This window comes from Microbispora sp. NPDC046933 (assembly GCF_040644635.1).
Classification (GTDB): Bacteria; Actinomycetota; Actinomycetes; order Streptosporangiales; family Streptosporangiaceae; genus Microbispora.
The window spans coordinates 55,999-112,883 of record NZ_JBEYWW010000009.1 but is presented as its reverse complement, the minus strand read 5'-3'; the positions used below and the strand labels follow the sequence as shown (position 1 = coordinate 112,883).

The 56,885-nt window shown below is 70.3% G+C and carries 53 protein-coding genes (2 of these 53 only partly in view); 18 read left to right on the top strand and 35 right to left on the bottom strand.

Going from position 1 to position 56,885, the window contains the following annotated elements; translation table 11 throughout:
• On the top strand, window positions 1–801 hold the 3' portion of the coding sequence (locus tag ABZ857_RS14455; protein ID WP_357042860.1) for a winged helix-turn-helix domain-containing protein. 195 nt of this gene lie to the left of the window's left edge; the window shows 801 of its 996 coding nt (coding positions 196–996); its start codon lies beyond the left edge, outside the window; it ends in the stop codon at window positions 799–801.
• 16 nt (window positions 802–817) lie between these two features.
• On the opposite strand, the gene ABZ857_RS14450 is transcribed toward ABZ857_RS14455, so the two are convergent.
• From ABZ857_RS14450 to ABZ857_RS14440, 3 genes are all read right to left on the bottom strand, one after another.
• The gene (locus ABZ857_RS14450; RefSeq protein ID WP_357042858.1) at window positions 818–1,711 is read right to left on the bottom strand and encodes a carbohydrate ABC transporter permease; all 894 of its coding nucleotides are present in this window, start codon (window positions 1,709–1,711) and stop codon (window positions 818–820) included.
• A complete protein-coding gene (locus ABZ857_RS14445; RefSeq protein ID WP_357042855.1) occupies window positions 1,711–2,592 on the bottom strand; it encodes a sugar ABC transporter permease in 882 nt (293 codons plus the stop codon). The genes ABZ857_RS14450 and ABZ857_RS14445 overlap by 1 nt, the downstream gene beginning before the upstream one ends.
• A gap of 80 nt (window positions 2,593–2,672) precedes the next feature.
• Window positions 2,673–3,959 carry an ABC transporter substrate-binding protein gene (locus ABZ857_RS14440; protein ID WP_357042852.1) on the bottom strand — a complete coding sequence of 429 codons (1,287 nt, stop codon included), beginning with the start codon at window positions 3,957–3,959 and terminating at the stop codon, window positions 2,673–2,675.
• 229 nt (window positions 3,960–4,188) lie between these two features.
• On the opposite strand from ABZ857_RS14440, the gene ABZ857_RS14435 reads away from it, so the two are divergent.
• Window positions 4,189–6,093: an ABC transporter ATP-binding protein gene (locus ABZ857_RS14435; RefSeq protein WP_357042850.1), complete on the top strand. Its 1,905-nt coding sequence runs from the start codon at window positions 4,189–4,191 to the stop codon at window positions 6,091–6,093.
• Window positions 6,094–6,139: 46 nt separating this feature from the next.
• Here the strand turns inward: ABZ857_RS14435 and ABZ857_RS14430 are convergent, their stop codons facing one another.
• Window positions 6,140–6,538 (bottom strand): MerR family transcriptional regulator, encoded by a 399-nt coding sequence (locus ABZ857_RS14430; RefSeq protein ID WP_357042847.1) that lies wholly within the window; start codon window positions 6,536–6,538, stop codon window positions 6,140–6,142.
• Window positions 6,539–6,724: 186 nt separating this feature from the next.
• Here ABZ857_RS14430 and ABZ857_RS14425 point away from each other — a divergent pair, with 186 nt between their 5' ends.
• Both ABZ857_RS14425 and ABZ857_RS14420 read left to right on the top strand, forming a co-directional pair.
• Window positions 6,725–8,392 carry a pentapeptide repeat-containing protein gene (locus ABZ857_RS14425; RefSeq protein WP_357042844.1) on the top strand — a complete coding sequence of 556 codons (1,668 nt, stop codon included), beginning with the start codon at window positions 6,725–6,727 and terminating at the stop codon, window positions 8,390–8,392.
• A gap of 45 nt (window positions 8,393–8,437) precedes the next feature.
• Entirely contained in the window at window positions 8,438–9,349 is a 912-nt protein-coding gene (locus tag ABZ857_RS14420; RefSeq protein WP_357042841.1) for an aldo/keto reductase, read from the top strand.
• 383 nt (window positions 9,350–9,732) lie between these two features.
• Here the strand turns inward: ABZ857_RS14420 and ABZ857_RS14415 are convergent, their stop codons facing one another.
• A complete protein-coding gene (locus ABZ857_RS14415) occupies window positions 9,733–10,323 on the bottom strand; it encodes a helix-turn-helix domain-containing protein (protein ID WP_357042838.1) in 591 nt (196 codons plus the stop codon).
• A 135-nt stretch (window positions 10,324–10,458) separates the two neighbouring features.
• On the opposite strand from ABZ857_RS14415, the gene wrbA reads away from it, so the two are divergent.
• The 5 genes from wrbA to ABZ857_RS14390 all read left to right on the top strand — a co-directional run bounded on the left by wrbA (window position 10,459) and on the right by ABZ857_RS14390 (window position 14,766).
• Window positions 10,459–11,067 carry an NAD(P)H:quinone oxidoreductase gene (gene wrbA / locus ABZ857_RS14410; RefSeq protein WP_357042835.1) on the top strand — a complete coding sequence of 203 codons (609 nt, stop codon included), beginning with the start codon at window positions 10,459–10,461 and terminating at the stop codon, window positions 11,065–11,067.
• An 8-nt stretch (window positions 11,068–11,075) separates the two neighbouring features.
• Window positions 11,076–11,390: a YciI family protein gene (locus ABZ857_RS14405; protein WP_357042832.1), complete on the top strand. Its 315-nt coding sequence runs from the start codon at window positions 11,076–11,078 to the stop codon at window positions 11,388–11,390.
• A 447-nt stretch (window positions 11,391–11,837) separates the two neighbouring features.
• Window positions 11,838–13,874, top strand: a complete 2,037-nt coding sequence (locus tag ABZ857_RS14400) for a hypothetical protein (RefSeq protein ID WP_357042828.1) — start codon at window positions 11,838–11,840, stop codon at window positions 13,872–13,874.
• Window positions 13,871–14,458 carry a hypothetical protein gene (locus ABZ857_RS14395; protein WP_357042825.1) on the top strand — a complete coding sequence of 196 codons (588 nt, stop codon included), beginning with the start codon at window positions 13,871–13,873 and terminating at the stop codon, window positions 14,456–14,458. The genes ABZ857_RS14400 and ABZ857_RS14395 overlap by 4 nt, the downstream gene beginning before the upstream one ends.
• Window positions 14,459–14,463: 5 nt before the next feature.
• The gene (locus ABZ857_RS14390) at window positions 14,464–14,766 is read left to right on the top strand and encodes a hypothetical protein (protein WP_357042822.1); all 303 of its coding nucleotides are present in this window, start codon (window positions 14,464–14,466) and stop codon (window positions 14,764–14,766) included.
• Window positions 14,767–14,851: 85 nt separating this feature from the next.
• Here the strand turns inward: ABZ857_RS14390 and ABZ857_RS14385 are convergent, their stop codons facing one another.
• Window positions 14,852–15,844: a hypothetical protein gene (locus ABZ857_RS14385; RefSeq protein WP_357042819.1), complete on the bottom strand. Its 993-nt coding sequence runs from the start codon at window positions 15,842–15,844 to the stop codon at window positions 14,852–14,854.
• Between the two features lie 491 nt (window positions 15,845–16,335).
• On the opposite strand from ABZ857_RS14385, the gene ABZ857_RS14380 reads away from it, so the two are divergent.
• Window positions 16,336–16,545, top strand: coding sequence for a hypothetical protein (locus ABZ857_RS14380; RefSeq protein WP_357042816.1), 210 nt, complete (start codon window positions 16,336–16,338; stop codon window positions 16,543–16,545).
• Window positions 16,546–16,696: 151 nt separating this feature from the next.
• The gene (locus ABZ857_RS14375) at window positions 16,697–16,858 is read left to right on the top strand and encodes a hypothetical protein (RefSeq protein WP_357042813.1); all 162 of its coding nucleotides are present in this window, start codon (window positions 16,697–16,699) and stop codon (window positions 16,856–16,858) included.
• A gap of 180 nt (window positions 16,859–17,038) precedes the next feature.
• Here ABZ857_RS14375 and ABZ857_RS14370 read toward each other — a convergent pair whose 3' ends face one another.
• A complete protein-coding gene (locus ABZ857_RS14370; protein WP_357042810.1) occupies window positions 17,039–17,683 on the bottom strand; it encodes a TetR family transcriptional regulator in 645 nt (214 codons plus the stop codon).
• Between the two features lie 76 nt (window positions 17,684–17,759).
• Between ABZ857_RS14370 and ABZ857_RS14365 the strand changes: the two genes are divergently transcribed.
• Window positions 17,760–19,040, top strand: coding sequence for a GH1 family beta-glucosidase (locus ABZ857_RS14365; protein ID WP_357042807.1), 1,281 nt, complete (start codon window positions 17,760–17,762; stop codon window positions 19,038–19,040).
• Here the strand turns inward: ABZ857_RS14365 and ABZ857_RS14360 are convergent.
• Window positions 19,022–19,918 carry a hypothetical protein gene (locus ABZ857_RS14360; protein WP_357042803.1) on the bottom strand — a complete coding sequence of 299 codons (897 nt, stop codon included), beginning with the start codon at window positions 19,916–19,918 and terminating at the stop codon, window positions 19,022–19,024. The genes ABZ857_RS14365 and ABZ857_RS14360 overlap by 19 nt on opposite strands.
• A gap of 212 nt (window positions 19,919–20,130) precedes the next feature.
• Here ABZ857_RS14360 and ABZ857_RS14355 point away from each other — a divergent pair, with 212 nt between their 5' ends.
• Together ABZ857_RS14355 and ABZ857_RS14350 are read left to right on the top strand one after the other, a co-directional pair.
• Window positions 20,131–23,193: a M14 family zinc carboxypeptidase gene (locus ABZ857_RS14355; protein ID WP_357042800.1), complete on the top strand. Its 3,063-nt coding sequence runs from the start codon at window positions 20,131–20,133 to the stop codon at window positions 23,191–23,193.
• Between the two features lie 144 nt (window positions 23,194–23,337).
• On the top strand, window positions 23,338–24,774 hold the full coding sequence (locus ABZ857_RS14350) for an aldehyde dehydrogenase (RefSeq protein ID WP_357042797.1): 1,437 nt from the start codon (window positions 23,338–23,340) through the stop codon (window positions 24,772–24,774).
• Window positions 24,775–25,148: 374 nt separating this feature from the next.
• Here the strand turns inward: ABZ857_RS14350 and ABZ857_RS14345 are convergent, their stop codons facing one another.
• The 4 genes from ABZ857_RS14345 to ABZ857_RS14330 are packed head-to-tail and all read right to left on the bottom strand — an operon-like array spanning window position 25,149 to window position 28,442.
• Window positions 25,149–25,919 (bottom strand): alpha/beta fold hydrolase, encoded by a 771-nt coding sequence (locus ABZ857_RS14345; RefSeq protein ID WP_357042794.1) that lies wholly within the window; start codon window positions 25,917–25,919, stop codon window positions 25,149–25,151.
• Window positions 25,920–25,969: 50 nt separating this feature from the next.
• On the bottom strand, window positions 25,970–26,734 hold the full coding sequence (locus ABZ857_RS14340) for a hypothetical protein (RefSeq protein ID WP_357042791.1): 765 nt from the start codon (window positions 26,732–26,734) through the stop codon (window positions 25,970–25,972).
• Between the two features lie 44 nt (window positions 26,735–26,778).
• Entirely contained in the window at window positions 26,779–28,002 is a 1,224-nt protein-coding gene (locus ABZ857_RS14335) for a divalent metal cation transporter (protein WP_357042788.1), read from the bottom strand.
• The gene (locus tag ABZ857_RS14330; RefSeq protein WP_357042785.1) at window positions 27,999–28,442 is read right to left on the bottom strand and encodes a hypothetical protein; all 444 of its coding nucleotides are present in this window, start codon (window positions 28,440–28,442) and stop codon (window positions 27,999–28,001) included. The genes ABZ857_RS14335 and ABZ857_RS14330 overlap by 4 nt, the downstream gene beginning before the upstream one ends.
• Before the next feature lie 304 nt (window positions 28,443–28,746).
• On the opposite strand from ABZ857_RS14330, the gene typA reads away from it, so the two are divergent.
• Window positions 28,747–30,600 (top strand): translational GTPase TypA, encoded by a 1,854-nt coding sequence (gene typA, locus ABZ857_RS14325; protein WP_357042782.1) that lies wholly within the window; start codon window positions 28,747–28,749, stop codon window positions 30,598–30,600.
• 104 nt (window positions 30,601–30,704) lie between these two features.
• Here the strand turns inward: typA and ABZ857_RS14320 are convergent, their stop codons facing one another.
• The 5 genes from ABZ857_RS14320 to ABZ857_RS14300 all read right to left on the bottom strand — a co-directional run bounded on the left by ABZ857_RS14320 (window position 30,705) and on the right by ABZ857_RS14300 (window position 35,550).
• On the bottom strand, window positions 30,705–31,679 hold the full coding sequence (locus ABZ857_RS14320; protein WP_357042779.1) for a helix-turn-helix domain-containing protein: 975 nt from the start codon (window positions 31,677–31,679) through the stop codon (window positions 30,705–30,707).
• 122 nt (window positions 31,680–31,801) lie between these two features.
• Window positions 31,802–32,551 carry an SDR family oxidoreductase gene (locus tag ABZ857_RS14315; protein WP_357042776.1) on the bottom strand — a complete coding sequence of 250 codons (750 nt, stop codon included), beginning with the start codon at window positions 32,549–32,551 and terminating at the stop codon, window positions 31,802–31,804.
• Window positions 32,548–33,705, bottom strand: a complete 1,158-nt coding sequence (locus ABZ857_RS14310; protein ID WP_357042773.1) for a 2,3-butanediol dehydrogenase — start codon at window positions 33,703–33,705, stop codon at window positions 32,548–32,550. The genes ABZ857_RS14315 and ABZ857_RS14310 overlap by 4 nt, the downstream gene beginning before the upstream one ends.
• On the bottom strand, window positions 33,702–34,985 hold the full coding sequence (locus tag ABZ857_RS14305; protein WP_357042771.1) for an MFS transporter: 1,284 nt from the start codon (window positions 34,983–34,985) through the stop codon (window positions 33,702–33,704). Before ABZ857_RS14305 ends, ABZ857_RS14310 begins: the two co-directional genes overlap by 4 nt.
• A gap of 31 nt (window positions 34,986–35,016) precedes the next feature.
• Window positions 35,017–35,550, bottom strand: coding sequence for a 2,4'-dihydroxyacetophenone dioxygenase family protein (locus ABZ857_RS14300; RefSeq protein WP_357042768.1), 534 nt, complete (start codon window positions 35,548–35,550; stop codon window positions 35,017–35,019).
• A 309-nt stretch (window positions 35,551–35,859) separates the two neighbouring features.
• Between ABZ857_RS14300 and ABZ857_RS14295 the strand changes: the two genes are divergently transcribed.
• Window positions 35,860–36,543, top strand: a complete 684-nt coding sequence (locus ABZ857_RS14295) for a superoxide dismutase family protein (protein ID WP_357042765.1) — start codon at window positions 35,860–35,862, stop codon at window positions 36,541–36,543.
• Window positions 36,544–36,591: 48 nt separating this feature from the next.
• Here the strand turns inward: ABZ857_RS14295 and ABZ857_RS14290 are convergent, their stop codons facing one another.
• From ABZ857_RS14290 to ABZ857_RS14270, 5 genes are all read right to left on the bottom strand, one after another.
• Window positions 36,592–37,218 carry a DUF2461 domain-containing protein gene (locus tag ABZ857_RS14290; RefSeq protein WP_357042762.1) on the bottom strand — a complete coding sequence of 209 codons (627 nt, stop codon included), beginning with the start codon at window positions 37,216–37,218 and terminating at the stop codon, window positions 36,592–36,594.
• A gap of 76 nt (window positions 37,219–37,294) precedes the next feature.
• Complete coding sequence (locus ABZ857_RS14285; RefSeq protein ID WP_357042759.1) at window positions 37,295–38,824, bottom strand: helicase HerA-like domain-containing protein; 1,530 nt, start codon at window positions 38,822–38,824, stop codon at window positions 37,295–37,297.
• A complete protein-coding gene (locus ABZ857_RS14280; RefSeq protein WP_357042756.1) occupies window positions 38,821–39,645 on the bottom strand; it encodes a polysaccharide deacetylase family protein in 825 nt (274 codons plus the stop codon). Before ABZ857_RS14280 ends, ABZ857_RS14285 begins: the two co-directional genes overlap by 4 nt.
• A 37-nt stretch (window positions 39,646–39,682) precedes the next feature.
• On the bottom strand, window positions 39,683–39,967 hold the full coding sequence (locus ABZ857_RS14275) for a hypothetical protein (protein WP_357042753.1): 285 nt from the start codon (window positions 39,965–39,967) through the stop codon (window positions 39,683–39,685).
• Between the two features lie 198 nt (window positions 39,968–40,165).
• Complete coding sequence (locus tag ABZ857_RS14270) at window positions 40,166–40,759, bottom strand: XRE family transcriptional regulator (protein WP_357042750.1); 594 nt, start codon at window positions 40,757–40,759, stop codon at window positions 40,166–40,168.
• A gap of 65 nt (window positions 40,760–40,824) precedes the next feature.
• Here ABZ857_RS14270 and ABZ857_RS14265 point away from each other — a divergent pair, with 65 nt between their 5' ends.
• A complete protein-coding gene (locus ABZ857_RS14265) occupies window positions 40,825–41,661 on the top strand; it encodes a DMT family transporter (protein WP_357042747.1) in 837 nt (278 codons plus the stop codon).
• 378 nt (window positions 41,662–42,039) lie between these two features.
• On the opposite strand, the gene ABZ857_RS14260 is transcribed toward ABZ857_RS14265, so the two are convergent.
• Complete coding sequence (locus ABZ857_RS14260) at window positions 42,040–42,633, bottom strand: sigma-70 family RNA polymerase sigma factor (RefSeq protein ID WP_079312684.1); 594 nt, start codon at window positions 42,631–42,633, stop codon at window positions 42,040–42,042.
• A 338-nt stretch (window positions 42,634–42,971) separates the two neighbouring features.
• Here ABZ857_RS14260 and ABZ857_RS14255 point away from each other — a divergent pair, with 338 nt between their 5' ends.
• Window positions 42,972–44,042: a PLP-dependent cysteine synthase family protein gene (locus tag ABZ857_RS14255; RefSeq protein WP_357042744.1), complete on the top strand. Its 1,071-nt coding sequence runs from the start codon at window positions 42,972–42,974 to the stop codon at window positions 44,040–44,042.
• A gap of 96 nt (window positions 44,043–44,138) precedes the next feature.
• On the opposite strand, the gene ftsY is transcribed toward ABZ857_RS14255, so the two are convergent.
• The 12 genes from ftsY to ABZ857_RS14195 all read right to left on the bottom strand — a co-directional run.
• Entirely contained in the window at window positions 44,139–45,320 is a 1,182-nt protein-coding gene (gene ftsY, locus ABZ857_RS14250; RefSeq protein ID WP_357042741.1) for a signal recognition particle-docking protein FtsY, read from the bottom strand.
• Window positions 45,321–45,487: 167 nt separating this feature from the next.
• A complete protein-coding gene (locus tag ABZ857_RS14245) occupies window positions 45,488–49,261 on the bottom strand; it encodes an AAA family ATPase (RefSeq protein WP_357042738.1) in 3,774 nt (1,257 codons plus the stop codon).
• Between the two features lie 260 nt (window positions 49,262–49,521).
• Complete coding sequence (locus ABZ857_RS14240) at window positions 49,522–49,716, bottom strand: hypothetical protein (RefSeq protein WP_357042735.1); 195 nt, start codon at window positions 49,714–49,716, stop codon at window positions 49,522–49,524.
• 188 nt (window positions 49,717–49,904) lie between these two features.
• Window positions 49,905–50,174, bottom strand: coding sequence for an acylphosphatase (locus ABZ857_RS14235; protein WP_357042732.1), 270 nt, complete (start codon window positions 50,172–50,174; stop codon window positions 49,905–49,907).
• A 46-nt stretch (window positions 50,175–50,220) separates the two neighbouring features.
• Window positions 50,221–51,102, bottom strand: a complete 882-nt coding sequence (mutM, locus tag ABZ857_RS14230; protein WP_357042729.1) for a bifunctional DNA-formamidopyrimidine glycosylase/DNA-(apurinic or apyrimidinic site) lyase — start codon at window positions 51,100–51,102, stop codon at window positions 50,221–50,223.
• 16 nt (window positions 51,103–51,118) lie between these two features.
• Window positions 51,119–51,868: a ribonuclease III gene (gene rnc, locus ABZ857_RS14225; RefSeq protein WP_357042726.1), complete on the bottom strand. Its 750-nt coding sequence runs from the start codon at window positions 51,866–51,868 to the stop codon at window positions 51,119–51,121.
• 246 nt (window positions 51,869–52,114) lie between these two features.
• Window positions 52,115–52,294 carry a 50S ribosomal protein L32 gene (gene rpmF / locus ABZ857_RS14220; RefSeq protein WP_030506036.1) on the bottom strand — a complete coding sequence of 60 codons (180 nt, stop codon included), beginning with the start codon at window positions 52,292–52,294 and terminating at the stop codon, window positions 52,115–52,117.
• Between the two features lies 1 nt (window position 52,295).
• Window positions 52,296–52,850, bottom strand: coding sequence for a YceD family protein (locus ABZ857_RS14215; protein ID WP_193201383.1), 555 nt, complete (start codon window positions 52,848–52,850; stop codon window positions 52,296–52,298).
• 70 nt (window positions 52,851–52,920) lie between these two features.
• Window positions 52,921–53,397: a pantetheine-phosphate adenylyltransferase gene (gene coaD, locus ABZ857_RS14210; protein ID WP_139580059.1), complete on the bottom strand. Its 477-nt coding sequence runs from the start codon at window positions 53,395–53,397 to the stop codon at window positions 52,921–52,923.
• A gap of 17 nt (window positions 53,398–53,414) precedes the next feature.
• Window positions 53,415–53,984, bottom strand: coding sequence for a 16S rRNA (guanine(966)-N(2))-methyltransferase RsmD (gene rsmD / locus ABZ857_RS14205; RefSeq protein ID WP_357042723.1), 570 nt, complete (start codon window positions 53,982–53,984; stop codon window positions 53,415–53,417).
• 411 nt (window positions 53,985–54,395) lie between these two features.
• A complete protein-coding gene (gene recG, locus ABZ857_RS14200) occupies window positions 54,396–56,558 on the bottom strand; it encodes an ATP-dependent DNA helicase RecG (protein WP_357042720.1) in 2,163 nt (720 codons plus the stop codon).
• A gap of 36 nt (window positions 56,559–56,594) precedes the next feature.
• On the bottom strand, window positions 56,595–56,885 hold the 3' end of the coding sequence (locus ABZ857_RS14195) for a DAK2 domain-containing protein (RefSeq protein ID WP_357042717.1). The gene runs 1,284 nt beyond the window's last position; the window shows 291 of its 1,575 coding nt (coding positions 1,285–1,575); the start codon falls outside the window, past its right edge; it ends in the stop codon at window positions 56,595–56,597.

The window sequence follows — 56,885 nt, the reverse complement described above, 5'->3', positions numbered from 1 at the left end:
GCGCTGTTCCGCCAGGGGGCCTACAACGCCGACTTCATCGCGCCGCCGCCCACCGGCGTCAACGTCGCCTTCGCCGAGGAGATCGCGGCGATGCGGGCCACGCCCCTGGAGCGGGCGCGGGCCGAGATCGCGATGTCGCTGGACGGGCGGCCGCCCCCGCCCGCCGAGATCACGGAGGTCCTGGAGGACGACGACGTGGTCGCGCTCCTGGCCGACGGGCTCGAGCGCACCTGGACCGAGCTGGTCGCGCCGCGGTGGCCCCGCTTCCACGCGATCCTGGAGCGTGACGTGATCCAGCGGGCCGGGCGGCTGGCGACGTACGGCTGGGCGGCGGCGCTCGACGACCTCGGCCCGCGGGTCCGCTGGCGACCGGCATCGGCCTGTATCGAGGTGGCGGCGTCCGGCGACCGGGACGAACGGCACCGGCTCGGCGGCCGCGGCCTGCTGTTCCTGCCCAGCCTCTTCGTCCGCAAGGTGATCGCCTACCTCGACGAGGCATGGCCGTACGCGCTGGTGTATCCGGCGCGTGGAGTGGCGGCGGCGCAGCCGCGGGCGGGCGGCGCGGCGGCGCTCGCCGGCCTGGTCGGCAGGTCCCGCGCCGGCGTCCTGGCCGAGCTGGAGACTCCGGCGACCACCACGCAGCTGGCCGCCCGCCTCGGGCTGGCGCTCGGCACGGCCGGCGGCCACCTGACCGCGCTGCGCGCGGCCGGGCTGGTCGCCGGCATCCGGGTCGGGCGGCAGGTCCTCTACCGGCGCACTCCTCTCGGGGACGCGCTGGTCGCGGGCCGTCTCGACCCCTGAGACTCGCCCTCGAGAGTCAGCCCTTGAGCGCGCCTGCCATGAGACCGCGCATGAAGAACCTGCCGAGCAGCACGTAGATGACCATCGTGGGGATGGACGCCAGGATCGCCGCCGCCATCTGCTGGCTGTACGGCGTCGTCACGGCGCCCGCGATGTTGTTGAGCATGACCGTCGTCGGCCAGGAGCTCGGCCCGGTGAGGAAGACCGCGAACAGGAAGTCGTTCCACATCGAGGTGAACTGCCAGATGATCACCACGGCGAACGCCGGGCCGGAGACCGGCAGCACGATCGACCAGAGCGTCCGCAGCATCCCCGCGCCGTCGACGCGGGACGCCTCGATGAGCTCGTCGGGGATCGTGACGTAGTAGTTGCGGAAGATCAGCGTGCAGATCGGGATGCCGTAGACCACGTGGGCGAGGACCAGGCCCGGGATGCCGCCGTACAGCTGCACGCCGAGCGCGTCGCCCACGTTCACCATGAGCTGCACCAGCGGGATCATCACGCCCTGGTACGGGATGAACATGCCGAACAGGAAAAGCGTGAACAGCACGTCGGCGCCGGGGAAGCGCCACTTGGACAGCACGTACCCGTTCAGCGACCCGAGGGCGGCGGAGATCAGCGAGCCGGGGACGGCGAGCAGGAAGCTGTTGACGATGCCGGGTTCGAGCTTCTCCCAGGCGATGCTCCACGCCTCGGTCGTCCACACCTTGGGGAGGTTCCACGCCTGGGTGGGGTCGGCCTCGCTGAGCGGCTTGAAGCTCGTGACCAGCAGCACGTAGACCGGGATCAGGAAGACCAGGACGAACAGCAGCAGCAGGACGAGCCGCACCCACGTGCCGGCCCGGCCCTTCTCGCGGACCCGGGCGGCGGGCGCCGTGCGCGGGGCCTTCTCGGCGACTTGCGCGGTCATCAACGCTTCCCCTTACGGGCGTCCCAGATCAGATAGGGCACGACGAAGACGGCGACGGACAGCACGATGTAGGACGCGATCGTCGCGCCCTTCGCCGGGTCGTGGGAGTCGTAGACCGCCGTCCACATGAACGTCGCGGGCACGTCGGTGATGATCTGCTTGCCCGACACCGCGACGACGAGGTCGAAGACCTTCAGCGAGATGTGGCCGAGGATGATCAGCGCGGACAGCGTCACCGGGCGCAGCATCGGCAGCACCACGTGCCGGTAGACCCCCCACTCGCTGCAGCCGTCCACCCGGGCGGCCTCCCGCAGTTCTTCCGGCACGCCCCGGAACCCGGCGAGGAACAACGCCATGATGTATCCGGACATCTGCCAGATCGCCGGGATCGCCATCGCGGCCATGCCCCAGTCGGGGTCGCGGAACCACTGCCACTGCAGGAAGTCGAGCCCCACGTAGTGGAAGAGCCGGTTGAGCCCGACCGCCTGCTCACCCGTCGCGCTGTTCATCAGCCACCGCCAGACCACGCCGGTGGCGATGAAGGAGACGGCCATCGGGAACAGGTAGACGGCGCGGAAGCCGCTCTCCGCCCGGATGCCCTTCTCCATCAGGAAGGCGAGGAACCAGCCGAGGACGAGCGCGCCGCCGACGAAGACCACGGTGAAGACGATCGCGTGCCGGACCGACAGGCCCCAGCGCTCCTCGCTCCAGATGCCGGTGAAGTTCTCCAGCCCGACGAAGTTGCCGGGGATTTCCGCGATCTCGTCGTGCTTGTCGGTCATGGCGAGCTTGAAGTTCCAGCCCAGCAGGCCGTACACGAAGACCGCGATGAGGATGATCGACGGCGACACCAGGAGTAGCCCGGGCAGCCATCTACGCACCCGCGTCACTTGTACCTCTCAGGAGTCAAGTACGGCCCACGCCGCTGTGGACCCAGCGTGGGCCGTACGAGGAGATCAGCTCACTGGCCGCTGTTCTTGGCCGCCGCGACCAGCGCCTGCTGGAACTTGGCGACGTCCTTGTCCTGCTGGAACAGGCCGACCGCGTCGGTGATCGCCTGACGCCACTGGTCGTTGGCGACCACGCCGTGCTGGATCGAGCCGGCCAGCTTGTCGCTCGCCCACTGCTCCAGGTCCCAGGACAGGTAGTCCTTGTAGAGGGACTGGTCGGCGTCCTTGCGGGCCGGAATCGAGCCCTTCAGCGGGTTGAACGCGTCCTGGCCCTCCTTGCTGGCGGCGACCTTCAGCCACGCGATCGCGCCGTCGCGGTTGGGCGCGCCCTTCGGCAGCGTGAAGCTGTCCGACAGCCACATGAAGGTGCCGTCCGTGCCCGGCGACGCGGCCCAGTCGAAGTCCTTGTGCGACTCCTTGCCGAGACCGCCCTCCGGCGGGTTGTGGAAGTAGCCGTAGGCCCAGTCGCCCATGATGTTGAAGGCCGCCTCGCCGTCGGCGACCTGCTTGGCCGCCGGCTGCCAGTCGTCCTGCGGGCTTCCCGCGTACGACAGGATGGTCTTGAAGTTCTCCAGCGCCTTGGTCACGTTCGCGTTGGACCAGTCGGCGTTGGCCGTCCACAGGGCGTTGTAGGCGTCGGTGCCGAGCGAGCCGAGCAGCACGGACTCGAGCAGGTGAACCAGGGTCCACTGCGAGCCGATCGACAGCGGGATCTTCCCGGACTTCTTGACCTTCTCGAGGTCGGTGACGAACTCCTCGATGGTCTTCGGCGCGCCGTCGATGCCGGCCTTCTTGAGGACCGAGGGGTTGAACCACAGGACGTTCGACCGGTGGATGTTCACCGGCACGGAGTAGACCTGGCCCTGCACCGAGATCTGGTCGATGAGCTGCTGCGGGAAGACCTCCTTCAGCTTCAGCTCGTCGTACAGGAAGTTCAGCGACTCCAGCTTGCCGCTCTTGATGTAGCCCTGAAGCTCGGCGCCGGCGTGGCCCTGGAAGGTGTCCGGGGGCTGGTTGGCCTGCAGCTTGCTCGACAGCAGCGCGCGGGCCTGGTCGCCGGAGCCGCCCGCCACCGCGGCGTCGAAGAACTCGAAGTTCGGGTTCTGCTTGGCGAAGATCTCACGCATCGCCTTGAGGCCGTCGGCCTCACCGGGACCCGTCCACCACGAGAAGACCTCGACCTTCTTCTGCGCGGCCTGACCGCCTCCGCTCTCCTTCTTGTCACCGCCGCCACAGGCGGAAAGAGTGAGCAGACCTGCAACAGAGACCGCGACGGCCGCCATCCACCGTCGTCTCATCGCAACATTCCCTTCAGGCTTTTCACGAGGATTTCGGGCCCCCGAAGACACATATGGCTGACAACGTTGTCAGCAGGCCCCATCAACCCACTTCCACGGGCACGCCGTCAAGTTTGTGCCGATAACGTCTCTGCATACAGGCCCTGGCACGGTGTTAGGGGCGTGCGTCAAAGCCATCGCCGCTCCCCGGCCACGGGAAATTGTCGGCGGGGGCGCTCACACTGCAGGCATGACGGTCACACAACAGGGGGGACCAGATCATCTGTCGGAGGACGACCTGCCGGACATGGCGGACGTCGAGTCTCCGCAGTGGGCGCGACACTACGGCACGATGGCGGGGCTGGGCTTCCTCACGGTCGCGCGGCGGCTGCCCCGGCTGATCCGGCAGGCCCTGGGCATCGCCTGGGAGGCGAGTCCCCGCGACACCGTCGCCACGGTCACGCTGAGCACACTCGGCGGCGTCTTCACCGCCTTCGGCCTGCTCGCCACGACGGGTGTGCTGACCGCGCTCTTCCAGGCGGGCCCCACCCCGGAGCGGGTCAGGGCCGCGCTGCCCAGCCTGCTGCTCGTGGGCCTGGCCGCAACCGCGCGCACGGCCCTGCAGGCGGGGTCCGGTTGGGCCCAGTCCCGGCTCGAACCCCAGGTCACCCGGGCCACGGAGGAGCGCCTCTACACGCTGACCAGCCGGGTCGACCTCGTCTGCTTCGACGACCCCGAGTTCCACGACGCGCTGCAGCGGGCCCGCATGCGCGGCATGCAGATGGCCGAGATGATCGTGAGCACGACCATCGACACGCTGTCGGGCCTGGTCGGCATCGTGGCCGCGGCGGGCGTGCTGGGCGTGCTGCATCCCGTGCTGCTGCCCCTGCTCCTGCTCGCGGTCGTCCCCGACGCCTGGGCGGCCGTCCGGACCGCCAGGATGCGCTACACGACCGCCCTGGTGCTCGTCCCGGCCAGACGGCGCAAGTGGATCATCGAGGAACTCCTGGCGGACAAGGACACGGCGGCCGAGGTCCGCACGTTCACCATGCGCGGCTTCCTGCTGCGGATGTTCGACGCGATCGCCCGGAGCGAGCAGCGCGTCATGCTCGACCTCGCGCGGCGGCAGACCGTCGCCCGCGTCCTCGGCGAGGCGCTGGGCGGCCTGGGGCAGGGCGCTGTCTACGTCGCGCTCGGTCTGCTGCTCGCGGCCGGGGCGGTGCCCCTCGCGGTGGCCGGCACCGCGGTGCTGGCCATCCGGTCCGGGCAGACGTCGCTGTCGAACTTCATGTACGCGACGAACCGGCTCTACGAGGAGGGCCTCTACTTCACCGATTTCCTCGACTTCATCGCGCACGCCGAGGGCCGCATCCCGCCCGCCCGCGACCGGACGGCCCCCGACGACTTCGGCCGCATCACGGTCGAGGACGTCACCTTCTCCTATCCCGCGGCGCCGTCGCCCGCCCTGCGCGGGGTGTCGGTCCGCATCGAGCGCGGGGAGGTCGTGGCCCTCGTCGGGGAGAACGGCTCGGGCAAGACGACCCTCGCCAAGATCCTCGCCGGGCTGTACGAGCCGGACGGCGGCCGCGTCCGGTGGGACGACGCCGACCTGTCCGAGGTCGATCCGGACAGCCTGCGCCGCAGGATCGCGGTCATCGCCCAGGACCACACCCGGTGGCCGCTGACCGCCCGCCACAACATCACGATGGGCATGGAGAAGGGCGAGGCCGAGGTGGCCCGCGCCGCCGAGGTCGCCGGCGCCGACCAGGTCATCGCCGAGCTCCCGTACGGCTACCGCACGCTGCTCGACCGCCGGTTCAAGAACGGCCACGAACTGTCGGGCGGGCAGTGGCAACGGATCGCGGTGGCCCGCGGCTTCTACCGCGACGCACCCCTGCTGATCTGCGACGAGCCGACGGCCGCCCTCGACGCCAGGGCCGAGCACGCGTTGTTCGAGCGGATCCGGCAGCACGCCGACGGCCGGACCGTGCTGCTCATCACCCACCGCCTCGCCAGCGTCCGCTACGCCGACCGCATCTACGTGCTCGACCACGGAAAGGTCCGCGAGCACGGCACACACGAGGAACTGATCGCCCTCGACGGCCTCTACGCCGACCTCTACAACCTCCAGGCCGAGGCGTACCGCACGGCCTGAGCCGCGTGCCCGGCCCGCTCACGAGCGGGCCGGGCACGCGTGCGGCTCAGGAGGCCTGCTCGCAGTCGGGGAGCATGTCGCGCATGGTCCGCACGTCCTTGTAGTACTGGATCTTCCGCTGGATCGCGCCCTGCTTCTGGCGCAGGTCGGCGACCTGGGCCTCGACCTTCCGGTCGTGCTCCTCCAGCAGCGCGATCCTGGCCTCGACGGTGTGCTCGCCCTGCCGTACGAGCTGGGCGAAGCGCAGCATCTCCGCGATCGGCATGCCGGTGTCGCGCAGGCAGCGGATCATGCCGAGCCAGCTCACGTCGTCCTCGGTGAACCGCCGCTGGCCCGCCGCGTTACGGCCGACCGGCTCCAGCAGCCCGATCCGTTCGTAGTACCGAAGGGTGTCGAGGCTGAAACCGGTCTCCTCGACGACCTGTCCAGGTGTGTACACGGCCACGTCATTGATCCTGTCACACCGGATGAGCCGTCCCTGTAGGCGTTTCGCAAGCGGACCGCAACTCGCCGATTTATAACGGGTTCTGCCACGTACGATCCGGCGCCCGCGTCTCCCCGGGGAGCGTCCGGGCGGTGTCCCTGATGGAGCCAGTGAGAAATGCCCGGCATCCCCCGCTCAGTCGCCGGTTTGGCGACCCTTTCCGCCGCGGTGCTGCTGTCGATCCCGATGGCCCCGGCCGCCGCGGCGACGCCGAGCGACCGCCTCCCCTGCCGCCCCGGCAGCGGCCCGCATCTCGCCGGCCGGGATCTCACCCGGATGACGCTGCCCGCCGACCTGTCCTGCGCGGACCTCCGGGGCGCCAAGCTGGACGGCCTGACCGTGCGCAGCCCGCTCGTCGGGGCCGATCTGACCGGCGCCTCGCTCAAGGGGGCCCACCTCGGGTACGCCCAGATGGCCGGGGCCAGGCTCCGCAAGGCCGACCTGTCCGAGGCCGAGCTGTTCTACGCGGACCTGCGCGGCAGCGACCTGCGCGAGGCGACGATGGACGACTCCTCGCCCTACTACGCGCACTTCGAGGGGGCCGACCTGAGCGGGGCCACGATGGCGCGGGCCAAGGCCTACGACGCGCAGTTCGACGACGCGAAGCTGGTCGGCGTCGATCTGACCGACGCCGCCGCCTACGAGGCGGACATGCGCCGGGCCGACCTCGGACGGGTCAAGGCGGCCAAGGCCAGGCTCTACGGCTCCACGCTGATCAGGACCGTCCTGCGGCAGGCGGATCTCAGCGGCGCGCAGTTGTACGGGTCGGTGATGACCGGCGCGGACTTCCGGGGGGCCGACCTCACCGGGGCCGACCTGCGGGACGTCAGGGACGCCCGGCTGGCCGGGAGCAGGGGTGTGCCCAGGTTCCTGCCCGCGCCGGACCCGTCGTGCGAGCCCGGCAGCGGTCAGGACTACCGGGGCTGGGACCTGACCGCGGTCACGGACTTTCCCGACGACCTGAGCTGCGCCGACCTGACCGGCGCCAAGCTGGACGGCGTCGACCTGACGGGGGTCAAGCTGAACCGGGCGATCCTCCGTGACGTCTCCGCCGCCGGGACAAGCCTCCGCTCCGTCAAGGGCGCGGACCTGCGGGGCGCGCGGCTGCGGCGCGCCAAGCTCGGCAGCGCCGACCTCGCGGGGGCCGACCTGTCTCGCGCCGACCTGTCGGACGCGGCGCTCGGCAGTGCCAACCTCACGCAGGCCAAGCTGGCCGGCGCCGACCTCCGCGACGCGGAGCTGAGCAGCGTCACGGCCGACCAGGCCGACTTCACCGGCGCCAGGATGGACCGGGCGTACCTCCACAGCGGCAAGTATCGGGACACGGTCTTCCGCAAGGCCACCTTGACCGACGCCGATCTGAGCGACGCCGAACTGCGGGGCGCCACCTTTGAAGGCGCCGAGGTCACCGGCCTGAAGGAGGACTTCGCCAAGGACCTCGACCTGTCGGGGTCCTCCAGCCGGCTGTCCGTGGGCTGGCTGGTCTTCTTCGGCATCGCCGGCCTGGTCGTCTTCTGGATCGTCGCCGGGCTGATCACGGCGAGGGTGCGGCGGCGGAGAGTCGCCAGGGAGCGGGCCGCCGCAACAGCGGTCCGGTTCGAGGACGCCAGACGCGCCCAGGAGGAGAACGTGACCCGGCTGGGCGAGGAGATCGACAGCATGACGGACAGGACCGGCGAGGTGGACTGGAACGCGGTCCTGGACGCCTACGACGCGGCGAAGGAGGCGCTGGCGAGCGCCCACGACATGAGCGACCTGACGGACGTCGAGACCATCGTGGCGCGCGGCCGTAAGGCCCTCACCCGCCGCCGGTGAGAGCCGCTTGTGCTGGAGTGCGCTCCAGGCGGCAAGGTGGTCGGCATGAGAATCGCTCTGGGAACGATCCCCTTCGGGACCACCGTGGACGAGGCGACCTCGTTCGCCATCCTCGACCGCTTCGTCGAAGGCGGCGGAACGATCCTCGACACGGCCAACAACTATCCGTTCTGGCAGGAGGGCGCGACCGGCGACGAGAGCGAGGCCACCATCGGCCGATGGCTCGCCTCCCGGCGCAACCGCGACAAGGTGGTGATCAGCACCAAGTGCGGCGCCCGCCCGTCCGTGCCCGGCGCCCGTACGCTCGACGCCGCCGAAGGCCTGTCCGCCGGTGTTGTCCGGGCCGCGATCGAGGGCAGCCTGCGGCGTCTCGGCACCGATCACGTGGACGTGTACTGGGCCCACATCGACGACAGGTCCACGCCGCTGGAGGAGACGGTCGCCGCCTTCGACGAACTGGTGCTCGCCGGCAAGGCCAAGGAGGTGGGCGCGAGCAACCACGCGGTGTGGCGGCTGGAGCGGGCCCGCTCACTGGCGGCGGCCCGTGGCGGCACCCGGTACGGCCACGTGCAGCTACGCCACTCCTACCTCTGCCCCCGCCCCGGCGTACGGCTGCCCGAGGGCGGGCACACCCTGGTCACCGAGGAACTGCTCGACTACGTGCGCTCCGAGGGCGACCTGACGCTGTGGGTCTACACCTCGCTGCTGGCGGGCGCGTACGCCGGCAAGCCGCTGCCCGAGCACTACGACCACCCGGGCACCACCAGGCGGCTGGCCGTGCTGGACGAGGTCGCGGGCGAGCTCGGCGCGACACGCAACCAGGTCGTGCTCGCCTGGCTGCGGGCGCAGGACATCATCCCGATCGTCGGCGTCAGCTCGATCGCCCAGCTCGAAGAGCTCCTGGTCGACGTCAAGCTCGGCGACGAGCAGATCGCCCGCCTCGACGCCCCCGCCTGACCCCGCCTGACCCCCACCTGACCTCCGGCGCTCCTGGCGGTGGCACCACCCCACATCCGCCGCCGGGGCACGCCTCCCACACTCAGCGGCCTCGCCCATCCGTCCGCCTCGGATGTCCGGTCCCCGCATGCGTGATGCCATCATGATTCACCGAGCGGGCGGGGCACTTCGGGCACGTCACCAGAGAAGGGCCCCTGCAGCCGGCGAGCGAGTTCCGGGGCGCTCCACACCACCGCAGTGGAGCGCCAGGAGGTCAGGAATACATGCCCTCCGGGCTGCGCTATCCGGTCGCCGCCGCCTTCGCCGTGCTCCGGCTGGCGATGTACGGCATGGGCGCGTGGGTCGTCATGTCACGGCCACCTCGATGAGGCGGGCGGCCATCGCTAGAGTTCGAGCAGGCTGTCGATGCCGGCTTTGATCTGGTCCTCCGTCACACCGCATTCGACCGTGAGGTGCTCGAACAGGCTCGGCACGAACGGCGCGAGCAGCAAGTGGGCCAGGACCGCTGGGTCCGAGTCTGGTCTCATCTCACGCAGCAGCATGGACACATGCGTGTGCATGGTGAGGTAGGCGCCGCTCTGGTAGCGGGCTCCCGGTGAGGCGCTCTCCGCCGCCCGCATGATCGCGCCCTGCTCGATGATCCGGTCCGCGACCGTGTGGAGGAAGGCGCGCAGCCGCTCGGCGGGTGGGGCGCCGGGGCCGAGGGGCGGTGGACCGGACATGAAAGCGTGCTGGAAACGCTGCTCACCGTCATCCAGCACCGCGAACAGGAGGCGGCTCACGTCACCGAACCGCCGATAGACGGTGCCGACACCCATCCCCGCGGCGTGCGCCACCGCGTTCATGGTGACGGCTTCCGGGCCCTGCTCCGCTATGAGGCGAGCGGTCGCGTCGAGGATCTTCCGCCGATTCCGGGCGGCGTCCGCACGCTCCGGCAGCGCCTGTCCGGTGACGGGAAGCTCAGTGCGGGGCATGCTCCCGAGGCTACCCGACCAGAGATCTACCTCCAGAGGTTGCAAAACGGATATCTATCCGATTTACTTCGAGGCGAACCGGATAACTATCCGATTTGGCGGTCATACGCGCATCGCTTCGGAGGAGACGTCATCATGAGTGCCAAGATCGCGATCATCTACTACTCGGCCACCGGCAACGTCCACCAGCTCGCCACCGCGGTCGCCGAGGGTGCGGAGAAGGCCGGCGCCGACGTCCGGCTGCGCCGCGTCCCCGAACTCGCTCCGGACTCCGCCATCGACGCCAACCCGGCCTGGCGCGAACACATCGAGGCCGCCAAAGACGTCGAGGTCGCCACGCTGGACGATCTGATCTGGGCGGACGCCTACGCCTTCGGCTCGCCGACCCGCTTCGGCAACATCGCCTCACAGCTCAAGCAGTTCATCGACACCACGGGCGGCATCTGGCAGCAGGGCGTCATGGCCAACAAGCCCGCCACCGGTTTCGCCAGCGCTCACAACGCCCACGGCGGCAACGAGTCGACGATCCTTGCGCTCTACAACACCTTCCACCACTGGGGTTCGATCATCGTCTCGCCCGGCTACACCGACCCGGTGGTGTACCCCGCGGGCGGCAACCCGTACGGCACCGCCCACCCGGGCGGCGCGGGCGCCCCGTCCGAGGAGACTCTCGCAGCCGCCCGCTACCAGGGCGAACGCCTGGCGGACATCACGACCCGCCTCCTGGCCGGCCGAGCTGCTTGAATGGCGGAATGCTGCACGTGCTGGTCGTCTCCTACACCGGCTCCGAGAAAGAAGCCGCCCCCTTCGTCCGGGATCACGTCGGCTATCTCGAACGACACCACGCGGACGGCGTCTTCCTGGTCTCGGGGCAGACGGTGCCCTCGTCACAGGGCGGGGCCATCGTGGCGTGCGGCGTGGATCGCGAGACCATCGAGCGGGTCAGCGCCGAGGATCCGTTCGTCGTGAACGGCATCGCGACCTACTCGATCACGACGATCGAGCCGGGGCGGGTTCATCCGGCTCTGGCAGAGCTACTGAGCGCCACAGCGGCGTCGCGAGACTGACCCTGTCCCCAGCGCGGGGCCCGGGTTGCCACACCATGGTGCCGAGTGGAGACCCCCAAAGGGGATGACGGCAATCCTTGGCGGGGCCGCCTGCCGCCTGCCGCGTGCCGCGTGACGACGGGTCTGCCGCATGACGGTGCAAAGCTCCCAGTTCAATCGTCAGCGGGCCAAGGCGGGACTTCATCAACGAGAAAAACGCAGCGAACAGAAATGAGCGGGAACAGCGCAAGTTCCCGGTCCTCTGGGGTCGCGCATGTCACCGAGTTACGATAATTCGCAAGCTATACCCGAACTTGCTACTTATCTTTACTATGGCGGGATTTGGTCGTAATCTTTGCGCTGGAGTTGTCGCGTTCCGCCGACCGCGCTGGAGTTCGCCACCTCATGGCCTCACCGTCATCAGCGTCAGACTCGTCACCAGCGCCCTCACTGGCTCCGCACCCCTCGTTGATTCCCGAGCCCCCTCCCGCCACACGGCAGCCGAGCGGCACCCCGCCCACCGCCACGCCCTCCGCTCAGCCCCAGACGTCACCGATCGCCGGCATCAGTGACGGCTATTCCGGCATCGATCCCGCCGCGATGGACGACTTCGAACACGGACTCGGCCGTGCGGAAGACGCGCTCGGCCGCAACGAGCAGATCATCGACCGGACGCTGCGGCAGCTGAACCTGGACACGTCAGGCTTGGGCGCCCTCCGTGAAATGAGGAACTGGCTGACGGCCAGCCGCCCGGACCTGCGACGCCGCAGCGAGACGATCCGCGCTCAAGAAAGCGAGTGGAGTGCCGGAGCCGGCGTCCCCGGCGGCCTGAACCACTTCGACGAGACCCTGTACGGCAAGGCAGCCCATAACCCTGATGTCTACGCAGCCGTGACCACGGTGACCCAGGCCGCCGAAAAGGGCGAGATCGACGAAAAGACGCTGAAGGCGCTGGAGAAGCGAAAGGGCGACCCCGCCTTCGCCGCCGGTTTGATGAACGCTCTTGGCGCGGTCGGTTTCCGCGAACTGATGGCGAAGACCGTCGACCACGGCGACGATCGTAAGGTGACGCGGTTGCAGGCCGCCCTCGGCGCCGCGCTGGGCACGGCGAGTTCCCGGCTGAGCCCGGCCTGGCGCGACCAGCTCACTCCCCCGGCCACCGCCAATCCGAAAGAGGCATACGCGGTCGCGCTCGCGCTGAAGAACGGCAAGGCGGACACGTCATTCCTGGTGGCGGCCGCAAGGAAACTGGACGCCTGGGACCGCGCCCGGAGCAAGCTGCCCGCTTCCTCGCCGGACGTCATGGTGCCGCTGATGGAGGCGCTCAGTGAGAATGCGGCCGCCGCTCAGGACTTCTTCGCCAAGGACGCCACGGCGCTCAAGCACTTCCTGACCGAGCGTTACACACAAGACGGCGGTAAGGCGCTGGGCAAGGCGTTGGAGGCCGCGATGCTCACCTTCCGCGATCACGACGGCTCACCGGACCAGCCGTCCCGCGGCTACCTGTCGGCCCTGCTCGCCTCCGAGTTCGTCCACCTGCAGGCCCAGCGAATCGACGCCGGCGATCCTCCCGAATCACTCGTCCCCGCGCCCACAACCGGCCGCATCCTCGCCGGTTACATCATCGACATCAACCGCGTCGCTCAAAGCGGAGCCGGCACGAGTGTTCCCGCGGTATGGGGAGCCGACAATCCAAGCATCCCTCAGCAGGATCCCTGGGGCGCCCAGTTCGACTTGAAGGAACTGCGCCAGGTAATGCAGGAGGCATTCGTCGACTCATCGGCGTTCGCCCCGGTTGTAGCCGCGCAGACCGCCTTCAGCAGCCTGGCAATCGATTACGGGGCCGCAGAGAAGACAGCCGGACATGGCGACCATGTTCTCATGACGAATGCGAAGCGAATAGGGGCGGGTTTCGCCCTTATCACCGATGCCGCCGGCCTGGCAAAAATAGAAGAAGGTGCAGAACTGGACAAGACGCAGCAGCGGAACGTCAAGGTTCTTACCGCCATGGTGAACACAGGACTAGCCATACCGCAGTCAGGAACTTGGCCGGTCACCAATGGCGTCGTGGGGGCATGGACCGGAATGATCGAAGACAGCATCGAAGGAGAAGCGGAAAGCAAGGCTCGCAGCGACGCCAACGTCGCTGTAAACGAAACTCGCACTCTGCTGCACGACCTGACCGCACAGGCGATGCTGAAGCATGGGCTGTTCGGAACGGCCGCATCCCCCGCCAACACCCACCCATGGGCCTCGTTGGAAGGACTGAGCAAGGGTGGCGATCCTCGCGCCAATCCCAACAACTTTCTGGAAGATGACGGCCAAACGCTAATGAGCAGGAACGAGATGATCAGCAAAGGCGCGACCAACGGCATCGGGAAAGACCAGAGGTTGCAGGCGTATGAGCGATGGCTGCACGAGGGCCCAGCAGGGAAGACATGGCAGGAGGTTGAGGACCGATTGGATTTGGGCTTTAAAAGCGGCTTCTCTCAGTACCAGCCATGAGGGCGATCAGGCTCGCGATACTGGCGCTGTCGGCTACGGCGCTGGCGACGACCGCATGTCAATCCGAACACGAACCCACGAATCACACACCACTGCCTGCCCTGGCCGCCCCTCCCTATATCTGCGATTACATTCCTCTGCGGGCAGTGGAGTTGATGACAGGACTTCACAGTCCGGTGGCACGTGGTTTCTTCGACCTGTCGATCTCCGATGGGATCGGTGACGGGAGTTGCGCGGTGTATCAGCGAAACGGGAAACAGTTGAAGGTGCTGCTGGTCGACCTTTCGCCGAGCGGATTCCCGGAGGAGGTCGAGGAGAACATCCGGCTTGGTGCTTCACCACTACCGGAGATCGTTCCCGGGTCGATCGGCTCCTACTTCGAGCCCCCTGATAGCAAGGACAACGAGGCGTCCGCCCTGCTTGTGCGAGGCAAGGCAGCGCTCAGCATCCGCCTGGAGGTGGGAGCTGAAGACCGGGACAATATGGCGGATGTGGTGGCGTTGATGAAGCTGATCGCGCCCAAGCTGATCACTGACGCGAGCGCTCCCTCGAAGAGTCCCTCTCCTGCACCGACCAAGGGGTGACACTCGTGGCTCAACTGGTGACCAACCCGCTGCATACGGCCCTGCAGAACGCTCTGCGGACGGTCGAACCCCTGATCGATGAGATCGAGCAGCGCGTCGAGGGGCCGTACCTGCACTTTCATAACGGGACGGTGTGGACGGGTCCGGCGGCCAGGCGCTTCGACGAAGAGTTCACCCAGCACCGCTCCCGCGTCCGTACCGCGAGCGACAGGATCCTGTCCGACCTGCGCCAGGCGCTGGCCCGCACGCCGCCAGAGGTGACAGAGGAAGAGGCGAAGACGATCAGAGTCAGATACGGCCTGCTCTGACAACATCCACCGGCCATCCCACCTCAACCCAACAATGACCTCGCTGGCGATCGCAGGGCCTGCGGCTTGCCGCTTGAGTGCAAGGTCAAGCCCTGCTGCTCGCGGATGCGAGCGTAAGGATTTCGCGTAGCTCGCCGACGGCGGGCCGGTCCTGCTGGTCACGTGGTGCGGCGTGCAGGACCATGCGCCCGGTCTGGATGATGTGGTGGCTTCGGTAGGCGGGGGCGAGCCGGTCGATCACCGTTGCCGCCTGGCGCATCCCTTGGTCCACGCCGCCCTGAGCGACCGTGCACAGCGCCTCGTGCAGGCAGACGTTCGCGTTGTACTGATAATCCCGCGTGAGTCGGAGTACGTCCTCGCGTGCGCGGTCCGCCTCGGGCTCGTTGCCCGCTCCGGCGTGGACCCAGCTCTCCGCGAAATGGATCTGGTTGGGCTTCCAGAAGCCGAAGGAGTCGGCGGTGACACCCGCCGAGGCCAGTCTCAGCAGTTCGTCCAGCGCCCTACGCGCCTCGTCGTGCCGGCCGAGCACCGTCAGGGCCTTGGCTCGGGTGGTCAGGAGGTCCACGCTGGGTCCTCCGGCGATGCGCTCGGCGCTCTCGACGAGGCTGAGAACGGTCTCCGGGTCGCGCTGGCCGTACAGACCGTGGCCGGCCTCCTCGCCGCGCACCAGCAACCGCAGTCGTAGATCCCCGGAGGCGTCGGCGGCCTGGCGGGCCGTACGCCACCAGCGCAGGGCGGCGCCGTGCTCGCCGAGCCGGGTCAGCGCGTTGGCGTGAACGGACGCGAGCGCCGCCGTGACCCGGTGCAACTCGGTCGCGTCATCCGGCGTCGAGGTCTCCATCTGGTGCCGCACGGCCATCAGATCGATGAGCAGATCCGCCGCCACCTGGGCCGGAGGCCGGGTACGCAGTGCATGCAGGTGGTCGGCGCAGGCGAGGTGCCAGTCCTCGACGCTTCGAGGTTCGCCGTTCATCGCGAGGTCGAGCAGACGGCGTACCGGCTCGTCGGCAGCGGCACCGCCGAGCGCCCCCATACCGAGACTCGCGATCGCCAGTTGCAGCAGGCGACGACGCTCCATGGATTCACCTTTGCCCTGGTCCGGCATTGTTGGTTCGGCGCGGAGCCGATTCAATTCGGTCACCGCCCGGTGCAGCGCGATCAGGAATCCGTCCGCACCGAAAAATCCGTCGAGGCGGCGTACCGAATCGACATGAGGCAGGCATTCCCCGCGTTCCCATCGGGCAATCCGTGACCAATCGGTAAGGATCTGCTCTCCCACCCTGGTCAGGGGCACATCACCCCGCATCCGGCGCAACGCCGCACCGAACAGGTGCAGCGGGGACGCACCGGGATCCACCGGATTCGGCCTACGCGACATGCCCCTCCCCGACGCTCCCGAAGAATTGGCGATATTGGCTCTGCTGTTCGGCCAGCTCAAAACCCTCAATCGACCTGTGATCCCGCCTCAGTATGAACGGGAAACGGCACTTCAGCCGCGAAAACAGCGGGACCCGCAGGCGACTGCACCGCCGTACGGGTCCCTTGATCAGGATCGGAGGTCCTGACCCGATGACAAACGATAGAGGCACGGTCTTCGCGGGTTGGCGCATCATGCGAAGCGACGCCGGCCGATTCTGGGCGACCCGCGAGCGCCCCTTTCCCCAGAAGGCCGAAGAGGCCGGAGCCCTGCGTACGGTCGACGCCGACGACCTGCAGGAACTGTGCCGGGTCATGGCGGAGCAGGAGAGCCTGGCCGACACCACGGCGGTGACGCCGTGATCCTCGCGCTCCTAGGCCATCGAGCATGCCCGCCCTGGTGCATCGAGGCCCACACCGGCGAGCGGCCGGGCGTACGCATCCACAACAGTTGGCTCCACTCGATCGAGTTGAGCAGGCACCCGAGGTTCGCCGACGGTCAGCTACCGCAGTTATGGCTCGATCTGGCGCTCACCCACGCGACGACAGCCCGCTCGTCCATCTCCAACTGGACGACCTCCCCGTCGCCACGCTGACGGCCGCCGAGGCGTTCGGCCTCCACCTCATCGGCCTTGCGGCCGTAGCCGCCATGGAAACCCCACCCACCGCCGCCTGACCACGGCACCGCGACCTGCCTGCCTGCCATAAGCCCCCCCAAACGGCAGGCAGGTCCGGCCTTGCCGAAGCTGCTGCACCCGAAGCGGAAGCCCAATATCCTGAGCAACGCGTGACCCGCTCGGAGTCACGAAGTGAAGCCGGGTTAACCTCCGCAGGTGGTGGCCCGGCTTTCGCGTGCCTAGGCCAGGTGGTCGGAGAGGTAGCGGCGGACGAGGCGTTTGCATTCGGCGATCAGGTCGGGGTCGCCGCCGGGGTGGGCGCGGAAGGCCAGTTTGAGCACGGCGTCGGCGGCCTCGACGGCGACCACGAAGGCGCGGGACAGGCCGTCGCCCGGCGCCACGCCGAGCAGGTCCACAAGGAGAGAACGCAACCGGTCGGCGACGACCACGTTGTTCTCCAGCGCCTCGTCGAGCATCCGCTGGGTGCCGGGAAGGGCGGGCCCGCCGGGAGCGGAGAGGACCTCGCCGAAGTCCACCACGCCGAAGCCGGGCGTGGTCCGCTTCATGCGGACGAACTCGTCGACGACCAGGTCCACGGCGTCGGTCCAGTCGGACAGCGGCGCGGCGGCCAGCCGGGACGCGATCCGGTCCAGGTACGCCTCCAGGTTCCGCAGCGCGAGCGCGCGGACCAGGCTCTGCTTGTCGGTGAAGAACTGGTAGAAGGTCCCGATCGGCACCTCGGCCCGGCGGGCGACCTCCTTGGTGGTCAGGGCGGCGTACCCCACCTCGTCGAGCAGCAGGGCGCACTCGTCCAGCATGCGCTCGACCCGCTCCTGACTGCGGCGCTGTGCGGGCCGTCGGCGCAACGCTCCCCCTGTGGTCATTCAGCCATTCTCTCCCGCTTTTCACACAACCGGGTTAACATGAGTTCTCCTCATATTAGCGGAGAGAGGCGGCATCATGTTCCTCTGGGGTACGGCCACCGCGTCCTACCAGATCGAAGGAGCGGTCACCGAGGACGGCAGAGGGCCCTCCGTCTGGGACACCTTCTCCCACACGCCCGGCAAGGTCCGGGACGGGCACACCGGCGACGTGGCCTGTGACCACTACCACCGTTACGCCGAGGACGTGGCGTTGATGGCCGGCCTCGGCGTCAACGCCTACCGCTTCTCCATCGCCTGGCCGCGCGTGATGCCCACGGGCGCCGGCCCGGTCAACCAGGCCGGGCTCGATTTCTACGACCGCCTCGTGGACGCACTGCGCGAGCAGGGCATCACTCCGGTGCCGACGCTCTTCCACTGGGACCTGCCGCAGGCGCTGGAGGACAGGGGCGGCTGGCTCAACCGTGACACCTCCCGCCGTTTCGCCGACTACGCCGCCGTCGTGGCCGAGCGGCTGGCCGACCGCGTACGCATGTGGATCACGCTCAACGAGCCGTTCGTCCACATGGTGGAGGGATACGGCCTGGGCATACACGCCCCGGGCAGGGCGCTCATGTTCGACGCGCTGCCGGTGGCCCATCACCAGTTGCTCGGGCACGGCCTGGCCACGCAGGCGCTGCGGGCGGCAGGCGCGGAGCAGGTGCTGATCACCAACAACTGCACCCCGGTCTGGCCCGCCTCGGACTCCCCCGAGGACCTGGCCGCCGCCGAGACGTACGACATCCTGCACAACCGGCTGTTCAACGACCCGGTCCTCACCGGCGCCTACCCCGACCTGACGGCGTTCGGCGTCGAAATCCCCGTGAAGCCCGGCGACCTGGAGACGATCGCCCAGCCGCTCGACGGCCTGGGGATCAACTACTACAACCCCACCCGGATCGGCGGCCCCGGCGGGGACGGCCTGCCGTTCCGGTTCGAGGAGATCACGGGCGTTCCCACCACCGCCTTCGGCTGGCCCGTCGTCCCCGACGGCCTGCGCGAACTGCTCGACGCCCTCAAGGCCCGGTACGGCGACGCGCTGCCGCCCGTCTACATCACCGAGAACGGCTGCTCGTACGACGGCCTGGACGACCAGGAGCGGATCGCCTACCTCGACGGCCACATCACGGCGATGCGGCAGGCGGATGTGGACCTGCGGGGCTACTTCGTCTGGTCGCTGCTGGACAACTTCGAGTGGGCCGAGGGCTACCACCAGCGGTTCGGCCTGGTCCACGTCGACTTCGAGACCCAGCAGCGCACCCCGAAGGCGTCCTACCACTGGCTGCGGAAGTTCCTGGAGGCTCAGAGCACCGACACGTGAACATGGTCGTAGTGGTTGGCGGTGATGCCGCCGCGGTCGGACATCATCCGCCACCCCGCGCCGGTGCGCATGTCGTAGAAGCGCTGCTGCCAGATGATGTACATGATCCCGTACTCGCTCGCGTGCTGGATGCACCACTGAGCCAGGGCGTCACCGCGCTCCTTCGACGCGGCGTCCGGCATGCGGCCGCCGCTGCTCATCATGAAGTCGCAGGCCCGGCCCTTGCCGTGCTCACCCGGATCGCCGGGCCGCAGGCAGCCGACGCCGAAGGGCATCGGGAACTGCGACATGATGGCGTTGCGCGTCGAGATCATGCGCTGGGTCAGGCCGCTGCCGGCGTCGGGCGCCTGGAAGCCGTACTTCTTCATCAGCCGCTCGACCTCGCCGCGCCTCGACTTGAGCTCCTTGATGTGGGCCTGCAGCTTGTCGATCTCGTCGGCGGCCGCGGCGGCCGCCTTCTTCTGCTTGGCGACGAGGTCCTTGACGCTGTTGAGCCGCTCGGTCCTGGCGGTGCCCAGGTAGGCCAGCATCGCCAGTGAGCTCGGGTCGGCCGACAGGGAGAAGAGCCGGGAGGCGTCCGCGCCGCCACTCATGTACGAGGTCTGGGCGAACGCGGCCACCTGGCGCTGGGCCGCGAGCAGGTCCACCTTCAGCTTCCTGACCCTGCCGGACGCCTTCTGCGCGGCCCTCTTCGCGTCCTCCAGGCTGAGGATCTCGCCGCGGTACTCCTTCTGGAGCGCGGCGGCCTCCTGGGTGAGCTTGCGGAGCTTGGCCTGCGGGTTCGGCTCGGCCTCCGCCGTGAGCGCACCCGAGACGGACGGTGCGACGAGCAGCGCGGTGGTGACCACCGCCAGTCTGGCCCAGCGTCCCGACCGCACGCGACCTCCACTCGGATTCGGCCTGAAACTATAGAAGACGATCTTTACGTCTGCTACCGGAACAGGTGAAACTCTTGGGTCTAAAGCGGACAGCCGCCGGATTCCCCGCGCTGTGACCAATTCGAGACTTACGCGTCGCCTTACCGCACTTGAACGCGATTTGACCCAGGCAGAGATTCGGGAGATCGTCACCCCCCACGAAGGGCTCACCGATGTCCCGACGAGAGATCGTCTCGACTCTGGCCGCCGCGGCTCTCGGCGCGGCGCTCCTGCTGCCGGTCTCCCCGGCGCAGGCCGGCCAGGGCGACCCGCTCCCCCCAAAGGACCAAGCCGACCTCTACCAGCTCGACAGCGCGCCCGGCACCTCGGGCACGCTGACCCAGAAGGGCTTCGACGTCGTCCAGCGGCACCCCGCGGGCGACAAGGAGCACGTCGAACTGACGGCGACCCCCGCCGAGCTCAAGAAGCTCCAGATCCTCGGCTACCGGCCGCAGCCGGTGCGCAACCCCCAGGGCCAGACGCAGTTGGAGGCCGCCAAGGCGCAGGCGGCCGGCGGATACACCGTCTGGAAGTCCTACTCGGAGAAGGGCGGGATCGCCGACCAGCTCCGATCCATCGCGGACGCCAACAAGGACATCGCGAAGCTGGAGACGATCGGCAAGACCCTCCAGGGGAAGGACATCCTCGCGCTGAAGCTGACGAAGCTGGCCCGGGTGCTGCCCGACGGCGTCAAGCCCGCGGTGCTCTACTCGGCCACCCAGCACGCCCGTGAGTGGATCGCGACCGAGGTCGACATGCGGCTGCTGAAGTATCTGGTGGCCAACAAGGGCAAATCCGACATCGGCCGGCTGCTGACCACCACCGAGGTGTGGTTCGTCCCGGTCGCCAACCCCGACGGCTACGACTTCACCTTCACCGAGGGCAACCGGCTCTGGCGCAAGAACCTCCGCGACAACGACGGCGACGGCCAGATCACGGGCAACGACGGCGTCGACCTCAACCGCAACTTCCCCACCCGGTGGGGGTACGACGAAGAGGGCTCGTCCAGCGTCTTCAGCAGCGAGACCTACCGCGGCACCGGCCCGATGTCGGAGCCCGAGACCCGGGCCATGGACGGCCTGCTCAAGCGGCTGCGCTTCAAGGCACAGGTCAACTACCACTCCTTCGGCCCGCTGCTGCTGTATCCCGAGGGCTGGCAGGTCGCCACGAAGACCGCGGACGACCCCGTCTACCTGGCGCTGACCGGCACCGACGAGAACCCGGCCGTTCCCGGCTTCGACCCCGGGGTCGGCGCCGAGCTCTACACCACCAACGGCGAGACCACCGACCACGCGCACAAGGCGTACGGCACGCTCGCGTGGACGCCGGAGCTGGAAGAGGGATGCGACGGCTGCGGCTTCGTCTTCCCCGACGACGAGGCGCTGGTGCAGGCCGAGTTCGAGAAACAGCTGCCCTTCGCGCTCGACGTCGTGAAGTCCGCGCTCGACCCGAGCGAGCCGGTCAGCCACCTCGGCAACACCGTGCCCGACTTCGTCGTGGACGCGTTCGACGTCAGCTACGGCACCGACCAGGTCGTGCAGGTGGACGCCAAGCGCAAGCTGGGGCCGGTGTTCCTCGACTACCAGATCAACGGCGGCCGCACCAAGATCGCCCCCACCTCCGAGTGGAAGGGCGGCGAGCGGTACGGCGACGGCTACGACACCTACTTCCACCAGCTCAGAGGCACGGTCAAGGGCGCGAAACCCGGCGACACGGTGAAGGTGTGGTTCCACTCGCTCACGAAGAAGAGCGAGGAGTTCACCTACAAGGTCGCCACGGACATCGGCGGCAAGGTCCTGATCGTCGCGGCGGAGGACGTCACGGGCATCAGCCCGGCCCAGGGCGTCACGGAGGCGAAGTACGCCGACGACTACGCCAAGGCGCTCGCGGAGGCCGGCTACTCCTCCGACGTGTACGACGTGGACAAGAACGGCCGCAAGGCGCCCCATCCGCTCGGGGTCCTCAGCCACTACAAGGCCGTCGTCTGGGAGACCGGCGACGACATCATCCCCCGTGCGTCCGGGCAGCCCGGCGGCAGCGCCGCCAATCTGGCCGAGGCCCTGGAGCTGGCGTTCCGCGACTACCTCAACGAGGGCGGCAAGCTGCTCGCCACCGGCAAGTACGCGCTGTACGCCCAGAACACGAACGGCTCCTACTGGTATGAGCCGGACTACCCGGCGCAACCCGAGTGCACGACCCTGAGCAAGCCGCCGTGCCTCTCGCTGAGCAACGACTTCGTGCAGTACTACCTGGGCGCCTACACCTACGTGGAGGGCGGCGGCCAGGACGGCGACGGGAACACGTTGCCGCTGCGGGGCGCCGGCGGCGCGTTCGCCGGCTTCACCGGCACGCTCAACGGCGGCGACTCGCCCGGGAACCAGAACCGCACCTCCTCGTTCGTCACGACCTCCTCGGTCCTGCCGGCCGACCGGTTCCCGCAGTTCGCCAGCTCGGCCCCGCTGAAGTGGCAGTACGGCGCGGGAGCGCCGTTCAGCCCGCACACCGGCGCCTGGGACGTGCAGAGCGGCCAGGCGGACGTGTCCTACAAGCGCCTGACGAGGACGATCGACCTCACCGGCAAGACGAGCGGCGAGCTGTCGTTCTGGACGTCGTACAACACCGAGCCCAACTGGGACTTCCTGACCGTCGAGGCGCACACGGCGGGCCAGGACGACTGGACGACGCTGCCCGACGCCAACGGGCACACCTCGCAGGAGGCGGGCGACAGCTGCGCCGCCGGCTGGGTGGACATCCACCCGTTCACCGCCCACTACCAGACGTACGACGGCGCGTCGTCCTGCACCGCCACCGGCACGACCGGTGCGTGGCACGCGGCCTCCGGCTCGTCGAACGGCTGGCAGCAGTGGTCGGTCGACCTGACGGCGTACGCGGGCAAGAAGGTCGAGGTGTCGATCTCCTACATCAGCGACTGGGGCACCCAGGGCCTCGGCGTGTGGCTCGACGACATGACCGTCAGGGCCGACGGCGCGACCGTCGCGGAGACCTCGTTCGAGGACGACCTGGGCGGCTGGACCGTCGCCGGGCCGCCTCCCGGGTCGGGGACCGCGCTGAACGACTGGGCGCGCAGCGACCGGTCGCTCGACGACGGCGCGGGCATCACCACGAAGGACACGGTCTACTTCGGCTTCGGCGCGGAGGGCGCGACGACGCAGGCCATGCGGACGGACCTGGTCCGGCGGGCGATGACCCACCTGCTCGGGCGGGCGCTTCCGTAGGGCCCCCGAATCCGAGCCGCACCGTCCGGCCCGCGCCACCCGGCGCGGGCCGGACCCCCGGCAGCGCGGGCTCTTGCCAAGGCAGAGCAGAACATGGTTCGGTCTCACTGTGTGCGCGAAGGCGCGCCCGATCAGGAGGCAGGCATGCTGCAGCACGAGACGCTGTTCATCGGGGGCGACTGGGTGGCCCCCGCGGGCACGGGCACGATCGAGGTGATCTCCCCTCACAGCGAGGAGGTCGTCGGCCGGGTGCCGGACGGCACCGCCGCCGACATGGACCGGGCCGTCGCGGCCGCCAGGGACGCCTTCGACAACGGGCCCTGGCCGCGGATGACGATGGCCGAGCGCGCGGCGATCGTGGGACGGCTGGCGGAGATCTACGAGGCGCGCCAGGCCGAGATGGCCGAGACCATCACCACGGAGATGGGCTCTCCGATCACGTTCTCCCAGCTCGCCCAGGCGCCGCAGCCGCTGGGCATGCTCAAGTACTACGCTGGCCTCGGCGCGACGTTCCCCGTCGAGGAGGAGCGGCCCGGCCTGTTCGGCCCGGTGATCGTCCGCCGCGAGCCGGTCGGCGTCGTGGCGGCCGTCGTCCCCTGGAACGTCCCCCAGTTCGTCTCCATGACCAAGCTGGCCCCGGCGCTCGTCGCGGGCTGCACCGTGGTGCTCAAGCCGGCCCCCGAGACGCCGCTCGACTCCTACCTGCTCGCCGAGATGATCAAGGACGCCGGCATCCCGGCCGGGGTCGTCAACATCGTCGCGGCCGGCCGCGAGGCGGGCGAGCACCTGGTCTCCCACCCGGGCGTCGACAAGGTGGCCTTCACCGGCTCGACCGCCGCCGGTCGCAGGATCGCGTCGATCTGCGGCGAACAGCTCAAGCGCTGCACGCTCGAACTCGGCGGCAAGTCGGCGGCGATCATCCTGGACGACTGCGACCTGCCCTCCGCCATGGGCTTCCTGTCGATGGCCTCGCTGATGAACAACGGCCAGGCGTGCGTCGCGCAGACCCGCATCCTCGCCTCCCGCAACCGGTACGACGAGGTCGTCCAGGCCGTCGCCGAGATGGTGACGAGCCAGCGGGTGGGCGACCCCGCCGACCCGGCCACCGGGATCGGGCCGCTGGTGGCCAGGCGGCAGCAGGAGCGGGTCGAGGGCTATATCAGGTCGGGCATCGAGGAGGGCGCCAAGCCGGTCGTCGGCGGCCTCGACCGGCCGTACGACCGGGGCTGGTACGTCGCCCCGACCGTCTTCGCCGGGGCCACCAACGACATGCGCATCGCCCGTGAGGAGATCTTCGGCCCGGTGCTGACGGTGATCCCGTACGAGGACGAGGCGGACGCGGTGCGGATCGCCAACGACAGCGACTACGGCCTGTCGGGCTCGGTCTGGACCGCCGACACCGACCACGGGATGGACGTCGCCCGCCGGGTGCGCACCGGCACGTACGGCGTCAACATGATGCACACGCTCGACCCGAACACGCCGTTCGGCGGCTTCAAGGCCAGCGGCCTCGGCCGGGAGCTCGGACCCGAGGGCCTGTCGGCCTACCTGGAGACCAAGTCGATCGCCCGCCTGGGCTGAACCCGTGGCCGAACGCGTCCCGGCGGAACGCGTGGGCTGAACACGTGGGCGGAACGCGTCCCTCCGGCCCGGTACGGCGTGCGTGCCGTACCGGGCCGGTGAAACCGCCCAGCGCGCCCCCGCGACGCTGGGCCACACCCGCGTGAAGGTGTGCGCCGATCCCCCGATCGGCGGTGCGGTGTTTCCCGCTTCACCATCGGGACGCTCACTTCCGCCTGGTCGAGCCGAAGGCACGCAATGAGCACGTCCCTCGTCGCGCTTGGTCGCTTCGCTCCCAAACGCTCCTCAGTCCAGACCGGCGGCGCGCCCCTCCGGCTCGCTCGGTGTCTCCCGCAGAGGAGGCACTGGATCCGCACAACCCTCATAGACGACCCTTATGGGGATTTGGTTCGCGAAATCCAGTGACCAATTTTCCGGACCAGGTCGGGGGTGGCCGCAGCCTCCGCGTGGCCGTAGCCGGGCTCGATCCACAACTCCTTCGGCTCGCCGGCGCACTCGTACAACTGGTAGGCGTGCTCGGTGGGGAAGAACGGGTCCCGGTCGCCGTGCACGATCAGCAGCGGCGTGGGCGCGACCAGGGCCGCCGCCTCGTACGGCGGGAGGGGGACGGGATCCCACCCGCCGACCGCGATCCTGGTGCGCTTGACCAGCCGGGCCGCCAACCGGCCGTGCCAGCGCTCGATCGCCCAGTGGACCTGGCGCATGGGCTTGGTGCCCCGGTAGTACCAGCGGGCCGGGCCGCTCACCGACACCACCCCGTCCACGCCTCCGTGCAGCGCGGCGTGCCGCACGACCACGGCGGCGCCCATCGAGAACCCGACCGTGGCGATCCGGCGGTAGCCGATCGCGCGGGCGTGCTTGACCGCCGCGTCCACGTCGAGGACCTCCAGGTCGCCCACCGTGGACTGGCCGCCGGAGCGCCCGTGCCCCCGGAAGTCGAACGACACCACCCCGCCGAACTTCGACAGGACGTGCACGATGCGCCGGGTGTCCGGCCCTCTCCACGTGCCGGTGAAGCCATGCGCGACGACGATTCCCAGATCGAGAGAAGCACGGCCGAGTGAGCCGTTGGGCGTGTGCGCCGCGTCGATGCGGACACCGTCCGCCGTGCGCAGCATCGCTCCGAAAGCAGCAGCGAGAGCCATGCCCCCGACCTTATTTCCCACCACTTCACCCCCTGTGCGACGGGGATCTTTCAGAGGTCGGCCGTCGAGCGCAGCCGGTCCCAGGCGACCCCCAGCCTGACCTCCTCGTCGTCGAGCGACTCGATCTGGTCCCACTCGGCGTACCGGATCTCGCCGTGCATGCGCCGCACGACGGTGCCGAGCAGCGACGGCCGCCACAGCCCGGGGCCCCGCTCGTACCCGAAGAGCTGACCGGCACGCCGCCGGGAGATCAGCAGCCCGGCCAGCCGGAACGCCTGACGGACCTCGGCCAGCAGCGGCCCGTCCTGGACCAGGCGGACGTCCACCGTGTCTCCGGCGACCTCCCCGGACGGGCCGCGGACCCTACGGCCGAGCAGCCCGCCGAGTCGCATGGTGTCCGGCCTGTCCTCCTGCCTCTCCCGCACCCTGAGGGTCCTCTCCGGGGCGTCCTGCTCCTCCGTACCGGCCGCTCCCGGGATGCGGCCGACGACGTTCCTGGTCAGCCAGCGCTCCAGTGCCAGGTCCTGGCGATGGCCGGCCACCCGTACGGCGCTGCCGATCTCGGTCACCAGGCTCATCTCGATGCGGTACGGCCCCGGCCGCTCCTCCCCGCGGAACAGCCGGTCGGTCTCCGTCATCAGCCATCCCGGCAGGCCGCCGAGCCGCGGGCCGAGCGCCAGCGGGCCGGACAGGATCGCGGTGACGTACGGCCGGTCGCCGGGCCGCACCTCCAGGTCGTCCACCTTGCACAGCAGGCGGTCGTCGCTCTCCCTGACGACCTGCCGGTCGAGCAGGTGCAGGCGGGCGTGCAGCACCCGTGCGTGCTCGTTAATCGATCACACCTCCTCCAGCCGGGTCGTCACTGCCCCGCCTTCGTCGCGAGCATCAGGGGGATGGCCGCGACCGCCACGACGAGAAGCAGCACCATGTAGAAACTTCCCAGCACGTTGCTGAATCTGCCGTTGACCTTCTCCCCCATGTAGTCGGGATCGTTGGCGATCATGAGAACCGGCAGGTAGGTGAGCGGAAGGGCCGCGGCCGAGAAGACCAGCGAATACTCGGTCACCTTGATCGGGTCGATGGTGGTGAGGATCAGCGCGGTCGCGACGATCACCGAGGCCAGCACGGTCACGTGGAACCGGGCGGCCCGGCCCGGCACCACGTGCTTGCCCCACTGCCAGCCGAAATACTGGCTGAGCGAGTAGCCGGACGACAGGGCGGTCTCCAGCGTCGCGCCGAACGTGGCCGCGAACACCCCGAGGATCACCACACCGAGCCCGATCTTGCCCAGTCCCTCTGCGACCGGGAGCACCATCTGCCCGAGCGAGTCGGGCTCGGCCTCGACCGGCATGAACACGGTCGCCGCGCACGCCGCGATCGTCAGCGACAGCAGGCCGCCGAGGGGGAAGCCGACGAACACGTTGGCCCGCGCCGTCACCAGATCCTTGCGCGTCCACCGCTCTTCTACGCCTCCCGAGGAGAAGAAGAACACCTCGTACGGCGTCATCGCGCCGCCGAGCAGCGCGATCGCGTAGTAGAGGTAGGTCGGCACGCCCTCGTCCTTGGGCGGCCGGGTGAGCTGCGTGGTCAGCTCGCCCCAGTCGGGCCCGAGCTGCCACAGCGCGACGATGAACACGACGAGCGCGAGCCCGGCCAGCCCGAAGACACGCTCCATGGTCTCGAACTTCACCCGCCACATGACCAGCCAGGCGACCAGGGCCACGGGCGGCACCCACAACAGGTAGTTGAGGCCCGTCGCCAGCTCCAGTGCGAGCGCGGCGCCGCCGATCTCCGCGGCGAGCGTGAGCACGTTGATGAAGAACGACGCGCCGAGGTTGACCAGCCCGGCCCGGGGGCCCATGCGCTCGCGGACGAGGTCGAAGACCGGCCGTTGCGACACCGCGGCGATCCTGCCGGACATCTCGGCGAAGACGCAGATCCCGATGATGCCGACGACCACCACCCACGCCAGGGACATCCCGAACCTCGACCCCACGACGGCGTTGGCGACCAGGTCGCCGATGTCCACGAAGCCGCCGAAGGCCGTCAGGATGCCGAGCGTGACCGCGATCAGTTTCTTCACCTGTGCTTCTCCGCGAAGTCGCTCAGCTCGCGCGCGAGCCTGTCCAGCTCCCGTACGGCCGCCGCCGGGTCCTTCACCCCGTCGCGGCGCGCCTGGATGAGCAGGTCCTCCACCTCGCTCTCGGCCTTCTCGGTGAGGCGCAGCACCTCGTCCCTGACCCGGTCGGAGGCGTCCGAGGGCGGCTGCACGCCGCCGAACTGGTCGTTCACGCTGCTCAGGTCCTGCACCGCCTCGGTCAGCACGACCTCGGCGTACGGCCCGGTCATTCGGTCCCGGTGCGCCACGGCGGAACGGGCGAAGCGCACGGCCGAGACGGCCGACTCGGCCGTCTTCCCGGCCTTGAGCGCGTAGTCGTGGTCGTCCCATGCGGGGCTGACGCAGGCGGACAGCAGGAGTGCCGTCAGGAGGACGGGCGGCGCCAGCCGAGCCGGCGGGATCATGTGCGCCGCCGCAGCAGGACGTAGGCGAGGACGAGGAGCGGCACGAGTAACTCCGCCCAGGCGATCAGCAGCACGAGACCTTCATCCGTCACAGCCGACCCACCTGCCCAAACGGAAAGCGTTTAGACAGGATGGAATGCGGCTCGCGGCATCGGCGTTGCCATCGAGGGTCCTGTGCGCCGGCGGCGTGTGGCGGCGATCGGGATCAACTAAAATGGCTGGGCCGTGTCATGCGGCGGATGTGCGTCTCGCTTCGGTCCCGGGACGCGGACGACACCCCGACGAACCAGAGCGAGACTTCACTATGCCTATGAACACCCGCGACGACCTGCGGAACATCGCGATCATCGCGCACGTCGACCACGGCAAGACCACGCTGGTCGACGCGATGCTGTGGCAGTCCGGCGCGTTCCGCGCCAACCAGGACGTCGACGAGCGGGTCATGGACTCCAACGACCTGGAGCGCGAGAAGGGGATCACCATTCTCGCGAAGAACACCGCGGTCAGGCACGGCGGCATGACGCTGAACATCATCGACACCCCCGGCCACGCCGACTTCGGCGGCGAGGTCGAGCGCGGCCTGTCGATGGTGGACGGCGTGGTGCTGCTCGTGGACGCCTCCGAGGGCCCGCTGCCGCAGACCCGCTTCGTGCTGCGTAAGGCGCTCGCCGCGAAGATGCCGGTGATCCTGTGCATCAACAAGGTGGACCGGCCGGACGCCCGCATCGCCGAGGTCGTCGACGAGGTTTACGAGCTGTTCATCGACCTCGACGCGACCGAGGAGCAGATCGACTTCCCGATCGTGTACGCCTCGGCGAAGGCCGGGCGGGCCTCGCTGGAGCGCCCCGCCGACGGCGGCATGCCGGACTCCCCCGACCTGGAGCCGCTGTTCGAGACGATCAAGAACACGATCCCGGCGCCGGTCTACGACCCGTCCGCACCGCTCCAGGCCCACGTCACCAACCTCGACGCGTCCAGCTACCTGGGCCGTATCGCGCTGTGCCGCGTCCACCAGGGCACGATCCGCAAGGGCCAGCAGGTCGCGTGGTGCCGCACCGACGGCTCCGTGCAGCGCGTCAAGATCTCCGAGCTGCTGATGACCGAGGCGCTGGAGCGCAAGCCCGCCGAGGAGGCCGGGCCGGGCGACATCATCGCGATCGCCGGCATCCCGGACATCATGATCGGTGAGACGCTGGCCGACCCGGACGACCCGCGCCCGCTGCCGCTGATCACGGTCGACGAGCCGGCGATCTCCATGACGATCGGCACCAACACCAGCCCGCTGGTCGGCAAGGTCAAGGGCGCCAAGGTCACCGCCCGCCTGGTGAAGGACCGCCTCGACAAGGAGCTGGTCGGCAACGTCTCGCTGCGCGTGCTGTCCACCGAGAGTCCGGACGCCTGGGAGGTGCAGGGCCGCGGCGAGCTGGCCCTGGCGATCCTCGTGGAGCAGATGCGCCGCGAGGGCTACGAGCTGACGGTCGGCAAGCCGCAGGTCGTGACCAAGGTCGTGGACGGCAAGGTGCACGAGCCGGTCGAGCGCCTCACGGTCGACTGCCCCGAGGAGTACCTGGGCGCCGTCACCCAGCTCCTGGCCGTACGCAAGGGCCGCATGGAGCACATGACCAACCACGGCACCGGCTGGATCCGCATGGAGTTCCTGGTGCCGGCGCGCGGCCTGATCGGCTTCCGCACCGAGTTCCTCACCGAGACCCGTGGCACCGGCCTCGTGCACCACGTGTTCGAGACGTACGAGCCGTGGTTCGGCGAGCTGCGCACCCGCAACAACGGCTCGCTGGTGGCCGACCGCGCGGGCCAGGTCACCGCGTTCGCCATGCTCAACCTGCAGGAGCGCGGCACGCTGTTCGTCTCCCCCGGCACCGAGGTGTACGAGGGCATGATCATCGGGGAGAACTCCCGCTCCGACGACATGGACGTGAACATCACCAAGGAGAAGAAGCTCACCAACATGCGCTCCTCCACCAGCGAGGAGACCGAGAAGGTGATTCCGCCGCGCGTCCTGTCCCTGGAGCAGGCCCTGGAGTTCATCCGCGACGACGAGTGCGTGGAGATCACCTCGGAGACCGTGCGCATCCGCAAGGTCGTCCTCGACGCGGCCAGCCGGGGCCGCGCCGCCGCCCGCGCCAAGCGCGGCAACTGAGCTCCTTGCCCCGAGGCCCCCGCCGAACGATCGGCGGGGGCCTCGGCTTTCCCGCCCGCACGCGCCGGCCCCGTCCGGGTCCTCCCGGGGTGCGAAGAGGAGAGTCAGCCGGCGAGACGCTCTCGGGCGGCTTCCCGCACCTCGCTCGGAGTGTGCCCGAACCGGTTGCGGAAGACCCGGGCGAAATGGGCCTGGCTGGAGAACCCCCACCGGTAGGCGACGTCGGCGATCCGCGTCTCCCCCGCCCGGGGCTCGCCGAGCTCGGCGTTTGCCCGCTGCAGCCGGCGTTCCAGGATGTAACGGGCCGGGGTCGTGCCGGCCGCCTCGAAGATCCGGGCGAGCTGCCGCACCGAGATCCCGAGGACGCGGGCGACCTCCGCGGCGTTCAGTCGCGGGTCGTGCAGGTGTCGCTCGATGTGTTCCTTGGCGATGACGAGCTGGGCCGCGGAGGGGGCCGATCCCCCGGACCGCTCCAGCGTGAGCAGGCGGATCAGCCCGAGCACCGCCCGCTGCGTCTCCTCCGGGCCGTCGCCACCGCGCATCGCGACCACGTCGCCGAGCAGCGAGCGCAGGCTCGACATGAGCGCGCCCTCGTGCGTGCCGCCCCGGCCGAAGAGCATCGGCACCGGAACGCCGCCGGGCCGGCATGCCTCGTCGAACAGGTCGTGCGGGATGTCCACCAGGATCTGCCGCATGGACGAGGAGAAGCCGAAGAGGTACGGCTTGCGCGTGTCGTAGACCAGCAGCTCGCCGGCCGACGCGGACACGCAGCCGTTCTCGTGCAGGAAGACCGCCTCGCCCCTGAGCAGCAGGCTGGCGAAGACCGAGTCCTTCGGCGCGGACCTCGCCATCTGCGGGGTCCGCTCGATCACGTGCGCGTTGCCTGCGATGTCCGCGAGCCGTACGTCGCCGAGCCGGATGTTGCTCTGCCTGGCCAGCAGGCCCCGGTCGGAGTAGGACCGGCAGGAGAGGCCCACCAGCGTCCTGCGGTTGTACTCTTCCCAGTAGTCGATCCGCTCCGCGGGCGCGACGTTCTCCGTCGTCGCCCGGGAGATCACGGAGACGGCGTTCGCGGGCATCACAGATCTCCTTACCGCTTCGTGCCTTGGGTTGCCTGACAAATCAAGCCCTGCTGCGCGTGGCCCAGCTCACGACGGGCGGCATTTGCCGGACGCTCCTTAGCGCAGCAGTATGTCCGCAATCAGACGCACAGGTAACCCCCGTCCACCGGAAGCACCGCCCCGGTGACGTACGACGCGGCGGGCGAGCACAGGAACGCGATCACCGTGGCGACGTCGCCCGGCCTGCCGTACCGCTCCAGAGGGATGCGGGCCAGCACCTCCGCTGCGGCCCGCGGGTCGTCCAGCAGGCCCCGGGCGAGCCGAGTCTCCACGAACCCCGGCGCGACCGCGTTCACCCGGACGCCCTCGGCCGCGTACTCCGCCGCGAGCGACCGGGTGAGCTGGGAGATCCCTCCCTTGCTCGCGCTGTACGCCGGCCGGTCCCTGCTGCCGAAGAAAGCGAACATGGAGGAGACGTTCACGACGCAGCCACCCGTCTTCGCCAGGCGCGGCCGGGCGGCCTCGCACGCGACCATGGTGGCGGTCAGGTTGACGTCGATCACGCGCCGCCACCGGTCCAGGTCATACTCCTCGCGGTCGTGGCTGACGCCCGCGCAGTTCACCAGTATTCCGATCTCCGGCTCCGCGCGGACGAGCCGGGCCAGGCCGTCCCGGTCGAGAACGTCGTGCTCGACCACGCGGACGCGCGGATGGGCCGGCAGCTCGCCGACGACCCCGGGTGCCAGGCCGAGAGCCACGACGTCGGCGCCGAGCTCGGCGAGCAGGGCGGCCGTCGCCGCCCCGATCCCCGACGTCCCCCCCGTGACGAACGCCGTACGGTGGGCGAACAGGTCGCCGCGGAATCCGGTGAACGTGGACGGATCAGTCACGTGCGTGCGCTCCCTTCGCCTGGCCGCACCAGAACCTTGATCTGGTCGCCGCCGCCCAGCAGGGCCTCGAACCCGTCACGGACGACGTCCTTCAGGGCGATGGTCGAGGTGACGATCGCCGTGAGGTCCACGCCCTCCTCGACCAACCGGACCAGGTCGGGATAGACGTCCCGATAACCGACCGTGGCGATGATCGACTGTTCCCTGTTGACCAGCGCGAACGCGTCGACGCTCACCGTCCCGGCGAGCCCTGCCAGCACGACCCTGCCCCCGCTCCTGGTCGCGTCCAGACAGGTGCGCAGTGTGCCTTCCGAGCCGACCACCTCGAACGCCACGTCCACGCCCTCGCCTCCGGCCGCCCGCCGGATCAGGTCCGGTACGGCATCGCGTTCTCCCGCCCGTACGAGGTCGGTCGCGCCGAGCCGGCGGGCCAGGTCGAGCCGCGCGGCGGAGAGATCGGCGGCGATCACCCGGCCGGCGCCGTGCCGTACCGCCAGCATCACGATGAGCAGACCGATCGGGCCGAGGCCGACCACCGCGACCGTCTCGCCCGCCCGCAGACCCGACCGGCGCAGCGCGTGGAGTGCGACGGCCGCCGGTTCGAACACGGCCGCCTGCTCCAGGGAGACCGTGCCGGGCAGGCGGTGCAGCATGTAGGCGGGTACGGTCGCCCGCTCCGCCATTCCGCCGTCGCCCATGAGACCGGCGAAGCCGAAGTGGCGGCAGATGTTGTACTCGCCGTTCCGGCAACGAGGGCAGACGCCGCAGCGGTAGTGCGGCTCCACCGCGACCCGGTCGCCGGGCGCCAGGCCCTGGACTCCCGGGCCGACCTCGGTGATCGTGCCGCAGAACTCGTGACCGAGGACGAGCGGCGCGGTCGCCCCCGACTCGGGATGGGGGTGGGTCACCGGGATGGCGTGCGGCCCGTCGGCGTACTCGTGCAGGTCACTGCCGCAGATGCCGCAGTAGGCGACCGCGAGGGTGACTTCCCCGGGGCCGGGGGCGCGGACGGCCACGTCGACGACCCGGACGTCCCGCGCCCCGTACCAGACGGCGGCCCGCACGAGATCGTCCGGCCGGCTCCCCGCCCGGACCGGCCCGTTCAGCGTGCCGTTCACCGGGTCGTTCGATGAGTCGTTCAATGAGTCGTTCAACGGGTCACCTCCGCGGCCGCCCTGCGGCGCAGCACGGCCGGAGCCGTCTCCCGCAGGCCGAACGAGAGCAGGACGACGATCAGCGCGCCGCCTGCCGCGATGAACATCGCGGTCTGCAGGCCCCACAGGTCGGAAGCCCACCCGGAGATCACCGGGCCGAGGAACCCGCCGGCGAGCTCGCCCACGCCCATGATCAGGCCGAGGGCCGTGGCCAGCGTGCCGGGCGGCACGGTCTCCGCCGGGATAGTGGCCATGAACAGCGTGAAGCACCCCAGCCCGGTGTAGGTGAAGATCATGAGCAGGCCCAGCAGTGCCGGACTGGAGACGTAGACGATCGCGATGGGGCAGAACACCGCGAGGGTGGTGAAGCCGATGAGCGCCGGCTTGCGGCCGATCCGGTCGGAGATGCCGGGGGTGGCGAAGCCCCAGAGCACCCAGGCCACGCCGAGGCAGGTCATGACGCCGCTCATGGTGCCCGGCGCGAACCCCTTGACCTCGGTCAGGTAGGTGGGGGTGAACGTGATGAGGGTGACGAACCACGTCAGGTAACAGCAGGCGATCAGCATGCAGATCACCACGTTCCGTAGCCTGAGCACGTCCTTCAGCGCGGCCTTGGGCTGTCCGGCGGCGACGTCCCGTGCGGCCTCCGGTGCGGTCCTGATCAGCGGCGGCCGTTCCCGGACGAACTTGGCGATCAGCCCGGCGATCACCAGCCCGGGGACGATGGTGACATAGAACGCGGTGCGCCAGCCGTACGACTCGGCGATCCACACCACGACGACCGGGGCCACGATGCCACCGAGCAGGCCGGCGGACGAGCCCTGCAGCAGGCCCATGTTCAACCCGCGCCGGCTCTCCCGGGACGCCTCCACCATCAGAGACTGCGCCATCGGGAGCACCGCCCCCTCGGCCGTTCCCATGAGGGCACGCGCGGCGAGCAGTCCGGCGAAGCCCGCCATCAGACCCGACACCGACGAGAAGACCGAGAAGAGCACCACGGCGGCGATGAGGATCGGTTTGCGCCGGCCGAGCCTGTCGGACAACCGGCCGGCCACCATCCCGGCCAGCGCCCAGGTGAGCGCCAGCACGCCGGACAAAGTGCCCAACTCGCCGTTGGACAGCCCGAAGTCCGCGTCCATGTACGGGGCGAGAAAGGCCAGGGCCTGCCGGTCGAAGAAGACGAACCCGAAGGCCAGGAAGAGAAGGAGGAGAAGGCGGTTCTCGTACCGCCTCGCTTCGCGTTCCACTCCGTGGGGGGTGGACGTCGTGATGTCGGTCATCGCGTTCCTCGTTGGGGGGCTGGGCCGGCGGTCAGCGGAACAGCGAGTTGACGTAGTCGGCGCCGATGCCCACCTTCTCGTAGTGCTCCCGGCACATCGCGATGTAGTCGTGGACGTCGAAGATGCCCTGTGATTCGCCGTTCTCGTCGAGCCAGACGAGGGGGCCCTTGACGATGAAGAACGTCTTCATCGGCTCGCCGCTGTCGTAGGCGACCAGCGTGTGGCCCTCGCCCGGAGCCTCGTAGACGAAGTCGCCGGCGGTGGCGGTCCAGGGGCGCTCCAGGTAGCCCCACTTGCCGGAGATGGTGTAGGCGAACACCTCGTGCGGGTGGTAGTGCCGGTTGACCAGGCCCGCCTCCTTCGCCCGGAGGATGTCGGCCCAGCTGTTGTCCTTGACGTTGATCCACAGGGGGCGTGATCCGACGGTCTCGCTGAACGGCACGTAGTAACGGTCGTCATCGGTGGCGACCTTGGAAAGGTAGACTTCCGGCAGCGCGTCCGGCTTCTGCGAGTTCTCGATCGGCTTGAGGTTCTTCCAGAACTCCGACGTGGGGGTTTCGGGCATGTCTCCAGCTCCTTACGTGTGCTGGAGAGAGTGAACCCCCTCGTGGCATCGGCCGTCTTTCCTGTCTCGGACGTCGTCGCTTGCCTATTCCGGACATCTCACAGCGCCTGCGCCCGCACGGGATCAGAAGCCGATCGGCCTTTCGGCGCCGGCGTCCCAGAGAGCGACAGGGGGCGGGCGACAGGCGCGGGGCCCGGACCGGCAAGAGCAGGTAAACGGCGGGCACAGATGGCGTCGTGTGCCGCTCCCCGCCGCGCCCGGGCGTGCTCTGCTGTCGCAGGCATCGAGTGTGTCTGAGGAGGAGCGATCATGCCCCGCACAACCCGTTTCGCCCTGGCCGCCGGGCTGGCCCTGGGACTCGCCGCCGCGGCCGCCCCCGCTGTACCGGGGCTGTCCGCCGGGATGGCGGCGGCCTCGGCCGCGCAGGCCCGCCACTGGGAGTCGGCGGGTGAGTCGGCGGGTGAGTCGGCCGGCAAGGCGACGGGTGAGTCGGCGACCGCCGTCATCAAGAACACCGCCGGGCGCGTCCTCGGCACCGTGCGGGTCGAGCGGTACGACGCGAAGAAGTCGAGGGTCAGCGTCAGCGTGCGGGGGCTCACTCCCGGGTTCCACGGCTTCCATGTCCACGCCGTCGGCGTGTGCGACGCCCGCTCCGTCGACCGGGCGACGGGCAGCGCGTTCGCCAGCGCCGGAAGCCACCTCGGCCCCGGGGAGCACGGCGACGGAGCCGGGGACATGCCACCGCTGCTGGCGGCCGCCGACGGCACCGCCTCCGCGTCCTTCGTGACCGACAGGTTCACCCTGGAGCAGCTGGGCGACGCCAACGGAAGCGCGTTCGTGGTGCACGCCGCGCCGGACAACTTCGCGCACATCCCGGACAGGTACTTCCACCGCCCCGACGCCACCGGCGCCACGGGCCCGGACGCGACCACGCGCAAGACCGGCGACGCCGGTGCCAGGATCGGCTGCGGGGTCGTCAAAGTCCACGCCTGATCCGCCGCTCGCGGCCCTTGGACGACTCGCGGCGGGCCGGGGACGTGGTCAGGAGATGTGGCGGCGCAGCCAGTCGACCAGCGGGACCAGCGCCCGCCAGGTCGAGCGGACCCGGTCGAGCGTCTCGGGGCTGTGCAGCCACGGCTCCGGCTCGAACCGCCGCCCGGCGTGCAGCGTCTTGTGCCGCAGGAGTTCGAGCCGGGGGTGGTCCTCCGGCGTCCCGCGGGGACGGGTCTTGAGCCGGTCTCCGCCGACCGTCAGATCACCGGGCAGGGCCGCGAGGATCTCCTCCAGCAGGGGCCCGGCGGTGTCGTCGTCCAGCGCCTCGCGGTAGCGGAGCACCTGGTCGCCCGGCATCCACCAGCCCGCCGCCACGTAGAGGCCGTCGGCGTCCACCTGCACGTAGTAGCCGACGCCCTCCACGCCCGCCCCGCAGTAGGCCCCCTGATGCGTCTTGTACGGCGACTTGTCCTTGGCGAACCGGACGTCCCGGTACGGCCGGAACAGGTGGGCGGGGCCGAACTCCGGCTCCAGCTCGTCCACGAGCGCGAGCATCGGCGCCCGGACCCCGGTCTCGTACAACTCCTTGTGGGCCGTCCAGTACGCCTTCGAATTGTCGGCGACGAGGCCCTCGTAGAAGATGAGCGCCTCGTCAGGGAACCCGCTGAAACCCATGCCACCCACCTTCGCACGCCCCACCGACAGTCCCGGGACCGGGACCGGGACCGGGACCGCGACCGCGCGGACGCGCTCAGCGCCGCCGTCTCGCCGTGCCGAAGATCGACCTGGTGATCTCCCGGCCGAGGGCGGTCGCGGCGGTGCGGGCCAGCGACCTGAACTCCTTCGAGGCCAACATCGCTTCGAGCACCGACTGCCTGGGGGCCTCCGCCGGTCTCTCCGCCGGTCTCTCCGCCGGTCTCTCGGCCGGTCTCTCGGCCGGCGCCTCCGGCTCGGGCTCCTGCTGCCGGGCCAGACGCGCGGCGAGGATCTCGTACGCCGACTGCCGGTCCACGGCCGTGCCGTATTTCCGCAGGAGCGGGGACGCGGCGATGATCCCCTGGACGACCGCCGGGGCGGACGGCGCCATGAGCGACCGCGGCGCGCGCAGCCGCGTCCAGGCGACCGGCGTCGGAGCCCCGGTCTCGGACAGGACCGTGACGACCGCCTCCCCGATGCCGAGCTCGGTGAGCAGCCGTTCGAGGTCGTAGGAGGAGACGGGGAACGTCGAGACGGTCGCCTTCAGCGCCTTGGCGTCCTGCGGGGTGAAGGCGCGCAGGGCGTGCTGCACGCGCGCGCCGAGCTGGGCGAGGACGTCGGCGGGCACGTCCTTGGGCGTCTGGGTGACGAAGAAGACCCCGACCCCCTTCGACCGGATCAGCCGCACCGTCTGGGTGATCGACCGGAGGAACGCCTTGGACGCGCCCTCGAACAGCAGGTGCGCCTCGTCGAAGAAGAACACCAGCGACGGCTTGTCGGGATCGCCCACCTCGGGCAGCGTCTCGAACAGGTCCGCGAGCAGCCACATCAGGAACGTGGAGAACAGCTGCGGCCGGTCCTGCACGGCGGGCAGCTCCAGGATGGAGATCACGCCGTGTCCGTCCGGAGTGGTCCGCATCAGGTCGTGCACGTCGAACTCGGGCTCGCCGAAGAACGCCTCCGCCCCCTGGGCCTGGAAGTTGACCAAGGCACGCAGGATCACCCCGGCGGTGGACGCCGACAGCCCGCCGATGCCGCTCAGCGCCTCCGGCGTCTCGGTCAGGTAGCGGATGACCGCGATCAGGTCCTTGAGGTCCAGCAGCGGCAGCCCGTGCGTGTCGGCGAAGTAGAAGATCAGCCCGAGCGACGACTCCTGGGTCTCGTTGAGTTCGAGCACCCGCGACAGCAACGTCGGCCCGAACGCGCTCATGGTGGCGCGCAGCGGGATGCCCTCCCCCATGCCGCCGAGGGAGAAGAACTCGGTCACGCAGCCCTCCGGCGCCCAGTCCTGGCCCACGTCGGCGGCCCTGCGAGCGATCCGGTCGCCCGGCGTCCCCGGCGAGGCCAGGCCGGACAGGTCGCCCTTGACGTCCGCGAGGAACACCGGCACGCCTTGAGCGGCGAGCTGCTCGGCCATGAGCTGCAGCGTCTTGGTCTTCCCCGTGCCGGTCGCCCCGGCCACCAGGCCGTGCCGGTTCATCATGCGCACCGGGACGCGGACGCGCTCGCCGGGGTCGGCCGTGCCGTCCTCGCGGACGAGCGCGCCCAGCTCCAGCGCCGGCCCCTCGAAGTCGTAGCCCTTCACCTGTTCGTGTACTTCTTCCCGGGCGTGGTGCTGCCGAGCAGCTCCGAGACGGTCACGTACGTGAAGCCCTTGTGGTCGAGCTCGTCGAGCAGATGGGGCAGCGCCTGCACGGTGGTGGGGTGGATGTCGTGCATGAGCACGATGTCGCCCGGCTTGGCCGCGGCGCTGCGCTGGGCGATCGTCGTGGGGTTGCGGTTGAGCCAGTCGAGGGTGTCGACGGCCCACAGGATCTGCGCGAGCCCGGTCTGCTTCGTCTCGTTGTCCACCGCCTGGTTCGTCGCGCCGTACGGCGGGCGCATGAGCCGCATCGTCACGCCGGTCACCTTCCGCACGGCCTCCTGGGTCCGGTCGAGCTCGCGGCGCAGGCCGTCGGACGACAGCCCCGGCAGCGAGGCGTGGTCCCAGGAGTGGTTGCCGATCTCGTGGCCCTCGGCGGCCATCCGCCGGACGAAGTCCCGCGTCTCGCCCGTGATCATCTGCCCGAGGATGAAGAACGTGGCCCGGGCGTGGTGGGCCGCGAGGAGGTCGAGGACGTGCCCGGTGTATTCGGCCGGCCCGTCGTCGAACGTCAGCGCCACGCATTTGTGCTGCCTGCAGTCGACGTGCCGGGGCGGCGGGACCGCGGGCAGGCGCGGCCCCGGCGCCCCCCGCTGCGTCCCGGCGAGCCGGAAGCGCAGCAGGTCGGCGTCGAAATGCCGCGGCGTGCCGAAGCGCGGGTGCGGCGCCGCAGGCCCCGGCCGCTCCCCCGCGGCCGGGACGGTCCTGACCTGGGCGCACCCGCCGAGCAGCAGCAACGACAGCAGAACGGATCCGATCCGCATACGACGACCCCCCGGAGCAGGCGGGGGGCCACGAACGCTACGGATAGCCTCCGGCCGCTCCCCCCCGCAGAACCTTTTCCAGCTCCTCCCACCAGGGCGGCACGTCCGCCTTGAGTTCGGCGTACCTGCGAGCCACCCGGATGGCGCATCCTGCCGGGTCCGTACCCAGGTGCCAGCACTTCACGGCACCCTCGCGCCAACGGTAAAAGCCCTCACGGAAGGTCACGACCAGGCCTATCCAGACGGAGAGAGTAGCCTCGTCACCGATCTCGTAGGCGTCGGCCACCCCGAGCGCGGCGAGTTCCGCGCGAAGTTTTTCCACCGCGACTCGCGATTCACTCACCGGCCACCGCCCCCTGCACAGCAGACATGCACAAAAAGGGATGTACCCAACCTTGGAGCGGGGCTTGCGGATTCATTCTGTAATCATCGGCTACTAAGCGTCACCACGCAGCCCTTACTGGTCAGTCATGTGCGGGTTCTCCGACGTCAGGAGGCTCACGGACGTCGGGCGGCACTGTTACTCAGGCGGCAGCCTTACATCAGGCGGCTCTGGGGGCTCGGTCACCACCATCACGAACCGCAGCGGTTCGTCGTGCTCGTTTGCGTACCGGTGCGGCCGGTCGGCGCTGAACACGACGGCGTCGCCGGGCCCCACGACGTGGCTCCTGCCGTACACGGTCAGCGTGAGCCACCCCTCCAGGACGGTGAGCATCTCCCGGGTGCCGGCGGGGTGGGCGTCGCCGTCGTGGTGCTCGCCCGGCCCGAGCCGCCAGTCCCACAGCTCCAGGATCGCGGGCGCGTCCGTCCCCACGAGCAGGCGGGCCGCCCCTCCCCCGGGATGCTCGAACGTCACCATCTCGGACTCGTGCACCACCCGGACGACCGGGGTGTCGGCGACCTCCACCAGCCGCGCGAGGGTCACGCCCAGCGCGTCGGCGATCCGCGTGAGCGTGTTGACGCTCGGGTTGGTGCGGCCCTGCTCGATCTGGATGAGCATGCCGCGGCTCACGTTCGACCTGGCCGCGAGCTCGTCGAGGGTCATCCCCCGGTGGGCCCGCTGGCCCCGTACGTTCGCGGCGATGGCCGCGGTGATCGTCGCAGGATCAGGCATGAGTACAGCCTAGTGATCTCCTACTACAATCCATTGCACTATTGATGCAATCTCTTGGGGGATCTGTGACGGCGGTTGCGCTCGCGACGGCATGCGCGGTGATCTTCGGCACGGCCGACTTCTTCGGCGGACTGGCCACCAGGCGGTCGAAGGTGCTGGCCGTCGTCGTGCTCTCCCAGCTCGGCGGCCTGCTGCTGGTCGCCGCCCTGCTCCCGGTCCTGCCGGGCCACGCGAGCACGGCCGCGCTGGTCTGGGGGATGGCCTCCGGAGTCGCCGGCGCCTTTGGCATCGTGCTGTTCTACCGCGGCCTGGCCACCGGCATGATGTCCGTGATCGCCCCGACCACGGCCACGACCGCGATGGCCGTCCCCGTGGTGTTCGGCCTCCTCACCGGCGACCGGCCGTCCGCCCTGGCGCTGGTGGGCGTCGTGCTCGGCCTGTTCGCCGTCCTGCTGGTCAGCCGCGAGCCGAACGGCGGGGCGAGCGGCCCGAAGGCGGGGCCGATCCTCGCCGCCCTGGTGTCGGGAGCGGGTTTCGGCGGGTTCTTCGTACTGCTCAAGCTGGCCCCGGCGGACTCGGGCACGTGGCCCCTGCTGGGGGCGAGGATCGCGTCGATCACGCTGGTCGCGCTGCTGGCCCTCGCCACGCGCAGGAGCCTGCGCCCGGTGCCCGGCAGCCTGACGGTGACGATCATCGCCGGGGTGCTCGACATGGCCGCCAACGTGCTCTATCTCTTCGCGGCGCAGCGGGGGATGCTCACCCTGGTGGCCGTCCTGGTGTCGCTCTATCCGGCGAGCACGCTGCTGCTCGCGCGGTACGTCCTGGGCGAGCGGCTGAGCCCGGTGCAGATCACCGGCGTCGGGTTCGCGCTCGGCGCGGTCGCCCTCATCGCCGCCGCCTGAACCCGTGCCCCGAGCCCAGTCCTGGGCCCTGTCCTGGGCCCTGTCCTGGGCCGGGACGCGGGCACCTGCGGCTCCGCGGACGTCACCGGTACGCGCGGAAGAACTCGGTGATGTCGGCTGCGAGCAGTTCCGGCTCTTCGTGGGCGGCGAAGTGCCCGCCCGAGGCATCTGGGTGCACCTCGTGACGTTGTGGGTGCGCTCGGCCCAGCTGCGGGGCGGCCGGCCGATGTCGGCGGGGAACAAGGCGAGCGCCGTGCCCAGCAGCCGTGAACGGCGCTCGTCCTGCTCCGCGTCGGTGACCGCGATCAAGGGTGCGCTGCCGGGCGTGGAGCCCTTGGCGCGGGGCTCCGTCCCGGTCACCGGCCGATCGGACACCGGTCAGGCCGCGCACACCTGCTCGGGGACGCGTACGACGCCCTCCTCGCGGGCGTAGTCCTCCAGCATCCCCCGGAGCTGGCGGCGGCCCCGGTGCAGCCTGGACATCACGGTGCCGATCGGCGTGCCCATCCGGTCGGCGATCTCCTTGTACGCGAAGCCCTCGACGTCGGCCAGGTAGACGGCCACCCGGAAGTCCTCCGGCAGGGCCCGCAGGGCGTTCATCACGACACTGTCCGGGATCTGGTCGAGCGCCTCGGTCTCGGCCGAGCGCAGCCCGGTCGACATGTGCGACTCGGCCGCGGCCAGCTGCCAGTCCTCGATCTCCTCGGCGGCCGACAGCTTGGGCGAGCGCTGCTTCTTCCGGTAGTCGTTGATGAAGTTGTTCGTGAGGATGCGGTGCAGCCACGCCTTGAGGTTCGTGCCCTCACGGAACTGGTGGTATGACGTGAACGCCTTGGCGACGGTCTCCTGGACCAGGTCCTCGGCATCGGCGGGGTTGCGCGTCAGACGCATGGCGGACGCGTAGAGCTGGCTCGTCACCGGCACGACCTCACGCTCGAACCATGCCTGCCGCTGCTCGTCGGTCGAGATCATCTCTTCCCCCTACGGAACTTCTCCCCCGTTACCCGTCCGGCCGGAACACATGCGAGGTGACTCGTTCATCGTTGTGCCAAGGACATCGTGCCGATTGGGGCCTAAGCACGGTGTTAATTCGTCCGGCCTGGTCAGCACCGTCGCTGCAGAGACCAGGCCCGCGCGGCCAGGTCACGCGCAAGCCGAACAAGTCTCATTAGCGTAACACTGAAGCCTCAATCCGGAGTAAAATGTGGCAGATTTCACTGGCGACCGGCAGGCGCAGACCGGTGAGGCGGGAAGCCGCCGGCGTGACGCCTCTTTGGTGTTCATGCCGAGGAGCGTGCCAGAGTGGCGCCATGAACCACCTGGATCGGCACGATCCGGTCACGAGGGCCTGGGTGGCCGACGCCATCCAGGCCGTCGAGGCCGACGCCAACCGAAGCTGTGACACTCACCTGCATGTGTTCCCGCTCCCCTCGCACTGGGGTGTCGACCTCTACTTGAAAGACGAGTCGGTGCACCCGACCGGTTCACTCAAGCACCGTCTCGCCCGGTCCCTCTTCCTGTACGGCCTGGCGAACGGCTGGATCGGGCCCACCACCACGATCATCGAGGCGTCCAGCGGGTCCACCGCCGTGAGCGAGGCGTACTTCGCCCGCCTGCTCGGCCTGCCGTTCATCGCGGTGATCCCGGCGAGCACCTCGCCGGAGAAGCGGGAGATCATCGAGTTCTACGGCGGCAAGTGCCACCTGGTGGACGACCCGAGAGCGATCTACGACGAGTCGCACCGGCTCGCCGCCGAGACCGGCGGGCACTACATGGACCAGTTCACCTACGCCGAGCGGGCGACGGACTGGCGGGGCAACAACAACATCGCCGAGAGCATCTTCCAGCAGATGGCGCTCGAACGGCACCCGGAGCCCGCGTGGATCGTGGTCGGCGCGGGCACCGGCGGCACCTCTGCGACGATCGGCCGCTACATCCGCTACCGCCGCCACCAGACCCGGCTGTGCGTGGCCGATCCCGACGGCTCGGCGTTCTATCCGTCCTGGGTCTCGGGTGAGGAGCACGGCGGCGCCGGATCACGGATCGAGGGCATCGGCCGGCCGCGGGTCGAGCCGTCGTTCCTGCCCACGGTCATCGACCGGATGACCCAGGTGCCGGACGCCCTGTCGATCGCGGCCATGCACTGGGTCAGGGAGGTCACCCGCCGGGAGGTCGGCGGATCGACCGGCACCAACATCGCGGCGGCGGTGCAGATCATCCGCGAGATGCGGCAGCGGGGCGAGCGCGGCAGCGTGGTCACGCTGATCTGCGACGGCGCCGAGCGCTACCGCGACACCTACGGCAACCCGCGCTGGCTGTCGGAGCAGGGCATCGACATCGCCCCCCACCTCGAAGAGCTGCGCGCCTTCCTCCGGAGCTGACGACCGGCTCGGGACTCACGGGCGGCGGGACTCACGGGCGGCGGGCCGGGGCATCCCCGGCGGGGGATGCCCCGGCCCGCCCCCGTTTTCCGTGCGTCAGTCGCCGAGCAGGGCGTCGACGAAGACCTCGGGGTCGAACGGCGCGAGGTCGTCAGGCCCCTCGCCGAGGCCCACCAGTTTCACCGGCACGCCCAGCTCACGCTGGACCGAGATCACGATGCCGCCCTTGGCCGTGCCGTCGAGCTTCGTCAGGGCGATGCCGGTGACGTTGACCACCTCGGCGAACACCTGCGCCTGGCGCATGCCGTTCTGCCCGGTCGTCGCGTCGAGGACGAGGAGCACCTCGTCCACCGCCGCCTTCTTCTCGATGACCCGCTTGACCTTGCCCAGCTCGTCCATGAGGCCGGTCTTGGTGTGCAGCCGTCCCGCGGTGTCGACGATGACGGTGTCGGCCTTGTCCTCGATGCCCTTGGCCACGGCGTCGAACGCCACGGACGCCGGGTCGCCGCCCTCCGGGCCGCGCACCACGCCCGCGCCGACGCGGTCACCCCACGTCTGGAGCTGGTCGGTGGCCGCCGCGCGGAAGGTGTCGGCGGCGCCGAGGACGACCTTCCTGCCGTCGCCCACCAGGACCCGGGCGAGCTTGCCCGTGGTCGTGGTCTTGCCGGTGCCGTTGACGCCGACGACGAGGACGACGGCCGGCCGCTCCCCGTGCGGCTCGGTGTGCAGGGTCCGGTCGAGGTCCGGCGCGACCTGCGCGAGCAGTTCGTCGCGCAGCAGCTTGCGCACCTCATCGGGAGTGCGGGTGCCGAGCACCTTCACCTTCGTCCGCAGTTCCTCCACCATCGCACGGGTGGGGGCCACGCCGACGTCGGCCGTGATCAGAGTCTCCTCGATCTCGTCCCAGACCTCGTCGTCGAGCCGGTCCCGCGACAGCAGTTCGAGCAGGCCCCGGCCGAGGACGTTCTGCGAACGGGCGAGCCGGCTGCGCAGCCGCACCATCCGGCCGGCCGAGGGCGGCGGGACCTCGATCTCGGGAGCCTTGATCAGCTCTTCGATCGGAGGGGCGGGCGGCGGCAGTGTGGTCGTCGTGCCGCCGTCCTCTTCGCCCAGCCCCGCCTTCGCGGGCTCCTCCACGACGGGAGCCTTCGGCTCGGGCGGGGCCGGCGGCGCGGGCGGCAGGTCCTTCGCCTTCGGCCGGAACAGCAGCCACAGGCCACCCACCGCCAATATGGCGACGATGGCCACGATCACGATGATGCCGAGGTAACCGTCCACACCATGCAGTTTCCCAGACGGCCCGCAGTGCTCCGGTCAGGGAGGGGTGCGGCCGTGTCTGGACTGAGGAGCGCGCGGAGCGAGGAACGAGCGAGCACGCACCGAGGGAAGACGCGGACTCTGGGCGCCCCGACCCGCCGCGCCGAAGGCGCGGCAAAAAGCACAGCTCACACCTTTTCGCGCAGGCGCTGGCTGACGACCTGGGTGACGCCGTCGCCGCGCATCGACACGCCGTACAGCGCGTCGGCGATCTCCATCGTGCGCTTCTGGTGCGTGATCACGATGAGCTGTGAGGTCTGTCTCAGTTCCTCGAACAGGGTGAGCAGCCGCTGGGTGTTGGTGTCGTCGAGGGCCGCCTCGACCTCGTCCATGACGTAGAACGGCGACGGGCGCGCCTTGAAGATCGAGACGAGGAACGCGACCGCCGTCAGCGACCGCTCGCCGCCGGACAGCAGCGTCAGGCGCTTGACCTTCTTGCCGGGCGGCCGGGCCTCGACCTCGACGCCGGTCGTCAGCATGTCCTCCGGGTCGGTCAGCAGCAGGCGGCCCTCCCCGCCGGGGAAGACCCGCTGGAAGATCTGCCCGAACTCGCGCGCCACGTCCTCGAACGCCGCCGCGAAGACCTGCTCGACCCGGTCGTCGACCTCCTTGACCACGAGCAGCAGGTCGCGCCGGGTCTTCTTGAGGTCTTCGAGCTGGGAGGTGAGGAAGGCGTGCCGCTCCTCCAGGGCGGCGAACTCCTCCAGCGCCAGCGGGTTGACCTTGCCGAGCTGGGTCATCTGCCGTTCGGCCGTCCTGGCCCGTTTCTCCTGCTCCTCCCGGACGTACGGCACCGGTGGGTCGCCGGGCACCGGCACGCCCGGCCCGTATTCGGCGATGAGCGGTTCGAGCTCGATGCCGTACTCCTCCAGGGCACGCTGCTCCATCTGCTCCAGGCGCAGCCGCCGCTCCGTCCTGGCCATCTCGCTGCCGTGGACCCGGTTGACCAGGGCGTCCAGCTCGGAGCTGCGCTCGCGTACGCGCAGACGCACCTGCTTGAGCTCGGCGTCGATCTGCCCGCGCGCCCGCTCGGCCTCGTCGAGCTCCTCGGCGGCCCGCGCGAGCGAGCCCTCCAGGGCGCCCAGGGCGGCACGCGCGCCGTCGGCCACCGCCGCGGCGATCTCCGCCTGCCTGCGGCGGCGTGCGCGGTCGGCCGCGGCCCGGGCTCGGTCCTGCCGCTCGCGCTCGGCCGCGCGCAGCAGGGCGTCGGCCCGGCCGGCGATGCCCCGCACCCGCTCCTCAGCCGTACGGACCGTCAGCCGGGCCTCCATCTCGGCCTGCCGGGTGACGCCGCAGGCGGCGGCCAGCTCGTCCCGGGTGTCGGTGGTCGGCTCCGCCTCCAGCTCGGCGGCGTACTCGGCCTCGGCGAGCTGCTCCTCCAGCTCCACCACCGCGGCCTGGGCCTGCTCGCGCGCCTCCTGGGCGTCCAGCACCGACCGGCTCAGCCGGGCCGCCTCGTCCTGGGCGGCCTTGACGGCGGCCTCCAGCCGGGCGAGCTGCTTGGCGGCCGCCGCGGCCCGCTGGTCGGCCTCCCGCTGCCTGCCGCGCAGGCGGTCGAGCCCGGCCTGCGCCGCGTTCAGCCCGTTCTGCGCGGCGTTGACGCCGCTCTGGGCGGCACTGACTCCGCTCTGCGCCTCCGCGACCCGCGCCTGCGCCGCCTCCAGCGCGAGCTGGCGCTCCCGCTCGGCCGCCACGGCCTCGGCCAGCGCCTCCGCGTGCCGTTCGGCCTCGGCTCTGGCGGCGGCGAGACCGGCGGCGGCCTCGTCCAGGGCCGTGCGCATCTGCAGCAGCGAGGTGCCGCCGCCCGAGCCGCCGTGCGCGGCGTGGACGCCGATCAGGTCGCCTGAGGTCGTGACGGCCCGCAGCTCCGGGTGGGCGTCCACGACCTTGCGCGCGGTGAGCAGGTCGGGCACCACGACCACGTCGGACAGCAGCGCCTCCACGGCGGGGCGCAGCTCGTCCGGCACGGTCACCAGGTCGGCGGCCCACTCGGCGCCCGCGACGGGCGCCTCCGGCCGCGCGGCGCCACTCTGTCCACCGCCACTCAGTCCACCGCCGCTCTGGCCGCCACCGCCCGCGCCACCACTGCTCTGGCGGTCGCCTGCGATCAGCAGGGCGGCGCGGCCCCCGTCGGCCTCGCGCAGGTGCTCGACGGCCGCGACGGCGGCGGTGAGCGAGGCGACGGCCACTCCGTCCACGGTCAGCACGGCCGCGACGGCCGCCTCCGCCCCCGGCCGTACGGCGAGCAGCGTGGCGATCGGGCCGAGCACGCCGGGCAGCCCCGCGCCGAGCAGCGCGGCGGCCCCGTCCGCTCCCCCGGCCAGGCTCATCTCCAGGGCCTCGCACCGCGCCTGGAGAGCGGCGACCGCGCGCTGCGACTCCTGGTCGGCGGCCCGGGCCGTGCTCACGGCGGCCTTGGCGGCGGCCAGCGCGTCCCTGGGCACCGCCAGGTCGGCCCGCGCCCGCTCCACGACGGCCTCGGCCTGCTCGGCCATGGCCCTGGCCTCCTCCACCGCCGCTCGGGCCAGATCCACACCCTCCTGCGCCGCCTCCAGCTCGGCCGCGAGCTCGGGGTCGGTGGGCTGCTCGTCGATCGCCTGCGCGTCGAGCTCGTCCTGGGCCTGCTCCGCGCGCCGGGTGGCGTCCTCGACGGCCTTGGCGAGCCTGCCGATCTCGTCTCCGGCGGCCCTGGCCCGGCTCCTGGCCGACTCGACCTGGCCGCGAAGGCGGGCGAGGGCCTCCCGGCGGTCGGCCGCGGCGCGGGCGGCGGCGGACAGACGGCGCTCCTCGGCGGCCAGCGCCTCCTCGGCCTCGGCGCGCACCTCGACGGCGGCCTCCAGCCGCTCGCGCGCCTCGTCGAGCTCCTCCGCCAGCACCCGCTCCTGCTCACGCACCTCGGCGGCCTCGCGCTCCAGGTCCTCCGGGTCGCGTCCGCGCCGCTCGACGGACGCGGCGTCGGCGGCGTGCCGCCGCCGTTCGGCCGCGAGGCTCTCCACGCCGCGCAGCCGCTCCCGCAGCGCCGAAAGGCGATAGAAGGTCTCCTGGGCGGCCTTGAGACGCGGCTGGGCCTCGTTCTCCGCCGCCTCCAGCTCGGCCTCCCGGCGCTGGCCCTCGGCCAGCTCCGCCTCCACCTGGGCCCGCCGCGCCTGTACGGCCGCCTCGTCGGCCTCCTCCCGCTGCAGAGTGTCGCGGAGGGTGATCACGTCGTCGGCGAGCAGGCGCAGCCGCGCGTCACGCAGGTCGGCCTGGATCACGGCCGCCTTGCGGGCGATCTCGGCCTGCCGGCCCAGCGGTTTGAGCTGGCGGCGCAGCTCGGCCACGAGGTCCTGGACGCGGGTCAGGTTGGCCTGCATCGCGTCGAGCTTGCGGAGCGCCTTCTCCTTGCGCTTGCGGTGCTTGAGTACGCCCGCGGCCTCCTCGATGAACGCCCGGCGCTCCTCGGGCCCCGCGTGCAGCACCTGGTCGAGCTGGCCCTGGCCGACGATGACGTGCATCTCCCGGCCGATGCCGGAGTCGGACAGCAGCTCCTGGATGTCCAGCAGGCGGCAGGTGTCGCCGTTGATGGCGTACTCGCTCTGGCCGGACCGGAACATCAGCCGGCTGATCGTCACCTCGGTGTAGTCGATCGGGAGCGCGCCGTCGGTGTTGTCGATCGTCAGGGTGACCTCGGCGCGGCCGAGCGGCGGGCGGCTGGAGGTGCCCGCGAAGATGACGTCCTCCATCTTGCCGCCGCGCAGCGACTTGGCGCTGTGCTCGCCCATCACCCATGCGAGGGCGTCCACGACGTTGGACTTGCCCGAGCCGTTGGGGCCCACCACGGCGGTGATGCCCGGCTCGAAGCGGAGAGTGGTGGCCGAGGCGAAGGACTTGAAGCCGCGTAAGGTGAGCGTCTTCAGGTACACGTCCGCCCCCCTCGGTGCCGCCCGGCGTTTGGGGGGAAAGACTACAGCTCCCGAGGGCCGGGTACGCGGGGATAGACGCCGATGGCCTGCCCGGGGAATGACGGCGGTAACGACAAGCCGGGCGGTTCGCCCATCCCGCCCGCGGCTCGTTTTTTACGATCAGTTAGCCGGCGAATCAATTGCCGGGGAACGACGACGGAAATGGCAAGGGACGCCTTTGCGGGGCGTCCCTACAATCCTTTCCCGTTTCCTGCCGGACCTCAGGTGAGAGCCGGCTCGCGATCCTGCAGCCGGACCAGGGCCTCATCACGAGATTGCGCCGCGAGCGCGTCGTTCTGGGCCTGGAGCCGGGTGAGTTCTGCCTCGAGGTCGCGGATGCGCTGCTGGAGACGGCGCATTTCCGAGATCATACGAGGGTCAGGACCGCCGACGTGGCCGAGTAGAGCCTTCGCCATAGTAAAGGGTCCTCCACGCTGAGTGACCAGACTGGTTCGCGCACTTCATGCCGCGGGAGGGGTGCGCGTGGTTCCTCTCAAGAGTCGCACCGGCAATGGAGACGGTCAAGTTGAACGCTCCGCACAGACGTGCCGGTGGGCACTCTCGCTAGATAAATATACCGGATTTGAGAGGTTTGAGGGAAGCCCTACCTCTCGACAAACCCGGCGATACCTCTCTTCGCATCGCTCCAGCGCTCGACCACCCCCTCAACGTGGCCGGGCGTGTCACCGCCGTGCAACAACGACAGGAGTTTCTCGCACGACTCCCTCGGGCCCTCGGCGACGACCTCGACCCTCCCGTCGGCCAGGTTCGAGGCCCACCCGACGAGCCCGAGCTCCAGTGCGCGGGCCCGGGTCCACCAGCGGAACCCCACACCCTGCACCCGTCCCCGGACCCATGCCGTCAACCGAACCACGCCTACAAGTATCCAGATCGACTCCGGCCGCGACAGGCGGGGGTGCCTACGGACGGGCGTTCCTCGGGCGGGGCTGGCATTTCGGGCAGCTGTAGGAGGACCGGTTCATGAACGCCTCCCGCCGGATCGGTGTCCCGCAGCGGCGGCAGGGCTCGTCACGTCTGCCGTACACGGCGAGCGAGCGGTCGAAGTAGCCGCTCTCACCGTTCACGTTCACGTACAGGCTGTCGAAGGAGGTGCCGCCCTGCCCCAGCGCCTCGGCCATGACCGCGCGGACCGCCGCCAGCAGTTCGGCGATCTTCGGTCGGGTCAGCGTCTCCGTCGGCCGCGCCCAGTGCAGGCGCGCACGCCACAACGCCTCGTCCGCGTAGATGTTGCCCACCCCGCTGATCAGCGACTGGTCGAGCAGCGCCCGCTTGATCCCGGTACGGCGCAGCCGCAGCCGTACGGCGAACTCCGCGTCGTCGAAGGCGTCCTCGAGCGGGTCGGCGGCGATGTGCGCGATCGGCTCGGGCACCGGCCGCCCCCGCCCGGCGGTCATGGGCGCCACCAGGAGGTGCCCGAAGGTGCGCTGGTCGACGAAGCGTAACTCCAGGCCGCCGTCGGTGAAGCCCATGCGCACGCGCAGGTGCTTCTCGATCGGCGACAGCGGATCCACGACGAGAAGCTGGCCGCTCATGCCGAGGTGGGCGATCAGCGCCTCACCGGCCTCCTCCTCGACGGAGGCGCCGTCCCGCAGGGGCAGCCACAGATACTTGCCGCGCCGCTCGGCAGACGCCAGCGTGCGGCCCTTGAGCTGGGCGGGCAGATCGCCGACGTTGCGGCGGACCGCCCGGGGGTGCAGGACCTCGGCCGCGGCCACCGTCCGGCCGGCGACCCAGCTCTCCAGGCCCCTGCGGACGACCTCGACCTCGGGCAGTTCGGGCATGCGCCGTCTCCCGGGCTCAGGCGCGGACGGGGCCGGCGCCCTCGCGGGCGTCGCGCAGCGCGCGGATCGCGGTCCAGGCCGCCTCGGCCGCCTGCTGCTCGGCCTCCTTCTTGCTGCGCCCGGAGCCCTTGCCGTACTCCTTGCCGCCCACGCGCACGATCGCGGAGAACGACTTGGCGTGGTCCGGCCCGCTCTCGTCCACGTGGTATTCCGGCACGCCGAGCATCTCGGCGGCGGTGAGCTCCTGCAGGGACGTCTTCCAGTCGAGCCCGGCGCCGAGCGACGCCGACCGCGTGATGAGCGGGTCGAACAGCAGATGGACGACGCGGAACGCCTCGTCGAGGCCCTTGTCGACGTACACGGTGCCGATCAGGGCCTCCAGCGTGTCGGCCAGGATGGACGACTTGTCCCGGCCGCCCGTGCCCTCCTCGCCGCGGCCGAGCCGCAGGTATTTGCCGAGGTCGAGCGTCCTGGCGACGTCCGCGAGAGCCCGCATGTTGACCACGGCGGCCCGCAGCTTGGCGAGCTGGCCCTCCGGCAGGTCCGGGTGGTTGCGGAACAGCGTGTCCGTCACGACGAGACCGAGCACCGAGTCGCCCAGGAACTCCAGGCGTTCGTTCGTGGGCAGTCCGCCGTTCTCGTACGCGTACGAGCGGTGCGTCAGCGCCCGCTCCAGGATGCCGGTGCTGAGCCTGACGTCCAGCACCTGGTACAGCTCGTCTCTGGCGACCTCGACGGGCACGGGCTTTACAGACGGTGCGGCCATGAAATCCTCCCAACTCCTATGTGCAGGCAGGGCCGTGCACGGGAGGCAGGAGGGCCGGCCGAAGGCCCGAAGGCGTGGTGGACGCCGGTCCGCCGGGAGCCGATGGCCCCGGCGTCCACCACGGCCGCGGGCGTGCATGTCGGTGCGTACCGTCCAACCGCCACCGCACGTTCCTGTGAAGCACGGTAACGCCGACCGGCTCGTTTTGACGATCCGGCCGGCGTCCCGACGTCCCTTACCGTGCGATCAGGCCGACGGCTCGACGACCTGACGGCGGTTGTAGGTGCCGCAGGTCGGGCACGCCACGTGCGGGCGCTTGGGCGAGCGGCACTGCGGGCAGCTCACGAGTGCGACCGCCGCCGCCTTCCACTGGGACCTGCGGGCGCGGGTGTTGCTCCGCGACATCTTCCGCTTGGGGACGGCCACGTCAACCCTCCTGATCGTCTTCCTGTTCCACAACCAAACCCTGCAGCGCCGCCCAGCGGGCGTCGATCGCTTCGTGCCGGTGGTCAGGGCCGGCCTCCGCCAGCCTGATCCCGCACTCCGCACAGAGACCGGGGCAGTCCTCACCGCACACCGGGCTCAGCGGCAGTGCGAGCACCACCGCGTCACGGAATACCGGCTCGAGATCGAGCAGTTCGCCGTCGAGGAGCAGATCGTCCTCTCCGGCGTCCTCCGCCGAGTAGAAGTAGAGCTCCTGGAAGTCGACCTCGATCTCCGAGGTCAACGGGTCCAGGCAGCGCGAGCACTCCCCCGTCAGGGGAGCCTGCGCCGTGCCCGTGACGAGCACGCCCTCCATCACCGCCTCGAGCCGGATGTCCAGCTCGACGTCGGCGTCCTTGGGAACGCCGATCATTCCGACCGCGAGGTCCGCCGGTGCCGGGAGAACCGGGCTGAGCGTGCGCATCGATCCCGGTCGGCGCCCCAGGTCGTGGGTGGAGATCACCCAGGGGGCTCGGGGATCGAGGCTGTGCAGACTCATCCTGCTCTCGTTAGGCATGGCGAATCACCGCCGTCGTGCAAGGCTGAAAGGCAAGAATACCAGCCCTCGTTCAGCCTCTGAGCCGCTCCACGAGCAGCTGGTGGACGAGGTCGGGGACCAGGCCGGAGACGTCCCCGCCGTACCGGGCGATCTCCTTGAGCCTGCTGGACGACAGGAACGAGTATTCCGGGTTGGTGGACATGAACAGGGTCTCGACGCCCGACATCCGGTAGTTGAGCTGGGCCATCTGCAGCTCGTAGTCGAAGTCGCTGACCGCCCGCAGGCCCTTCACGATGGCCGGGATGCCCTGCTGCCTGCAGAAGTCGACCAGCAGGCCGTGGAACTTCTCGACCCGGATGTTGCCGTACTCCTTCGTCACCGCCTGGAGCATCTCGATGCGCTCGTCGACGGTGAACAGGCTGTGCTTCTCGATGTTGATGAGCACGGCCACGACGACCTCGTCATACAGCCGTGACGTCCGGCCGATGATGTCCAGATGTCCGTTGGTCACGGGATCGAACGACCCCGGGCAGACGACACGACGCAAGGCGCACCCCCATAGATTCACGGGTTCCCGGCTGCGCGACCGTACCAAACGGCCGCTTCGCCGTATCGACGGACCCTGTCTTCCGTGAAGCCCGCGGGCCACACCAGGTCCTTACCCCTCGACTCCCGCTCGACGGCCACGAGCGCGCCCTCCGCCAGCCAGCCGTTGTCGCGCAGCGCCTCGAGCACCCGGGAGACCGCCTCGTCCGAGACGGCGTACGGCGGATCGGCGAAGACGAAGTCGTACGGCTCCTCGCACGGCCGGCCCACCACCCGTTCGGCCTTGTCGGCCCGCAGGGACGCCCCCGGCAGCCCGAGCGACGCGATGTTCTCCCTGATCGTGCGTACGGCCCTGGCGTCCGACTCGACCAGCAGGGCGTGGCCGGCCCCCCGGCTCAGCGCCTCGAGCCCCACGGCGCCCGACCCGGCGTACAGGTCGAGGACCCGGGCTCCCTCCAGCGAGCCGAGCACGGAGCCGACGGTGGCGAACAGGCCCTCCCGGGTGCGGTCGCTCGTCGGCCTGGTCGATCTCCCCGGCGGCACGGCCAGCCTGCGTCCCCCCGCCGTCCCTGCGATCACCCGCGTCACGCCATCATTGTCCCGCCCGCGACAGCCTTCCCGGCACGGCGGGGCGGAGGGCCGGGAAGATCGAACAGGTCAAGAGTGGGCAAGCGGCGGCGACGAATGAGTAAGAGCCGTATCGCGTGCTCCGTCACATGCGCATCATGAGTTCTGCGGCCTTCACGGTGACCCAGGGGAAGGCCGGCCGGCGTGGTCGTGAGCCCTTCCGCACGTCGGCGCCCTCGGCACCTGACCCGAGGGCGGGCCCAGCCGGGGACGGCATTCGGGGGGAGGCCGTCCCAAGGCTGGGCCCTGGGTCGTTCAACGGGCGTCGTGTTCACACGGCGCCCGTTTCACTTTCCGGCCCCCGTCGCATGCCACGCCGCATGCCACAGCGCCCCCGCCCGCACCCGCTGGGCGCCGCGGCGGGGATGGCGGTCACGCCTTTTCGAGGAACTCGGCGCGTTCGTCGTCGACCATGGTGTCGATCTCGGCGCGCAGGGCCGGGTGGGCCGACAGCTCGGGATCGGCGGACAGCAGGGTGGTCGCCTCGGCCCGGGCGGTCTCGATCACGTCCTCGTCGCGCAGAAGCTGCAGCAGCTTGAGCGAGGACCTGCGCCCCGACTGGGCGGCGCCGAGCACGTCGCCCTCCCTGCGCTGCTCCAGGTCGACACGGGACAGCTCGAAGCCGTCGAGGGTCGCGGCCACCGCGTCGAGCCTGCGGCGCGCCTGCGTGCCCTCCGGGGCCTCGCTCACGAGCAGGCACAGCCCGGGCAGCCCGCCCCGGCCCACCCGGCCGCGCAGCTGGTGGAGCTGGGAGACGCCGAAGCGGTCGGCGTCCATGATGACCATCGCCGACGAGTTGGGGACGTCGACGCCGACCTCGATGACGGTGGTCGCGACCAGGACGTCGATCTCGCCCCGGGCGAAGGCGCGCATCGCCGCGTCCTTGTCCTCCGGGGCGAGCTTGCCGTGCAGCGCCTCGATCCGCAGGCCGGCCAGCGGCCCCTCCCCGAGCATGCGCGCGACGTCGAGCACCGCCAGGGGCGGCCTGCGCTCGTCGTCGTCCTTCGCCAGGTCGCCCTCGTCGCCCTCCTGGTCACCGATGCGCGGGCACACCACGTACGCCTGGCGGCCCAGGCCGACCTCCTCCCGGACCCGCTGCCAGGCGCGGTCGAGGAAGTGGGGCTTCTCCGCGGCGGGCACCACGTGGGTGGTGATCGGGGCCCGGCCCGAGGGGAGCTGGGACAGCGTGGAGACCTCCAGGTCGCCGAACACGGTCATCGCGACCGTGCGCGGGATCGGCGTCGCCGTCATGACCAGCACGTGGGGACGTCCGCCGCCGCCCTTCTCGCGCAGCGCGTCGCGCTGCTCGACGCCGAACCTGTGCTGCTCGTCCACCACGACCAGGCCGAGGTCGGCGAACTGGACGTGTTCCTGCAGCACGGCGTGGGTGCCGATCACGATGCCGGCCGCGCCGGAGGCCGCGTCGAGCAGCGCGCTGCGCCGCGCGGCGGCCCCCATCGAGCCGGTGAGCAGCGCGACCGCGGTCCCGCCGAACATCCCGCCGGCCGCGAGATCGCCCAGCATGTTCACGATCGACCGGTGGTGCTGCTGGGCGAGGACCTCGGTGGGGGCGAGCAGCACGGCCTGCCCGCCGGAGTCGACCACCTGGAGCATCGCGCGCAGCGCGACCACGGTCTTGCCCGCGCCGACCTCGCCCTGCAGGAGCCGGTGCATGGGATGTTCACGGGCGAGGTCGGCGGCGATCTCCTCGCCGACCTGCCGCTGCCCCTCGGTGAGCTGGAACGGCAGCCGCTTGTCGAACTCGCGCAGCAGCCCGTCGTCGCGCCCGGGACGGGCCCTGGCGAGCCACGCGGACGCCGCCATGCGCCGCCGCACCAGGACGGCCTGCAGGACGAACGCCTCGTCGAACTTCAGCCGGTCGTGAGACCGCGCGACGTCCGCCTGACTGCGGGGCCGGTGGACGCGCCGCAGCGCCTCCTCGATCGGCAGCAGCCCCAGCCGCTCCCGTATGTCCGCGGGCACCGGGTCGTCCAGGCTGAGCACGTCGAGCACGGTGCGCACGGCCCTGCGGATCTTCCAGCTCGGCAGCCCCTGCGCGGAAGGGTAGATGGGCACCAGCGCGGAGGCGAACTCCTCGGCCGTCTCCTCCGTCTCGTCGAACGACTCGTACTCGGGATGGGTGAGCGAGACGCGCCTGGTCCTCCCGCCGACGAAGACGCCGACCTTGCCGGAGAACATCGCCTCGGTGCCCGGGGTGAGCCGCTGCTCGGCGACGTAGGCGCCCTTGCCGAAGAAGGCCAGATGCAGCTTCTCCTTGCCGTCGGTCACCTCGATGTCGAGCCAGGTGCCCTGCCGGTTCTTCATCGGCCTGCGCACGGCGGACGACACCTTGGCGACGACGGTGACGTGCTCGTCGTGCTCCAGTGACGCGATGGGCGTCAGCTCCCCCCGCTGCGCGTACCGCCGCGGATAGTGGCGCAGCAGTTCACCGACCGTGCTGATGCCCAGCGCGCTCTCCAGCGGGGCGGCCGACCTGCCGACCACCTTCTTGAGCGGCTCGTCGAAGCTCGTCACGACACCAATTCCTACCCGTACAGGCCGACAATCCGGCTACTCGACGCCGATGAGGAGGGGATAGCCGCCCTGCCCGCCCTCGTACACGACGATCTCCAGGTCCGGGCGGACCCGCTCCAGATGGCCGCGTACGGCGTGGAGGAGCGCCTCGGGCGCGCCGGCGCCGGTGACGAGCGTGACCAGCTCGCTGCCGCCGGAGACCAGGCGCCGGACGACCTCGACCGCGGTCGCCGCCAGGTCCGCGCCGATCAGCGCGACCTCGCCGTCCACCACCCCGAGCACGTCGCCGGGGCGGCAGATCCCGGCACTGGTCATCGCCTCGCGGTC

Excerpts from the sequence above, each read along its gene's own strand:
- ABZ857_RS14395 (WP_357042825.1), top strand. The coding sequence starts at position 13,871 with ATGAGGGCGATCAGGCTCGCGATACTGGCGCTGTCGGCTACGGCGCTG.
- ABZ857_RS14345 (WP_357042794.1), bottom strand. The coding sequence starts at position 25,919 with ATGGCTCTCGCTGCTGCTTTCGGAGCGATGCTGCGCACGGCGGACGGT.
- ABZ857_RS14370 (WP_357042810.1), bottom strand. The coding sequence starts at position 17,683 with ATGACCACAGGGGGAGCGTTGCGCCGACGGCCCGCACAGCGCCGCAGT.
- ABZ857_RS14295 (WP_357042765.1), top strand. The coding sequence starts at position 35,860 with ATGCCCCGCACAACCCGTTTCGCCCTGGCCGCCGGGCTGGCCCTGGGA.
- ABZ857_RS14255 (WP_357042744.1), top strand. The coding sequence starts at position 42,972 with ATGAACCACCTGGATCGGCACGATCCGGTCACGAGGGCCTGGGTGGCC.
- ABZ857_RS14215 (WP_193201383.1), bottom strand. The coding sequence starts at position 52,850 with ATGAGTCTGCACAGCCTCGATCCCCGAGCCCCCTGGGTGATCTCCACC.
- ABZ857_RS14420 (WP_357042841.1), top strand. The coding sequence starts at position 8,438 with ATGAGAATCGCTCTGGGAACGATCCCCTTCGGGACCACCGTGGACGAG.
- rnc (WP_357042726.1), bottom strand. The coding sequence starts at position 51,868 with ATGGCCGCACCGTCTGTAAAGCCCGTGCCCGTCGAGGTCGCCAGAGAC.
- typA (WP_357042782.1), top strand. The coding sequence starts at position 28,747 with ATGCCTATGAACACCCGCGACGACCTGCGGAACATCGCGATCATCGCG.
- ABZ857_RS14260 (WP_079312684.1), bottom strand. The coding sequence starts at position 42,633 with ATGATCTCGACCGACGAGCAGCGGCAGGCATGGTTCGAGCGTGAGGTC.
- ABZ857_RS14320 (WP_357042779.1), bottom strand. The coding sequence starts at position 31,679 with ATGCCCGCGAACGCCGTCTCCGTGATCTCCCGGGCGACGACGGAGAAC.
- ABZ857_RS14300 (WP_357042768.1), bottom strand. The coding sequence starts at position 35,550 with ATGCCCGAAACCCCCACGTCGGAGTTCTGGAAGAACCTCAAGCCGATC.
- ABZ857_RS14450 (WP_357042858.1), bottom strand. The coding sequence starts at position 1,711 with ATGACCGCGCAAGTCGCCGAGAAGGCCCCGCGCACGGCGCCCGCCGCC.
- ABZ857_RS14240 (WP_357042735.1), bottom strand. The coding sequence starts at position 49,716 with ATGGCGAAGGCTCTACTCGGCCACGTCGGCGGTCCTGACCCTCGTATG.
- ABZ857_RS14330 (WP_357042785.1), bottom strand. The coding sequence starts at position 28,442 with ATGATCCCGCCGGCTCGGCTGGCGCCGCCCGTCCTCCTGACGGCACTC.
- mutM (WP_357042729.1), bottom strand. The coding sequence starts at position 51,102 with ATGCCCGAACTGCCCGAGGTCGAGGTCGTCCGCAGGGGCCTGGAGAGC.
- ABZ857_RS14405 (WP_357042832.1), top strand. The coding sequence starts at position 11,076 with ATGCTGCACGTGCTGGTCGTCTCCTACACCGGCTCCGAGAAAGAAGCC.
- ABZ857_RS14365 (WP_357042807.1), top strand. The coding sequence starts at position 17,760 with ATGTTCCTCTGGGGTACGGCCACCGCGTCCTACCAGATCGAAGGAGCG.
- ABZ857_RS14280 (WP_357042756.1), bottom strand. The coding sequence starts at position 39,645 with ATGCGGATCGGATCCGTTCTGCTGTCGTTGCTGCTGCTCGGCGGGTGC.
- ABZ857_RS14350 (WP_357042797.1), top strand. The coding sequence starts at position 23,338 with ATGCTGCAGCACGAGACGCTGTTCATCGGGGGCGACTGGGTGGCCCCC.
- ABZ857_RS14355 (WP_357042800.1), top strand. The coding sequence starts at position 20,131 with ATGTCCCGACGAGAGATCGTCTCGACTCTGGCCGCCGCGGCTCTCGGC.
- ABZ857_RS14435 (WP_357042850.1), top strand. The coding sequence starts at position 4,189 with ATGACGGTCACACAACAGGGGGGACCAGATCATCTGTCGGAGGACGAC.
- ABZ857_RS14305 (WP_357042771.1), bottom strand. The coding sequence starts at position 34,985 with ATGACCGACATCACGACGTCCACCCCCCACGGAGTGGAACGCGAAGCG.
- wrbA (WP_357042835.1), top strand. The coding sequence starts at position 10,459 with ATGAGTGCCAAGATCGCGATCATCTACTACTCGGCCACCGGCAACGTC.
- ABZ857_RS14270 (WP_357042750.1), bottom strand. The coding sequence starts at position 40,759 with ATGCCTGATCCTGCGACGATCACCGCGGCCATCGCCGCGAACGTACGG.
- ABZ857_RS14415 (WP_357042838.1), bottom strand. The coding sequence starts at position 10,323 with ATGCCCCGCACTGAGCTTCCCGTCACCGGACAGGCGCTGCCGGAGCGT.
- ABZ857_RS14380 (WP_357042816.1), top strand. The coding sequence starts at position 16,336 with ATGACAAACGATAGAGGCACGGTCTTCGCGGGTTGGCGCATCATGCGA.
- ABZ857_RS14375 (WP_357042813.1), top strand. The coding sequence starts at position 16,697 with ATGGCTCGATCTGGCGCTCACCCACGCGACGACAGCCCGCTCGTCCAT.
- ABZ857_RS14290 (WP_357042762.1), bottom strand. The coding sequence starts at position 37,218 with ATGGGTTTCAGCGGGTTCCCTGACGAGGCGCTCATCTTCTACGAGGGC.
- ABZ857_RS14385 (WP_357042819.1), bottom strand. The coding sequence starts at position 15,844 with ATGGAGCGTCGTCGCCTGCTGCAACTGGCGATCGCGAGTCTCGGTATG.
- ABZ857_RS14440 (WP_357042852.1), bottom strand. The coding sequence starts at position 3,959 with ATGAGACGACGGTGGATGGCGGCCGTCGCGGTCTCTGTTGCAGGTCTG.